The 57,671-nt window shown below is 36.4% G+C and carries 55 protein-coding genes, 2 rRNA genes, 5 pseudogenes and 1 other annotated feature (2 of these 63 running past the window's edge); of the genes and pseudogenes, 47 read left to right on the top strand and 15 right to left on the bottom strand.

The genetic code is table 11. The features are described 5' to 3' along the window. The 17 genes and pseudogenes from QF028_RS24605 to QF028_RS24525 all read left to right on the top strand — a co-directional run. Positions 1-952 carry the 3' portion of an IS110 family transposase gene (locus tag QF028_RS24605; RefSeq protein ID WP_429465521.1) on the top strand. Its footprint begins 323 nt before the window's first position, so only the last 952 of its 1,275 coding nucleotides appear in the window; its start codon lies off the left edge, out of view; it ends in the stop codon at positions 950-952. Positions 953-1,439: 487 nt separating this feature from the next. Further along, complete coding sequence (locus QF028_RS24600; RefSeq protein WP_429469793.1) at positions 1,440-2,624, top strand: PucR family transcriptional regulator; 1,185 nt, start codon at positions 1,440-1,442, stop codon at positions 2,622-2,624. 79 nt (positions 2,625-2,703) lie between these two features. Then, the gene (locus QF028_RS24595; protein ID WP_429469791.1) at positions 2,704-3,585 is read left to right on the top strand and encodes a DMT family transporter; all 882 of its coding nucleotides are present in this window, start codon (positions 2,704-2,706) and stop codon (positions 3,583-3,585) included. A gap of 327 nt (positions 3,586-3,912) precedes the next feature. Beyond that, positions 3,913-4,563, top strand: coding sequence for a helix-turn-helix transcriptional regulator (locus QF028_RS24590; protein ID WP_429469789.1), 651 nt, complete (start codon positions 3,913-3,915; stop codon positions 4,561-4,563). A gap of 10 nt (positions 4,564-4,573) precedes the next feature. After that, a complete protein-coding gene (locus QF028_RS24585) occupies positions 4,574-4,948 on the top strand; it encodes a RidA family protein (protein ID WP_429469787.1) in 375 nt (124 codons plus the stop codon). A 67-nt stretch (positions 4,949-5,015) separates the two neighbouring features. After that, a complete protein-coding gene (locus tag QF028_RS24580; protein ID WP_429472519.1) occupies positions 5,016-6,119 on the top strand; it encodes a threonine synthase in 1,104 nt (367 codons plus the stop codon). A 1,778-nt stretch (positions 6,120-7,897) separates the two neighbouring features. Further along, positions 7,898-8,338, top strand: a complete 441-nt coding sequence (locus QF028_RS24575) for a hypothetical protein (RefSeq protein WP_429469785.1) — start codon at positions 7,898-7,900, stop codon at positions 8,336-8,338. 45 nt (positions 8,339-8,383) lie between these two features. After that, a complete protein-coding gene (locus tag QF028_RS24570) occupies positions 8,384-8,611 on the top strand; it encodes a hypothetical protein (protein ID WP_429469783.1) in 228 nt (75 codons plus the stop codon). Between the two features lie 271 nt (positions 8,612-8,882). Then, positions 8,883-9,341: a Ger(x)C family spore germination C-terminal domain-containing protein gene (locus QF028_RS24565; protein ID WP_429472517.1), complete on the top strand. Its 459-nt coding sequence runs from the start codon at positions 8,883-8,885 to the stop codon at positions 9,339-9,341. Positions 9,342-9,841: 500 nt separating this feature from the next. Next, the gene (locus QF028_RS24560) at positions 9,842-10,489 is read left to right on the top strand and encodes a GntR family transcriptional regulator (RefSeq protein ID WP_429469781.1); all 648 of its coding nucleotides are present in this window, start codon (positions 9,842-9,844) and stop codon (positions 10,487-10,489) included. 216 nt (positions 10,490-10,705) lie between these two features. Further along, positions 10,706-12,157, top strand: a complete 1,452-nt coding sequence (locus tag QF028_RS24555; RefSeq protein WP_429469779.1) for an amino acid permease — start codon at positions 10,706-10,708, stop codon at positions 12,155-12,157. Positions 12,158-12,260: 103 nt separating this feature from the next. Continuing rightward, positions 12,261-13,376 carry a M20 metallopeptidase family protein gene (locus QF028_RS24550; RefSeq protein WP_429469777.1) on the top strand — a complete coding sequence of 372 codons (1,116 nt, stop codon included), beginning with the start codon at positions 12,261-12,263 and terminating at the stop codon, positions 13,374-13,376. A 97-nt stretch (positions 13,377-13,473) separates the two neighbouring features. Next, a pseudogene (locus QF028_RS24545) lies at positions 13,474-13,677 on the top strand (IS6 family transposase); the annotation flags it as partial. 57 nt (positions 13,678-13,734) lie between these two features. Beyond that, positions 13,735-15,453, top strand: a complete 1,719-nt coding sequence (gene acsA, locus QF028_RS24540; protein ID WP_429469775.1) for an acetate--CoA ligase — start codon at positions 13,735-13,737, stop codon at positions 15,451-15,453. Between the two features lie 431 nt (positions 15,454-15,884). Then, positions 15,885-15,977 (top strand): annotated as a pseudogene (locus QF028_RS24535) (DDE-type integrase/transposase/recombinase); the annotation flags it as partial. Positions 15,978-16,384: 407 nt separating this feature from the next. Then, a complete protein-coding gene (locus QF028_RS24530; protein WP_429469773.1) occupies positions 16,385-16,567 on the top strand; it encodes a YolD-like family protein in 183 nt (60 codons plus the stop codon). Positions 16,568-16,945: 378 nt separating this feature from the next. Beyond that, positions 16,946-17,146 carry an aspartyl-phosphate phosphatase Spo0E family protein gene (locus tag QF028_RS24525; protein ID WP_429469771.1) on the top strand — a complete coding sequence of 67 codons (201 nt, stop codon included), beginning with the start codon at positions 16,946-16,948 and terminating at the stop codon, positions 17,144-17,146. A gap of 18 nt (positions 17,147-17,164) precedes the next feature. Here QF028_RS24525 and QF028_RS24520 read toward each other — a convergent pair. The 4 genes and pseudogenes from QF028_RS24520 to QF028_RS24505 all read right to left on the bottom strand — a co-directional run. After that, positions 17,165-17,257: pseudogene (locus QF028_RS24520) on the bottom strand (spore gernimation protein GerA); the annotation flags it as partial. Between the two features lie 384 nt (positions 17,258-17,641). Continuing rightward, a complete protein-coding gene (locus QF028_RS24515; RefSeq protein WP_429469769.1) occupies positions 17,642-17,935 on the bottom strand; it encodes a hypothetical protein in 294 nt (97 codons plus the stop codon). A 160-nt stretch (positions 17,936-18,095) separates the two neighbouring features. Then, positions 18,096-18,347, bottom strand: coding sequence for a hypothetical protein (locus tag QF028_RS24510; protein WP_429469767.1), 252 nt, complete (start codon positions 18,345-18,347; stop codon positions 18,096-18,098). Next, a complete protein-coding gene (locus QF028_RS24505) occupies positions 18,347-18,913 on the bottom strand; it encodes a recombinase family protein (RefSeq protein ID WP_429469765.1) in 567 nt (188 codons plus the stop codon). The genes QF028_RS24510 and QF028_RS24505 overlap by 1 nt, the downstream gene beginning before the upstream one ends. Before the next feature lie 405 nt (positions 18,914-19,318). Between QF028_RS24505 and QF028_RS24500 the strand changes: the two genes are divergently transcribed. From QF028_RS24500 to QF028_RS24480, 5 genes are all read left to right on the top strand, one after another. Beyond that, positions 19,319-19,894, top strand: coding sequence for an AbiV family abortive infection protein (locus tag QF028_RS24500; protein ID WP_429472515.1), 576 nt, complete (start codon positions 19,319-19,321; stop codon positions 19,892-19,894). A 72-nt stretch (positions 19,895-19,966) separates the two neighbouring features. Next, positions 19,967-21,217: an IS21 family transposase gene (istA, locus tag QF028_RS24495; RefSeq protein ID WP_429465739.1), complete on the top strand. Its 1,251-nt coding sequence runs from the start codon at positions 19,967-19,969 to the stop codon at positions 21,215-21,217. Further along, a complete protein-coding gene (istB, locus tag QF028_RS24490; RefSeq protein WP_429465737.1) occupies positions 21,214-21,972 on the top strand; it encodes an IS21-like element helper ATPase IstB in 759 nt (252 codons plus the stop codon). The genes istA and istB overlap by 4 nt, the downstream gene beginning before the upstream one ends. Before the next feature lie 282 nt (positions 21,973-22,254). Beyond that, positions 22,255-22,449 carry a hypothetical protein gene (locus tag QF028_RS24485; protein ID WP_429469763.1) on the top strand — a complete coding sequence of 65 codons (195 nt, stop codon included), beginning with the start codon at positions 22,255-22,257 and terminating at the stop codon, positions 22,447-22,449. A 47-nt stretch (positions 22,450-22,496) separates the two neighbouring features. Continuing rightward, positions 22,497-23,360 (top strand): TauD/TfdA family dioxygenase, encoded by an 864-nt coding sequence (locus QF028_RS24480; protein ID WP_429469761.1) that lies wholly within the window; start codon positions 22,497-22,499, stop codon positions 23,358-23,360. A gap of 14 nt (positions 23,361-23,374) precedes the next feature. Here QF028_RS24480 and QF028_RS24475 read toward each other — a convergent pair whose 3' ends face one another. The 5 genes from QF028_RS24475 to QF028_RS24455 all read right to left on the bottom strand — a co-directional run bounded on the left by QF028_RS24475 (position 23,375) and on the right by QF028_RS24455 (position 26,548). Then, complete coding sequence (locus tag QF028_RS24475) at positions 23,375-24,022, bottom strand: hypothetical protein (RefSeq protein WP_429469759.1); 648 nt, start codon at positions 24,020-24,022, stop codon at positions 23,375-23,377. After that, complete coding sequence (locus tag QF028_RS24470; RefSeq protein ID WP_429469757.1) at positions 24,015-24,911, bottom strand: hypothetical protein; 897 nt, start codon at positions 24,909-24,911, stop codon at positions 24,015-24,017. The genes QF028_RS24475 and QF028_RS24470 overlap by 8 nt, the downstream gene beginning before the upstream one ends. Before the next feature lie 135 nt (positions 24,912-25,046). Continuing rightward, positions 25,047-25,115: a hypothetical protein gene (locus QF028_RS24465; protein WP_429472513.1), complete on the bottom strand. Its 69-nt coding sequence runs from the start codon at positions 25,113-25,115 to the stop codon at positions 25,047-25,049. Between the two features lie 33 nt (positions 25,116-25,148). Further along, positions 25,149-25,481, bottom strand: a complete 333-nt coding sequence (locus QF028_RS24460; RefSeq protein ID WP_429469755.1) for a recombinase family protein — start codon at positions 25,479-25,481, stop codon at positions 25,149-25,151. Positions 25,482-25,705: 224 nt separating this feature from the next. Further along, a complete protein-coding gene (locus QF028_RS24455; protein WP_429469753.1) occupies positions 25,706-26,548 on the bottom strand; it encodes a hypothetical protein in 843 nt (280 codons plus the stop codon). Positions 26,549-26,721: 173 nt separating this feature from the next. Between QF028_RS24455 and QF028_RS24450 the strand changes: the two genes are divergently transcribed. The 14 genes from QF028_RS24450 to QF028_RS24385 all read left to right on the top strand — a co-directional run bounded on the left by QF028_RS24450 (position 26,722) and on the right by QF028_RS24385 (position 38,597). Next, positions 26,722-27,234 carry a YkvA family protein gene (locus tag QF028_RS24450; RefSeq protein ID WP_429469751.1) on the top strand — a complete coding sequence of 171 codons (513 nt, stop codon included), beginning with the start codon at positions 26,722-26,724 and terminating at the stop codon, positions 27,232-27,234. Between the two features lie 273 nt (positions 27,235-27,507). After that, on the top strand, positions 27,508-27,897 hold the full coding sequence (locus QF028_RS24445; RefSeq protein ID WP_429469749.1) for a DUF1643 domain-containing protein: 390 nt from the start codon (positions 27,508-27,510) through the stop codon (positions 27,895-27,897). Between the two features lie 484 nt (positions 27,898-28,381). Continuing rightward, positions 28,382-28,634: a binding site (T-box leader), on the top strand. 69 nt (positions 28,635-28,703) lie between these two features. Further along, positions 28,704-29,528 carry a hypothetical protein gene (locus QF028_RS24440; protein ID WP_429469747.1) on the top strand — a complete coding sequence of 275 codons (825 nt, stop codon included), beginning with the start codon at positions 28,704-28,706 and terminating at the stop codon, positions 29,526-29,528. 645 nt (positions 29,529-30,173) lie between these two features. Beyond that, the gene (locus QF028_RS24435) at positions 30,174-30,296 is read left to right on the top strand and encodes a hypothetical protein (protein WP_429469745.1); all 123 of its coding nucleotides are present in this window, start codon (positions 30,174-30,176) and stop codon (positions 30,294-30,296) included. 316 nt (positions 30,297-30,612) lie between these two features. Beyond that, the gene (locus tag QF028_RS24430; protein WP_429469743.1) at positions 30,613-31,035 is read left to right on the top strand and encodes a MarR family winged helix-turn-helix transcriptional regulator; all 423 of its coding nucleotides are present in this window, start codon (positions 30,613-30,615) and stop codon (positions 31,033-31,035) included. 177 nt (positions 31,036-31,212) lie between these two features. After that, entirely contained in the window at positions 31,213-32,241 is a 1,029-nt protein-coding gene (locus tag QF028_RS24425; protein ID WP_429469741.1) for an NADH:flavin oxidoreductase/NADH oxidase, read from the top strand. 144 nt (positions 32,242-32,385) lie between these two features. Beyond that, the gene (locus QF028_RS24420; protein WP_429469740.1) at positions 32,386-32,754 is read left to right on the top strand and encodes a nuclear transport factor 2 family protein; all 369 of its coding nucleotides are present in this window, start codon (positions 32,386-32,388) and stop codon (positions 32,752-32,754) included. Positions 32,755-32,863: 109 nt separating this feature from the next. After that, positions 32,864-33,199, top strand: a complete 336-nt coding sequence (locus QF028_RS24415; RefSeq protein ID WP_429472512.1) for a nuclear transport factor 2 family protein — start codon at positions 32,864-32,866, stop codon at positions 33,197-33,199. Between the two features lie 143 nt (positions 33,200-33,342). Further along, the gene (locus QF028_RS24410; RefSeq protein WP_429469738.1) at positions 33,343-33,984 is read left to right on the top strand and encodes an SDR family oxidoreductase; all 642 of its coding nucleotides are present in this window, start codon (positions 33,343-33,345) and stop codon (positions 33,982-33,984) included. 350 nt (positions 33,985-34,334) lie between these two features. Further along, the gene (gene ybaK, locus QF028_RS24405; RefSeq protein ID WP_429469736.1) at positions 34,335-34,820 is read left to right on the top strand and encodes a Cys-tRNA(Pro) deacylase; all 486 of its coding nucleotides are present in this window, start codon (positions 34,335-34,337) and stop codon (positions 34,818-34,820) included. Between the two features lie 116 nt (positions 34,821-34,936). Further along, positions 34,937-35,347, top strand: coding sequence for an SRPBCC family protein (locus QF028_RS24400; RefSeq protein WP_429469734.1), 411 nt, complete (start codon positions 34,937-34,939; stop codon positions 35,345-35,347). An 82-nt stretch (positions 35,348-35,429) separates the two neighbouring features. Then, the gene (locus QF028_RS24395; protein ID WP_429469732.1) at positions 35,430-36,542 is read left to right on the top strand and encodes an NADH:flavin oxidoreductase; all 1,113 of its coding nucleotides are present in this window, start codon (positions 35,430-35,432) and stop codon (positions 36,540-36,542) included. A 152-nt stretch (positions 36,543-36,694) separates the two neighbouring features. Then, complete coding sequence (locus tag QF028_RS24390) at positions 36,695-37,330, top strand: NAD(P)H-binding protein (protein WP_429469730.1); 636 nt, start codon at positions 36,695-36,697, stop codon at positions 37,328-37,330. A gap of 142 nt (positions 37,331-37,472) precedes the next feature. Next, entirely contained in the window at positions 37,473-38,597 is a 1,125-nt protein-coding gene (locus tag QF028_RS24385) for an NADH-dependent flavin oxidoreductase (RefSeq protein ID WP_429472510.1), read from the top strand. 88 nt (positions 38,598-38,685) lie between these two features. Here QF028_RS24385 and QF028_RS24380 read toward each other — a convergent pair whose 3' ends face one another. The 3 genes from QF028_RS24380 to QF028_RS24370 form a co-directional block, all read right to left on the bottom strand. Continuing rightward, complete coding sequence (locus tag QF028_RS24380; protein WP_429469728.1) at positions 38,686-39,486, bottom strand: ExeA family protein; 801 nt, start codon at positions 39,484-39,486, stop codon at positions 38,686-38,688. After that, positions 39,479-40,834, bottom strand: coding sequence for a DDE-type integrase/transposase/recombinase (locus tag QF028_RS24375; RefSeq protein WP_429469726.1), 1,356 nt, complete (start codon positions 40,832-40,834; stop codon positions 39,479-39,481). The genes QF028_RS24380 and QF028_RS24375 overlap by 8 nt, the downstream gene beginning before the upstream one ends. A gap of 318 nt (positions 40,835-41,152) precedes the next feature. Then, positions 41,153-41,338 carry a DUF6431 domain-containing protein gene (locus QF028_RS24370; protein ID WP_429472508.1) on the bottom strand — a complete coding sequence of 62 codons (186 nt, stop codon included), beginning with the start codon at positions 41,336-41,338 and terminating at the stop codon, positions 41,153-41,155. Between the two features lie 360 nt (positions 41,339-41,698). Here QF028_RS24370 and QF028_RS24365 point away from each other — a divergent pair. From QF028_RS24365 to QF028_RS24330, 8 genes and pseudogenes are all read left to right on the top strand, one after another. Next, positions 41,699-42,349 (top strand): annotated as a pseudogene (locus QF028_RS24365) (SDR family NAD(P)-dependent oxidoreductase). A 1,065-nt stretch (positions 42,350-43,414) separates the two neighbouring features. After that, positions 43,415-44,668 carry a dicarboxylate/amino acid:cation symporter gene (locus QF028_RS24360; protein ID WP_429469724.1) on the top strand — a complete coding sequence of 418 codons (1,254 nt, stop codon included), beginning with the start codon at positions 43,415-43,417 and terminating at the stop codon, positions 44,666-44,668. A 147-nt stretch (positions 44,669-44,815) separates the two neighbouring features. After that, the gene (locus tag QF028_RS24355; RefSeq protein ID WP_429469722.1) at positions 44,816-45,694 is read left to right on the top strand and encodes a fumarylacetoacetate hydrolase family protein; all 879 of its coding nucleotides are present in this window, start codon (positions 44,816-44,818) and stop codon (positions 45,692-45,694) included. A gap of 23 nt (positions 45,695-45,717) precedes the next feature. Continuing rightward, positions 45,718-46,503 (top strand): SDR family oxidoreductase, encoded by a 786-nt coding sequence (locus QF028_RS24350; RefSeq protein ID WP_429469720.1) that lies wholly within the window; start codon positions 45,718-45,720, stop codon positions 46,501-46,503. A 456-nt stretch (positions 46,504-46,959) separates the two neighbouring features. After that, a complete protein-coding gene (locus tag QF028_RS24345; RefSeq protein ID WP_429469718.1) occupies positions 46,960-47,700 on the top strand; it encodes a type 1 glutamine amidotransferase in 741 nt (246 codons plus the stop codon). Positions 47,701-47,764: 64 nt separating this feature from the next. After that, positions 47,765-48,790 (top strand): homoserine dehydrogenase, encoded by a 1,026-nt coding sequence (locus QF028_RS24340; RefSeq protein ID WP_429469716.1) that lies wholly within the window; start codon positions 47,765-47,767, stop codon positions 48,788-48,790. Between the two features lie 68 nt (positions 48,791-48,858). Further along, on the top strand, positions 48,859-50,046 hold the full coding sequence (locus QF028_RS24335) for a pyridoxal phosphate-dependent aminotransferase (protein ID WP_429469714.1): 1,188 nt from the start codon (positions 48,859-48,861) through the stop codon (positions 50,044-50,046). 150 nt (positions 50,047-50,196) lie between these two features. Next, on the top strand, positions 50,197-50,907 hold the full coding sequence (locus tag QF028_RS24330; protein WP_429469712.1) for a FadR/GntR family transcriptional regulator: 711 nt from the start codon (positions 50,197-50,199) through the stop codon (positions 50,905-50,907). Between the two features lie 616 nt (positions 50,908-51,523). Here QF028_RS24330 and QF028_RS24325 read toward each other — a convergent pair. Beyond that, positions 51,524-52,156 (bottom strand): FadR/GntR family transcriptional regulator, encoded by a 633-nt coding sequence (locus tag QF028_RS24325; RefSeq protein ID WP_429469710.1) that lies wholly within the window; start codon positions 52,154-52,156, stop codon positions 51,524-51,526. A 444-nt stretch (positions 52,157-52,600) separates the two neighbouring features. Continuing rightward, positions 52,601-53,050, bottom strand: a pseudogene (locus QF028_RS24320) (site-specific integrase); the annotation flags it as partial. A 370-nt stretch (positions 53,051-53,420) separates the two neighbouring features. Here QF028_RS24320 and QF028_RS24315 point away from each other — a divergent pair. After that, a complete protein-coding gene (locus QF028_RS24315) occupies positions 53,421-54,041 on the top strand; it encodes a recombinase family protein (RefSeq protein ID WP_429469708.1) in 621 nt (206 codons plus the stop codon). Between the two features lie 258 nt (positions 54,042-54,299). Here QF028_RS24315 and QF028_RS24310 read toward each other — a convergent pair whose 3' ends face one another. Then, positions 54,300-54,446 carry a hypothetical protein gene (locus QF028_RS24310; protein WP_429469706.1) on the bottom strand — a complete coding sequence of 49 codons (147 nt, stop codon included), beginning with the start codon at positions 54,444-54,446 and terminating at the stop codon, positions 54,300-54,302. 503 nt (positions 54,447-54,949) lie between these two features. Between QF028_RS24310 and QF028_RS24305 the strand changes: the two genes are divergently transcribed. Both QF028_RS24305 and QF028_RS24300 read left to right on the top strand, forming a co-directional pair. Beyond that, positions 54,950-56,499, top strand: a 16S ribosomal RNA gene (locus QF028_RS24305). Positions 56,500-56,700: 201 nt separating this feature from the next. Further along, a 23S ribosomal RNA gene (locus QF028_RS24300) occupies positions 56,701-57,671 on the top strand (it continues 1,964 nt past the right edge of the window). The 16S and 23S rRNA genes sit together here, the layout of an rRNA operon.

Below are 57,671 nucleotides of genomic sequence, written 5' to 3'. Positions count from 1 at the left end.
AGTAAAAAGGAATAAAGAGAATCGTGATAATACTCAATCTAAGAGTGATAAAAAAGATGCATTAGTTATCGCAGATATGGTCAAAAACGGATACTATTCTTTTATTCGCCCATCCTCAGAATCATTTGAGAAACTTAGAGTTCTTATGTCTAACCGTGATGTGATTGTAAAACGTCTTGTAATGTCTCTAAATCAAATAAATCGATGGGTGGATATTGTCTTTCCAGAGCTGCGACAAGTGTTTAACGATGTTTCGTGCAAAGGAGCCATCGCAACCCTTCGTTTGTTTCCAACTCCAGATGAAATATCTTCAATGGAGTCACTAGATGTCCAGAGGGGATGGAAGTCATTAATGAAAAGACAACCAGGACCTAAAAAAGCTCAATTATTGATCAACCTAGCAAAAACTTCTATTGGAACTGGACAAGCTCTTGATGCTTATAAATTCCACCTAGAACAATTATTAGAAGAATATGACCTCGCTATAAAACAACTCGAAAGAGTTGAACAACAAGTTAAAGAAGTTCTCAATAAAATACCATTTGCAAAAAAACTACTTATGATTAAAGGAATAAGTGAAATTTCATTAGCTGGGATACTAGGTGAGTCAGGTGATCTAAGTGGATTCTCTCACGGAAACTCTCTATTACGTCATGCAGGATTACATCTAGCTGAAGCAAGTTCTGGAAAGTGGAAAGGTCAGATTGTTATTTCGAAGCGTGGAAGGTCAAGACTACGACGTTTCCTATACTTAGCAACCATGAGCCTTGTGATGAATAATCCTGAATTTAAAGCAATGCATTCCCATAATGTGAAGGTTAAGAAGCTAAAGAAAATGAAATCAATAATGAAACTGATAGGTAAATTAGCAAGGATTTTTGTAGGAATAGCACGACGAAACGAGTCTTACTGTCCAAATAAAATAAAAGAATTAATCCCTTTAGCAGCCTAGAAATAAATCATTAGTTTATAATATGTATCAATTAAAATAGTTAACCTTAATTTTGAATGTTGTCTTATTCGTAGGATTTCAAATATGTACGGAGTACCAGGTTTGTTCAACAAAAGGGCACTGCGACCCATCAGGTTAGCATAACTGGCCTCCACCCCTTGGATAGGCATGACGAAGGAATGAGAGGGCAATTGACCCGTTGAGACATGGGAGGGAAAGCCTCCAGGGGCGGCGTGGAGATGTACATTATATGGTAAAATATGGAGTATTAGCTAACTCCTTTATTTAACTATGCCTTCACGAAGCCAAAATGATCTGATCTCATTTCAATGACCCGTAAATTCAATTACAAGGGTTATGAAATCCTGCGAATAAGTGAGCATTCGAGAGATATTCGTATCAAACTGAGGGAGTTTAACAAGGTATGTTTTAATAAATAAAATGCTTTATAATTAGGTTATCTTTGTTATCAAGAAGGATGATTTTTATGATGACCGTAAAGGACGTATTTCAACTGTCCGTTACAAAGAATTTTTCAGTTGTAGCAGGTGACAATGCATTACATAAAACAATCAGAAGTGTTGGAATTTTGGATTTTGAATTTTCTGAAGGTGTTCAGCCAGTGAGAGAAGAAGCTTTTAGTCCTCATAGCCTTGTACTCAGCAGCTTATTATTTGCTAACCAAATGCCGGAACTTTTAATCGAGACAATTAAAGAGCTCATTAAGTTAAAGGTGAGTGCCTTAGCCTATAAGCCGGTTATTTTTCAGGATTTACCAGACGAGGTCCTACATTTCGCAAATGAGCAAGATTTTCCGATTTTACGTTTTGGTGGAGATGAATATTTTGAGGATATCATTTTTGAAGTGATGAATTTTATTAAAAACAGGGAAAGTGACCTCTTTTTACAAAATATCATGCGTTGTTTGATCGAAGATGAGGTATCACAGCCACAACTACAGTCCTTCTTACAACAGATGAATAAGCCGTTTGAGAAATATGTATTTACCGCCGATATTCAAATGATGGAATCCCAGAACTCTCAATGGATGGACTCCTTTCTTCAATTCCAGTCGTTTTTGAAGTCAGGTATCGTCTGCACCTATAAAAACAATATTCTGATCCTGTTGACCGACAAATCCGAGCGGCTCCAATTTACCAAAATACTAAAGGAATGGATGGACCTATATGGAATTCCAACCGATGGGCTAACAATTGGTTACGGTCAAGTCCACCAGACACATACAGAACTTCATCTAGCTGTCAGAGAAGCGTACTATGCCCGGATTATGGCTGACATTGGAACGAAGTCTGTTTGTAACTATGCGGATCTGGCATCAGAACGTCTGCTTATAGAACTCTATAGGAAGGATGCACAATTCGCGAGCAGCTATGTGAAAGAATACTTGGGACCTCTTCTTACTGAAAAAACAGATAAGGATTTACTACATACAGCAATTACATTTGTGTTAAAGAAAAGTAATGTGAAGGAAGTCGCGGACGCACATTATTGTCATCCCAATACCATCCGTTATCGTATGGCGAAAATACGTCAATTAATAGAGCCTTTTGGTAACGAGTTTGTTTTTTATGAGAATCTATCCGCAGCAGTAAAAGTGTATTTACTCCATAAAACAATCGAAGGAACCGCTTTGGAATTAATACAAAAATAAGCTAAAAATTTTAGAATCACTATCAAAATATTGTTGTTTTTCTTGTGATATCCTTGGTTGTAGTCAAGGAGGGAAAGAGATGAAACAATATATAGGTGATGGAATGCTGTTGGTTACAGCGATTATTTGGGGCAGCGGATTTGTTGTAACCGATATTGCACTGAAATTTTTAACTCCATATCAGGTAATGGCAGGAAGGTTTGTTTTAGCTACACTTTTACTTACAATGCTATTTGGACTCAAACTCAAAACACTCACCAAATCCGTCATGTGGAAAGGAGCCATACTAGGCACGTTTTTATTTCTGGGCTTCGTTTTACAAACGGTTGGTTTGCAATATACGACACCTTCAAAGAATGCATTTTTAACTGCCGTCAATGTTGTGATTGTACCTATAATTGCTTACCTGCTGTATAAGCGAAGAATTGATCGATATGAAATGTTTGGCTCAGTCATAGCCATTGTAGGTATTGGCTTGTTATGCCTTCAGAGTTCCATGACCGGAAACATAGGTGATATATTATCGCTTGCATGTGCAGCAGCTTTTGCTTTCGATATTTTTTATACAAATCTTTTTGTCAAAAAGGAAGATCCTATATCACTGACCATTGTGCAATTCATAACGGCTTCCCTATTAAGTGTAGTTGCTGTCCTTATTAAAGGAGATATACCGACATCGTTGGAAAGTGAAGGAGTTTATTCGATTTTGTATTTAGCAGTCTTTTCAACGACGATTGCCTATCTTTTTCAAAATAAAGCACATCAATATACCACAGCTACAAAAGCAGCTATTATTTTATCTACAGAATCTTTTTTCGGGATGTTGTTTTCCGTTTTATTTTTACACGAAGTATTGACCGGGCGTATGCTTATCGGGGCGGTATTAATTATGATGGCAATCTTAATTGCTGAGCTGAAACCATCCTTCAATAAAAACCAATCTGTTAAAAACGTTCATTAGAGCAATAAATTATATTAAGTGGCTCGTAAGAAACCCTTCATTTTGATCTTTACCTGGGAACATTGTGAAACATTGTACTTAAACTATCGGGTGCAATAGTTGAAGATTGGGGTTGCTGCGGCAGCTCCTTTTCTTGTTCCACTAACGAAGCAGTTTAGTTAAAGAAAGCCTATCTAATCAACTAACTCTGAGGGGATATTCATTTTTAGGTGATTTGCTCATCCTTAAGAGGAATTTTTTAAAATTATATAAAAAAATCTACATATTGCTATTTTTATATAAAAAAATATATAATTAAATGGACTTTAAAAAATGAGGTAGTTAGACATGGAACAGAGTAAGAAAGTATTAGAGAGTTTTATCCCTATAGCAAAATCTACTGCAAAGATGTTTGGAACGAACTGTGAAGTCGTTATTCATGATTTGACGAACCCTCAAGCATCTGTAATGTTAACAGTAAATAACCATGTTACAGGAAGAGAAATCGGTCAATCATTTGATCACCTAGTGAAGACTGTATTACGATCGGAAGACTTTAAAGAAGATTATCTTGCAGGTTATACATTTGTAACAGAAGATAAGCGTACTATTCGTTCTTCGACTTCATTAATACGTGATTCCAAGAAAAAAGTGATTGGTGCTTTCTGCATAAATTTTGATGTTGAAGCACTGAATCAAATGCAACAATTTATGAATACTTTTCTTTCAACACAAGTTGAAGTTCAAGAGAATGAAACAAAATCAGATGATGATATTGAAAATGTTGAAGGAATAGTGGATCAATTGATTAAACAAATCATTCAAAACAGTGTACATCCAGTCATGAAACGCCATGAAAAGATTGAATTAATAAGATTTATGGACGAAAAAGGCATTTTTTTAATGAAAGGATCTGTTGAGAAGGTCGCATCTTTGTTAGGCATTTCCAAAGTAACAGTTTATAGTTATTTGGATGAAATCAAAAATAAATCAAGTTAAGGAGAATCAAATGAAAAGCATCTTTGAAGTAGGCAATTTAAAATCAAATGGACACTATGCATTAGCAACAGTTCATCAGAATACTGTCTATGTCTCAGGGCAATTTGCCATTAATCCTGAAACCCGTGAAAAGAAATTTGGCACCATCGAAGAAGAAACATTACAAGCACTTAAAAACGTGGAAATGATTGTAGAAGCAGCTGGAAGTAAAAAAGAGCAAATTTTGCGTATGACATTATATATTCCAGATGTGAAATTATGGGATAAAGTAGATGCTGTTTATAATGAATTTTTCGGTGAACATAAACCAGCTCGTACCGTGGTACCAACTAATGAATTACATTTTAGATTCAAAATTGAAATTGATGCCATTGCATATATTTAGTTATATTTTTTACCTGTCTTATATAAAAAAGTCTAATTTTTATAATATTTAAAAGGATTGATAAATGATGGAACAATTTATTTGTAACAGTTGTGGCAAAAAGCATGATATTACACCAACTATATGGAAATGTGAATGTGGCGGAGTATTAAACATAGTAAAAGATACCCCAAAAGTTGATGTTGCTGCTTGGAATAACTATCCAAACTCATTATGGCGTTATTTTGAATCCATGCCATTTGCAAAAGATTCTAAGACATGGGAATCCGTGACAATGGGTGAAGGTCAATCACCTTTAATCGTTCTAGATCCTATGGAGCCAAATACGTATGTAAAAGTTGATTATATGATGCCTACATTATCCTTTAAAGATCGAGGAGCCGTTGTTTTGATGACGAAGGCGAAGGAATTAGGGGTATCAAAGGTGATTGCTGATAGTAGTGGTAATGCAGGAACGGCGATTGCGGCTTATGCAGCACGTTGTAATATTGCCTGTGATATTTATCTAAGTGATGAAACTTCACCGAAAAAGATCGCTCAAATAAAAGCCAGTGGAGCAACGATTAAAGAAATTCATGGTACACGAGAGAACGTTGCAGCTGCGGCGCAAAAAGCAGTAGTCGAAGAAAAAGTTTTTTACGCAAGTCATGTGTATAATCCTTATTTTTATGAAGGAACTAAGACGTACGCTTATGAAATTTACGAGCAATTAAAAGGAGTGCCAGATGCATTAATCATCCCAGTTGGTAATGGTACACTTGTACTTGGTGCGTACAATGGTTTTAAAGAGTTATTTGAAAACAAATTAATAGAAAAAATGCCGAAGATTGTTGCAATCCAAGCAGCAAACTGTGCACCTCTTATGAGTGCATATGAAAATGGACTAGAAATAGCAGAACCTGTAACCAATAAAGGTACTTTAGCAGAAGGTATTGCCATTGCAGCCCCAGCACGCTCAAGACAAATTTTAGAAGCGGTACGTGAAACAAATGGTTTATTTATTGACATTAAAGAGGATGAAATTCTGAGTGCACGGGCAATGCTTGCTAATAAAGGTTTCTATGTTGAAGTAACAACAGCTGCAAACTATGCAGGTTATTTAAAATATAAGAAGGTACCAGATGAAAAAATTATAATACCTCTTTGTGGTGCAGGAATTAAATCAAAATAACTGCGATAATAAGCTAGCGGTAGTTTATCAATAGAACTACCACTTTTTTTATTTATTTTAATTTTCGTTGTTAGTAAGAGTTTTAGAAAAGGTTATAGATTGTGAAGAATTACACTTAAAGTAACGGGTGCTAGAGTTAAAGATGGGGACTGCTGCGGCAATCCCTTTTCTTGTTCCACTAACGGGGCAGGTGTGCGGCCGAGCCTAGGTCGTATCATATAGCGGGTGGGATTCCCGTCGAGTAAGAACTAGCCATTCGCTCGTAGCGAGTCTTGGAGGGCTAAAGGTAACTTTAGTCTTTAAGCGTAGACAGTTAGGTGGAGCAGCCGTCAAGGCTGAGAATCTTATGGAGTGAAAGTCTCCTGTCATCAATTGACCGATTCGGATGACTAGCATATCCAATGCGTGGGGAGGTAACGAACTACGTTCTGCTTGGAAGTAAAAGTCACGGCGGCCTATTCTACACAGAGAGAATAAGGTCGGAACAGTCTGTGTGGCGAGCAAACCTAGAGGCCAGAAGGATTTAACGAATACTGCAGTCCCGAAATCTACGCCCTCTGAGAAACTGTTTCGAGGGATATATGCTTAGCGTCGACCTTTATCTAACGGGGGAAGACCGATGTCTTACGGGAAGAAACGGTCAAAAGCACCGTAAGGGCAGCCGGGATACGGGTTCTAGCATCTAGGGAAAGATTCTCAGAGATAACGACGGGAAGGTCCTACTTCAAATTGGAATGGTACAAACCAATAAAGACCTATCATATATGAGGCTAATAGAAGTTGATAGGAAGATTTAGGACTGGCGCATGAGGTCGTAGTAGCTTTGAGAGAAGAGTAATGTCTTCTTAAGTATAAGCAAATTATACTCCTAATCTAGGTAACACCTTTGATAGGGCAAAGGACCTCTGGGCACTTGGAATGTTTGAGCATTATAGACTCTGAGCTATAAAGTATGTTTAAACTAGCTTACAAGTAAACCTACAAATGAAGGGGGAATATGTGTACCGACATTTAATCCTGCGGTTGTATGGGAAGGCTTGTAGGTGATTAATCCAAGGTCAGAACCGGACTCGGGAAATCCGACCGTCCGGGATCGTAGGGGGGCTACAAGAAACGTGAATCTATAAATATTGATTGCGCGCGCTTGTTTTCTACCCGACGGCGGGCCGAAAGCCAAATGGTTGAAGGGATTGAGCTCCATAATGTTAGTAAATCGAGAGGGCTGATACTTTACCTGCAGCAGAAAGCTACATTTTATCCTTCGTTAGGGCAAGATGGATAAAACCTCTCTGGAGTCAGAGACCTTGGCACGTTACACATCGATATGATACGGCAACTCGGGAGACCCTACCGGTCTTTTCTTGTTAGAAGAGTATGGTATACAAGCGATAAAAAGCAAGGAGACCAAATGCTGTGTAGGGAGTCGGATAGCAGCGTAGTACCAATGAAGTTGGGTAATGCCGATGGAGGAAAGGCTAGCTACCAGTTATCGCCCTTACTAGGGAAACATTTACTACACTCAGAGGTAGGGATAAATGGAATCAAAACTACTAAGGATAGCAGAAGTAGCAAAATCTCAATCTAAGAGATTAGCTACATTTTGTGAATGGTAACTAGGAGGAGCCGTGTGCATTAATAGTGCAAGCACGGTTCTGTGAGGGGGGTGGAGTACAATCTACCGCAAGGTAGAAAGGCTCCCTTCTACTCGACTACTTGAAGAAGGAATAATTAATTTCTTTATCGAATAAGGGATAAAAAGAACGAAAATGGTGATACCGATGGAAGATTATAAGGATAAAGATGACCTAGAATTATACGATACCGTAATTGAAGAATTAGTTATTAGTCACCGAGAAAAAAGCATTTCTTTTCAAATTTTAAAGCCTATATCTCGCGTAGATAGGACGGGCGGGTTTACCTATCGTGTTAAGAAAGGAATTTTGAAGTTTGAAAATGTTATTCATGCAAACATTCCTTATAGTTTTGAGTGGGAAGAATGGAGTGAATTTTATCGTTCAGCCGTATTAGACAGTTCGAAAGTGATTGATAGGATACCTAAAATGGCAAAGGAAAATAAATCTTTAAAGCATATATTCTTAGGCATTGACTACGGTGTTGATTATAAAGAATTAGATATTGTTTGTTCGAACTATTATTTAACTTTAGAGGAACAAGAGTATGTCCTTCATGATGATTTTGATTGGTTATATGAGGAATAATCTTATTCAGCTAACGGGTGCAGTAGTGAAATTAAAGGAAGACTTATGAAAATAGAAGAAAAAGATGACAAAGTAATAATTGATGACTTTGAAATTGATGGTCATATTGATGAAGAACGTTGTTGTTCTAATTGTAAATTTAATTTAGTTTATTATGAAGATTTTGATGCTTATTTTTGTCCTAAATGTAATTACTGGACTGAATCTAAATGTAGTGACCCTGACTGTAATTACTGTCCTAAACGCCCTGAAAAGCCATTGCCAAATAAATAGTGTTCTTCAACTACCATGAAAGTACAAAACAGTGAAAATCTAAAAATGACAATACTAAAGTAGACCCAGCAATTTAAATTTTTTAAAACTGAGCCGTAAATTAAACCTCATGTCGCCAATATCAGTATGACCACAAAAACCCTACTTTCATTCTCTGTGGTGCAGCAACGATTTTTCAGCTGCATGGATGGCTAACGGGTGCTTTAGTTACATTTTCTCCACCATAATAACGGCTAAAATATTTAGTGGTTTATTCAATTAAAGGGCGCTTATCTACAGTATCATCGACAAGAGAAGATCAGGGATCGTTAAAGGGGTAGATCCGAAGAGTGGAGAGATGCTTGTATATGAGCTTCAAAAAATGAAAAGTAAAATCAAACCAAAAGTTGTAGGAGACAAGATCTCCTTTACAGTAGAAATTGAGACAGAAGGAAAACTGCGTGAAGATTGGATAGATCCAGGAAATGCTTTTAAATCGGATTTTATAAAAAGAGCACAACAAGAAACAGAAGCGGCAATTAAGAAGGAAGCTGGGAGAGCACTTTCCAAAACGCAGAAGAAATATAAGGTGGATGTAGTGGGTTTTGGTAAAAGGCTGAGTATTGAATACCCCCAGGTATGGAAAAAAGTGAAAGGAGATTGGGATGATCGATTTAGTAAGGTACCGGTAGATTTAAAGGTAAAGGTGAAAATTCGCGAATTTGGAACCAAAGCAACGAAAAAATCATAACAAACTGGTACAAAGAAATGTAAGATGACAAACACTAATAGGGGTCCTGCCGACATTTTGTGGTGGAGGATTGAAAGAATTTTAAATTATAATATCCATCCCGTAGAAATAATATTTCTCCGTATAAATAACGCCTTAAGGCGTTTTAATTGCCTTTAAGGCAAAACGGTTGTAGAACTAGATGCTACGAGGCTTGTTGTCTAGAAGAATACTTTGTTACATGACTTCAATGAATAAACCATTGATAAACAAAGGTTTTCTATACATATGTTAAGATAAATGCGGTTTCCTGACGCTACCCCATATAATAAAAATGCTTTATAAAATATATAAAGGAGAAATTGCAAAAAAACGTATATTATGAAGGAAGCTAAAGCTAATGATGTTCATTGGCTTTTTTACTACTTGGGGTATACCATTAATTGAGAAAAATTCATTAATAATATAAAATCTATTTATAAATATAATATATTATATTAAATAACGTATTGGAGATCATCATGATGGAATTTTTGTCGTTAAAAGACCATGTATATAACTATATCGTTGAGCAAATCAACAGCGGGAATTTGCTTACTGGTAAAAAGGTAAACGAAAACCATATTTGTGAAAGTCTGAATGTCAGCAGGACACCGGTAAGGGAGGCGCTTATACAGCTTGCGTCAGAGGGGTTGCTTGACAATGTCCCAAGAAAAGGGTTCGTAATAAAAAGCCTTACAAAGGAAGAGGCGAAAGAAACATATTTTATCATCGGCGCATTGGATGGCCTGGCTGCTTCACTTGCAGCTCTACTTTTAACCGAAAAAGACATGAAAGAGATGGAATTTTATATCCAAAGTATCGATCTAGCGATTAATACAGAGAATTACAGGATGTATGATAAGATGCAGGAAGCCTTTCATGGTGTCTATCTAAAGGTTTGTCCCAACAAGAGCCTCGTTGATCTTCTGCTTCAATTAGAAAAGAAGTTTTTGAAAAATTTAGGTGAAAATGATTCGCCGGATAGGGCGAAGGAAATGTTATCTCAATTAAATAATGAACACAGGGAAATATTGGAGCTTTTCAAAAAAAAAGATACAGCTGAATTGGAAAGATTCATGAAAGAAGTGCATTGGGATATACAAAAGGCGGAGAAAACACTGCTATAAAGATAGAAATATAATTTGAAAAATGAAAAAAACGATTTTGTTTCATCTGAAACAGAATCGTTTTTTTTATTGACAATAAAAAATATAATATATAATATATAAAATATATAATATAAAAGACTGAATATTTTGGTTAGTCTTATATAAGACAATTAGAAAGGAGAAGTAAAAACTGTAATGTAAAATTATTAAAAGGAAAAAGGGTGATGGTTAATTATGGAAGAAATGATTATGAATGAGGAAATTATAGAAAATAAAAACCATGACTTACAACGTGGGCTGAAACGCAGACATATTACCATGATTTCAATCGGTGGAACAATCGGAACAGGACTATTCCTTGCTTCTGGAAATGTTGTTTCGCAGGCGGGTACTCTTGGAGGGCCTATTGCGTTCTTAGTAATTGGAATTTTAGTTTATATTTTAATGAAAGGTCTTGGCGAAATGTCAACCTTCATGCCTACTGTCGGTGGGTATACAACTTATTCAGGTTTGTTTGTTCATCCGGTTTTAGGCTTCATGGTAGGTTGGAACCTGTGCATCAACGGATTCCTTGGACTTGGGGCTGAAGTTGTTGGAGGTGCAATGATTTTAAACCAATTCTTCCCGAGCATCTCTCCTGTTGTATTCTGTATCATAATTTCACTATTGGTATTGGGATTAAATAGTATTGATGTAAAGTCATATGGAGAAGCTGAATACTGGTTTGCCGGCATTAAGGTTGTCGCAATCATCTTTTTTCTGATCATTGGAGTTCTGATGATCTTTGGAGTAATTGGAAATCAAGGATTTATCGGGTTATCCCACTGGAACAGCGAGACCGTTTTCCCGAAGGGATTCACAGCTGTAATCTTGATGATGACTGGGGTTATTTGGTCCTATCTTGGTGTTGAAACTGTTGTAACAGCAGCAGGAGAAACAGAAAACCCTCAGCGTAATATTCCTAAAGCAATCAATACCATTTTCGTTCGTATATTAATTTTCTACGTTGGTTCTGTAACAATTATGGGACTGGTTGTTCCACACAATAATGTAAGCGTTTTAAAGAATGGCTATGCTGGCCTGTTTGGATTGGCTGGAATTCCAGGTGCATCCACAATAATGAATATCGTTATCTTAACATCTTTGGTATCCGCTGCAAACTCCATCGTATATTTACTAAGTAGAACGTTAGTTACATTGTCAAAAGAAGGAAAAGCACCGAAAGCATTGGGGAAAGTAAATAAACGTGGTATCCCGATGAACGCAGTTTTTCTCACTTTGTTCCTTGGTCAGGTTTCCCTAATCACCAACTTTGTTTCACCGGATAAAGTGTTCATTTGGCTTGTTTCCATCGCAGGTTTCAATACACTGCTTGGCTGGTTTAGTAGTTTCCTTTCCCACTATAAATTTAGAAAATGGCTGGTGGCAAATGGCGGTTCTGTAGACAAGCTAAAGTTTAAAATGGGTACTTATCCGTTTCCAACCATCATTTGCTTATTGGTTTTAGTTGCTATTGCCATTTATACAGCCTACAGCCCTAGTACAAGATTTTCATTCTATATCGGGGCACCCTTGCTAGTGTTGTACTTCATTATTGGTACCTATTTGAATAAAAAAGGAAAACTGCAAGAAACAGATTATAAGCCATTCTTAGAAGCGCACCTAAATGAAACAGAAATACAATAAAGAATTTTGGTGGTCCTATCACATTAAAATAGATTATTAGAATTTCTCTAGTAATTTATCTGAATAGTAAGGGATTTACCGTGAATTAAAGGAGACAGTGATATTGGAAAAGAAAAATCTTGAATTGGCGATTCAATTGCGCCATGAACTTCATGCCCACCCAGAATTATCAAACCATGAAGTTTGGACTAAACAGCATTTAATCGATTTCCTTAAAGCATACACAAATCTTGAAATTGTTGACAGGGGCCGTTGGTTCTATGCTATATATTATTCCAAAGTTGGAAGAAGAAACATAGCATTTCGTGCAGACTTCGATGCTATTCCAATTGAGGAAACCATTGATCTCACATATGGTTCCCAATGTCCTGGGGTTTCTCACAAATGTGGACATGATGGACACTCTGCAACACTTTGCGGTTTTGCACTGGAAATTGATCAGAAGGGGTGCGACAATAACGTGTTCTTCCTATTCCAGCACGCAGAGGAAACAGGTGATGGCGCTGCCGAGTGTTCTGTTTTCATCAAGGAAAACAACATTGATGAAATCTTTGGCTGGCATAATATGAGCGGTATTAAACAAAATACTGTCCATGTAATTGATGGAACAGCACAATGCGCATCCAAGGGCATGTCCATCTATATGGAAGGTGTTCCTTCTCACGCCAGTGAACCGGAGAAAGGTATAAATCCAGCTTTCGCAATTGCAAAGGTAATCGATGCCATTCCAGGATTCATTGATCCTGCAATCAATAAGGGTATCGCACTATGCACTGTCGTTCAAGTAGACATTGGTGCAAAAGCATTTGGTGTAAATGCCAGTAAGGGTGCACTAAGAATGACCATTCGTGCACTTTACGAGGAAGAGATGGACAGGCTTCAGAAGAATCTTGAAGATGTTGCGAAGGCTGAAGTGGAGAAATATGGACTGAAGGTGAGTTTTGAATACCAGGATGAATTCCCGGAAACTTCGAATCACAAAGAAAGCTCTGATAAGATTCGTCAGGTCTGTAAAGAAAAAGGCATTCCGATGACTGAGCTGACGGAAGCGTTCCGTGCTTCAGAAGATTTCGGTCATTACACGAAACTCACAAAAGGTTCTTACTGTTATATTGGAAATGGAGAAGACTATCCGAACTTGCACAGCTACGAGTATAACTTCCGAGATGATCTCATCGAAACAGGAGTGGAACTGTTCAAAGGACTTGCTGAGTTATAAAAGTGAGTTAGACTGAATCATTTACAAAGGCTAAGAACTAAGAAGGTAGCTTAAAGATTGTTCATGCTACCTTCTCAATGAGTATTTTTCATACCAGCTGGAAGTGATTATATTAACAGAGAAATGGTATCTATGGTACAATCACGGCTTTCATGATTTGGTAAAAATTATGGAGGAACGTGACTCATCTATTGCTCACACGATGATTATGTGTTGGGTCTATCAATAGGATTCTGAATGTGATAAACATATACGCCGTCAACTTAAGCCTATTAGTGATTCTTGGCGAGTCGATGAAACACTGTAAAATCACGTGACAATGATAAAAGACCTATTAAACAAGAAAGGATAACAAGCTATGAAACTGGAAATGCTTTCTGTGCAAAAAGGACCGTTTAACTTAGAAAACTACAAGGAAACATATGAGTTATTTGATTGGTCGCAAGTGGAGGAACAATTCTCCTGGAACGAAACGGGCCTTGTAAATATGGCCTATGAAGCGATTGATCGTCATACGGACTCAGAGAAAAAGAATAAAATCGCCCTGTATTTTTCTGATAAAGACCGAAATGAACAGTACACATTTCAAGATATGAAAGATTATTCCAATAAATCCGGGAATGTTCTCAAAGAGGCGGCCAGTGTGGAAAAAGGCGACCGAGTGTTTATCTTTATGCCGCGTTCCCCTGAACTTTATTTCGTCTTATTGGGCGCGATTAAATTAGGAGCCGTTGTTGGTCCTTTATTTGAAGCATTTATGGAAGTGGCTGTTCGCGATCGTTTGAAAGATAGTGAAGCGAAGGTTCTCGTCACGACGCCTGAGCTTTTAGGACGCGTTCCGGTTGATGAATTGCCGCATTTAAAACATGTGATCATTGTTGGAAGCGATGTGAAAGAAGAAGGACCATATATTGATTTTTACAAGAGAATGGGAACGGCAAGCGAAGAGTTGCAAATCGAATGGGTAGATCGAGAGGATGGCCTAGTTCTTCACTATACGTCAGGTTCGACAGGAAAACCTAAAGGGGTATTTCATGTTCACAATGCAATGATTCAACACTATCAAACAGCAAAGTGGGTATTAGATTTAAAAGAAGATGATGTATATTGGTGTACAGCGGACCCGGGATGGGTAACAGGTACTTCGTATGGCGTTTTTGCCCCGTGGCTGGTCGGAGGGACAAATGTCATACGCGGTGGCCGCTTTAGTCCGGAGGATTGGTATCAAACGATCGAAAACTATGGAGTAACCGTCTGGTATAGTGCTCCAACCGCTTTTCGTATGTTAATGGGAGCGGGCGATGGACTTATAAAGAAATTCGATTTACGTTCATTGCGACACATTTTAAGCGTGGGTGAACCATTAAATCCCGAAGTCGTTCGTTGGGGAAAAAAAGTCTTTGACTTACGCATTCATGATACATGGTGGATGACAGAAACAGGGGCACAAGTTATTTGCAATTACCCGTCAATGGAGATTAAGCCAGGGTCAATGGGCAAGCCAATACCCGGCGTTCAAGCAGCGATTGTGGATGACCTTGGAGAAAAACTGCCGCCTTACCGCATGGGGAATTTAGCGATTAAAAAAGGTTGGCCGTCTATGATGAGAACTATTTGGAACAATCAAGAAAAGTATGATTCTTATTTCCTGTCAAACGACTGGTATGTATCTGGCGATTCTGCCTACATGGATGAAGATGGCTACTTTTGGTTCCAGGGGCGTGTCGACGATGTGATTATGACCTCAGGAGAACGTGTCGGGCCGTTTGAGGTGGAAAGCAAATTAGTTGAATTCCCGGCGGTCGCTGAAGCGGGGGTTATTGGAAAACCAGATCCGGTACGTGGGGAAATCATTAAAGCATTCATTTCCTTAAGAGAAGGATATGAAGCATCAGATGATTTAAAAGAAGAAATTCGGATTTTTGTGAAAGAGGGGCTTGCCGCGCATGCCGCTCCGAGGGAAATCGAATTTCGTGAGACCCTTCCGAAAACGAGAAGTGGAAAAATTATGAGACGCGTTTTAAAAGCGTGGGAACTTAATCTACCAACCGGTGATTTATCAACAATAGAAGACTAGAAACGAAGGTTTTACTAAATGGCTCTAAAAAAGGTTCTGGTTTAAAAACATTCATTAGAAACATAGAGCCATTCATGTCTTTCGAAGTTTGGGTTAACAAACTAGTCCAAACAACTTGTGTATAAACTCAACTTTATTTTGATTTTGGACAGACTTCCTCTGTTGTTGGGGAACCTGTCCAAATTTCCAATCATATGGATTATAAATATGTGTAAAAGGATGAGGAATAGCTGAAATTTCCTCCCGTTTAACGCTATACAGGAAGAGATTCAGGTATCTATTTCCAAGTTTGAAAAGTACATGGTGGAGATACCTGAATAAGTTCCAAAACTAGTTGCGGGCGTTCATCATTTGAAATTGAAGGTTTGGTACATCAGAATATGGCTGAATTGGACAAATTAATGCATTGTCATCTCAAGTAAATCAATGACTCGTCGAGAGTGGATGAATCCTATGTAAAGGTAAAAGGCCAATGGATATATCTGTATGGTGTAGTGGATTCCGAAGGAAACCCCATTGATTATTATTTTAAGTAAAGCAAGATAAACAAAAGATTGAGCGCTTTCTTTCAAGTGTTTTGGATTTTTCATATTTTTCCGATCTCATGGAGATCTGATTTTATCATGAAATCTCATTATAAGGGAAGTAATTACTAGTTAACTTTTGCTATCTGATTCTTTAAACAGTAGAATTCTTACCGCACATGAAAATCCAAGAGAATTTGAATTTAACGATACCCTCAAGAAATTGAAAAGTAGGAAAATTATGAGATGCGTTTTAAGGGTGTAGGAACTTAATTTGCCAACTGGTGATATCAATAATGAACGACTAGCAGCCAAGGTTCTGCTAAATGCTCTAAAATAAGAGTAATTCAGCAAGACTCATCCCTTTCGGTCATATACATACCACTCGTTAGAAAGGAGGTAAATAGATGATTCTAAAAGCATTAAGAAAAGATCGCTTAATTACCATTAGTTATTACGAAAATGGTTTGTTACAAACATGTAAGGGTCGTCTATGTAACCTTAACATTAATGAACAAACCCTTTTTTTAGAAGATGAACAACATAACATCTTCTCGATTCGTCTATCAGGTATTAAAGAAATCTATTAATCATTTTTTTAACTATAGTTTTGAGAAGGCTTAAAGAGAGCTAAAAACTCCCCTGTTCTGTCTGGAGAGCTTCAAAAAGAATTACACGTAAATAGGTGAAGTTGGATAAACAACCTGATGCCTCACGGCGTCAATTGTGTTTTGCTCATTGTATAGCATGTTATTCATTTATCAATCATGATATTACTGGGATGGGTTGGGATTTAACAATGCTAGTAATTGATTCGAGGATACAGTTAATGTTCCATATAATTGTTGATATCTATCCTTTAAATTGGATATTTTTAGAAAAATGGGAATTAATATAGATTTAAGTCCTATTTTCTGTAAAATTTACTTTATCTGATTAATTATGAAATGTGTTAGGGCGTTAAAATAGTGGTACGAAATTTATCTGAAGTTTTGCATGTTCAAATTGAGCAAAAAAGAAAAGAGATGATTCTCCTTGGAAACCAATATAGCCTTACATCACCAAAAGTTATTCAGGTAAGTCAGCAGCTAGATGACCTCCTTAATAAACTTTATTACTTGCAAAATCATAAATACTATATAAATGATATTATGCTGTCGATACATTAAAGAAACCTTAGACCCCTACTCAACGGTTGACTCCTTCCCTTTATCTAATGCGATACCTACCTCTAAGCTAAGTTCTTCAATTTCATGACTGCTCCAGCATCCTGTAACTATCTACATCAATTTATTTATTAATAGCTGTTACTACAATCTTATTTAACAGTAAAATTATAGTTAAAGATTATTTTCAGATAGAGGGTAAGGTAGCACTATAGCTGCAAGCCATACTCTTCGGAAATCCATAACTGAATATAAGTTAAGAACTTCTGTGCTGAATCGGAAATTAAACATTTTGAAGCTCTTTCGCATTTTTCAATATTCCGCAATCGGGCGCTTTAGTGGAGTAAGATAATCTATGCTCCTTAGGGGTCCAAAGCAAAAAAAAAATAGCCCTCAATCGAGGGCGTAAAAATATATATTAAGGGGGGCTATGAAAGGTCTTGTCCTTTCATGCTTGTATTTTAACTCATTAAACTTAACAAATTATTAATAATATAACTATTCTTTTCGTTTGGTCCAGCCACCCAAGAAGGGAATTTTATCTCCATCAAAGACGGCCTCTATATCTCCAAAGTTAAAAAATTCTTCCTGATCGGGGTCATCATCTAAAACGGCCCAAAAACCTACCCTTTCGTCCTCTAATTGTGTTATATGTCCATGATAATATAGATCATCTTCAACTTCTTTATTAGTCCAATAGCGGACAACAATTGTCACATAGTCGCCTTCCTGATATGGGAAATCGGTTAATCCTGGTCCGTATATACTGCCGTCTTTGTACTTTACTTTCATTGTCAATTCCTCCTAAATCTTTTTCCGATTCCAAGGTAACTTCCAATGCGCTTCTAACACTTCAGGGAACATTTTGGACAATACCAGTTTCTATAATCATCTGGAGGCTGCTGCATTTTCGTTTGTGGAAACCACTTTGCGCAGTAAGCACACATTTGTTTTACTTCTGATTCTCCCAATGCTCTTCAATCTCCAATTCTTCTTCAATCATTCTTTTTAACTGTGTTTCATCCACATATTTAGGACCTTTAATTAAAACATTTAAAGCTTCTCGATAGGTATAGGCTGTTTTAAAGGATGGACAATCAGAAAGCTTTTCGTATTCATTGCTCTTCCATTCCTTTTTTAGTTCCTCATATTCAATATCAAACCAAACCCTTAAACTGTTTATTGCGTGATCGTCTACTGTCATTATTTTGCCCCCTTCGCTTTTGCGTATATAGTTGAACGTGGCACGCCTGTTTGTTTAGAAATGTCATTTACACTTAATCCATTTTTCTCCCGTTCTGCAAACAGCCTTAATGCCCTTTTGATTTCCTTTGTGTCCTGTCCTTTTCTTCCTAAGTGTTTCCCTTGTGCTTTCGCCCGTTCTCGCCCTTCTTTGGTCCGTTCATTGATGAGATCGCGCTCGAATTCAGCAATAGCCCCCAGCATGGTAAACATGAGCTTTCCAGCCGGAGTTGAAAAGTCGATCTGTTCCTTGATGAATACAACACCGATGTTTTTCTCTTGTAATTCATGAACAATATTATGTAAGTCTCTTGTTGATCTGGCCAAACGGTCAATCTTATAAACCACTAATTTGTCTCCTGCTCTTAAATACTCCATGGCTTTGTTCAGTTCGGGCCTACCAGTGTTCTTACCACTTTTCTTTTCGTGAAAAATCTTAGTGCATCCATACTTTTCTAATTGTTCAACTTGTAAGGAATAATCCTGATCTAAGGTACTTACCCTTGCGTATCCAACAAGTTCACTCAATTTTGATCATTCCCGTCTAAAAGATATATAACTTTCTGTACATTTATTATAGACTAACTTTTAGATGGAAAACAAGAAAGAAAAAAAGAAAAAAACGAATATTTTCGTAGTGTACAAAACTTACAACTTTTAGACTAACCTTTTTTGTGGAAGTATGAGCCGGTATTTTCCGATGATGGGTTGTTTGAGGGAATAGATGATGTTTCCTTCGCTTATTGGTATCAAGGAGAAAGGAGTAACTAAGGTTTTCCTTTTATTTATTTTTAGCTAAAGATACAATAAATGTAAAATGTATTTCCTAGGAGAGAATAAGAATGAGCTTTAACCAATTAAAAGTAGAGGAAATTGAAAAAATATTTCTCAAGATATATGAGAATGCTTGTGAGCTGATAGAGGAGGCAGAAAATTTTATACAATCATCAAAAATATGCAAGAGCTTATTTGTGTGCCCATATAGCATTTGAAGAATTCGGTAAATTACCTATGTTAAACTCGGTAGCTTTAAATGTTTACAATGGTATTAAAACTGATTGGAAGTATGTAAACAAAAGAATAAGAGATCATAAAAGAAAAATATCTCAAAGTTATGGGACAGTTATGTATCTAAATAATGTAATGAGGAAATTTAATGCGAATTATGCTAGTTCTCATAATATCGAGTATGAAGAGTCTGATAATGATTATAAATATCTAGAGGTAGTCAAACAATTTATTGAGAATGACGTAGTTATAGATCCATATGAATGGGAATCTTATTTTAAAGAATTAGATTTGGAAAAAGAAATTAGACAGAAATATTCAATGACTATGCTATTAAACGAATACAAAAATGGTAGCTTATATGCTGATTTTGATGAGGGTAAATTTATTAAGCCCAGTGAAAAAATTAATAAAGAAACATGTGAATATGGAATTACACTTGCATATATGCAAAAAAAGTTTATTGAGGTGTTAACAACGGTGATAAAATCCCCAATATAAACGGTTAAAAATTCCCCAAAAATAACGGATAATTGTCTCGTTACATCAAAATTTTTTGAGTGGAGAGACAATATGTTAAAGGACGGGGAATTTTTTATGATCAGAGAGTTACATCAGAAAGGATGGACTCAAACTGCAATTTCAGAAGAAACAGGGTTTGATAGAAAGACCATTAGGAAGTACATAAACCAAAATCAACTTCCTAAGAGAAAAGGGGATAAAAAAAGTAAAGGAAGTAAATTAGATGACTATAAAGAGTATTTGTTAAAGAGACTTAAAGAAGGAACCACAAATTGTGTTGTTTTGTTAGAAGAGATACAGGCAATGGGCTATGATGGCCAAATGACAATACTGAGGGAGTTTATTAGTCCCTTTCGTGAAAAACCTAATAAGCAGTCAAGTATCCGATTTGAAACTCCTCCAGGTAAACAAGCTCAAATGGATTGGGGTGAATTAGGGGAACGCGAGATTGACGGTAAGAAACAAAAACTTTATGTATTCGTCATCGTCCTTGGATATTCAAGAATGAAATACATGGAGATTACAACAACCATGAACATGGAACAACTGATGAAATGCCACATGAATGCTTTCTCGTATTTTAATGGTGTTCCATCACAAATTCTTTATGACAACATGAAAACTGTAGTAATTAAGCATAGTCCAACTGAAATTAGATTCAATAGAAAGTTTGAAGAATTTTTAGCTTACTATGGCATTGTTCCAAAAGCTTGTAAACCTGCTCGTCCTCAATCAAAAGGTAAAGTGGAAAGCGCAGTTGGTTATGTGAAGAAAAACTTTATGCAGCGAAAGTTGGAGCCATCCTTAGTTAAGATGAATGAGAGTCTAATAGAATGGTTGGACAAAATAGCTAATAAGAAGCCTAATCAAACAACCAGGGAATCACCGTTTGAACGTTTTGAAGTGGAACAAGAGAAATTACTAAATTGGAACCAACGCCCGCTATTCCCAATGAGTAGATGGACAACTACTAAAGTTGATCAACAGGGCTATATCTCTTACGAGAATAAACTATACTCTGTCCCCTACCGTTATAAGGGAGCAGAAGTGAAGATTAAAGAGACCTTAGAACACCATATCGAAATTTACTATGAACTTGATTGTATTGCGACACATCCAATAATCAAAGGGAATACCAAATCAATCGCTCAATTGAAACATTACAAAGAAAACAAAAAAGAAGAGAAGAAAGTGACACCTAAAGGTTTGGCGACCGGTCACAATCCTCTCTCTGGTCCAAAAGTGGAACAACGTTCCCTCTTGGTGTATGAAGAACAGTCAAAGGTTGGTGAATATGAATGAACACTAACCTTCTAACTGAACGTCTTAAAAGTGTAGGTTTTCATCTAACCTCAAATCGAATAGAAGGCATTTTAGAGGATGCCTCTAAAGATAATGTATCATATTCTGACTTTCTTAACATCGTTTTATTACAAGAAATTGAAAGTAAAGAGAGACAAAACCTTGAAAGAAGGCTTAAAAAGTCTAAACTACCATTTTATAAAAAAATTGAGGACTTTGATTTTGAATTTCAAACAAGTGTAAACGAACGTAGAGTAAAGGAGGTAATGACTTGTCGTTTCATCCAAAATGGAGAAAATATCTTACTCCTGGGTCCGCCAGGAGTAGGGAAAACACACCTAGCAATTGGTCTAACAATTGAAGCAATAGAACAAGGAAATACGGCCTATTACACCAGATGTGATGATTTTATATTATCTTGTAAAAAGGCCGAGCAGCGTGGAACTACTGCCCGCTTAGTTAATAAATTGTGTGTTCCTGATGTATTAATTATTGATGAAATGGGATATTTTCCATTTGATGAGCTTAGCGCTAACCTATTGTTTCAAATCATCTCAAAAAGATATGAGCATGGATCTATAATTATTACGTCCAATAAATCCTATGTTGAATGGGGAAAAATATTTGGAGATGATGTGTTAGCTACGGCCGTTCTCGATCGTTTATTGCATCATTCAATAACGTTTAATATTAAAGGACAATCCTATAGATTAAGAGAAAAACAACGGGCTGGCGTTCAACCTATACAAGGTTGAACGCTGAAATCGGGGATTTTTTGACCGTTGGAAATGGGGAAAAATAAACCGTTGTTGACAGAGGTCCCCAATTTTCATAAAGATGGTTTTTATCTTTATAAATTTACTGATGCACATGATAATAAAATAAAAGCAATACAGGAAAAGTATTTAAAATATAAAAATAAACTTAATGAAAAGCAATCGAAACAAAAATAAAAAAAGAATTGGATAAAGAGACAGAGTTAATTATGCTTATTTTTATTGGGGCTATTATTGATAACATGACAGATATCTGACAATTTGTCAGGATTGAAGACGATTATTCCATTTTTAAATGAACCTTTTGCTAATCAAACCTTTAACGAACATATTCAAGAATTTATAAACGTAGCTAAAGAAGGACCTGAAAAAGTAGAAGAACTATTAAATGGATTATTTGTAACTAAAAATTTTTTTGTTTTTTTCCATAGTTTTGAAGGGGGACCTTTGGGTTAGATATATTATTTGGTAGGTTTTTTATTATTTGATTTAGGAGAGAAGATATGATTAAAAATTTATTTATGGAACGAATATATACTCATATGTATTCTTCAAACGATACCAATGTAGTACAAATTAATGACTTACATGAGACAAGGACCATAAAAAATTTAATCGAAAAATATCTTTTGTGTGGATTTGCAATATTTGAATTTATCGATATGAAAGTAAACAATGAGACTCTTGAAGCCTTTGCTAATTCACTAAATTTAGGTAACGCATATATCCCCCAAGTTTACAATAATTATAAGTTATTAAATTCAAAAATGGGATTTAACTTAATAGGTCAAAAAGATAATGATCCAAGTCATAAAGCTTTTAACACTTCTTCAGAGCAGGAGATTCATTCTGATGGTACCTTAGAAAAAATTGGGTTTATAAAAACAAGCTTATTGTATTGTAGATCACAAGGTCTAAGTGGAGGAGAAAATACAATATTTAACTCAACGGGTGCTTTTTACAATCTGCTTACTACAAACTTTGATATTGCTAAATTATTATTAGATGCTCAAAGTCTTAAAAGAATTAGCAGCATAAACCATCAAGAATACATAGGTCCTGCATTTGCAATACAAGAAAATAAAATTATTTCAAGATTTTCGTTAGATAATACTTGTGATTGGAGATACGGATTTAATATACTTCCTGGATTAGAAGAAGCATATTTATCCTTGACTGATTTAGTCTACGATGGTTCTCCATACTACATCACATTTAAATTAAAACCGGGTCAAGGGCTTATTATGGCAAATGACAAAATTTCACATGGAAGAAAGGAGTTTTTAAATACTAAAGAATTTAAAAGGGAAATGATTAGGGGGCTATTTATTAAAAATCCTGAATTAACTAAAGGGGGATATGCTTAAGATCCCCTTTGTTTTTAATTACATTGTTTTAAATAAGAAGTTATTTTTAATAGCTCCTCCTTAGTGCACATATCTCGAGAATACCAATACTCTGCATTTCCAATGGCATCACCTATTACTAAAGGTGTACTATTCTCAATGTCAGAAGTTAAAACTATTGTTGCTGTGAATTGTCCTTCATTAACTTCTGAAGAATGAAAATTCCCTTTTTTTACTGAATAATAATCCCCTTTTTGAAAAATTCCTTCAGTAATCTGCTTATAATTAATCTTTTTTTCAGTCCTTTTAAGAATTGAAACCTGTGAATTATAGTCCACACTGTAAATGACATTCTCAAGTGGGAAGTTTTCAGTACTAATTTCGTAAATACGATTTTTTAAACTTCCGTATAAAAGGTGACTTTTAAGCTCAAAGATGTGGGTATGAATAGGATAAAAGGGTTGCTGTTTTCTTCTCTCTTGGTGGGACCAAATATGTAACCTTATAGATTGTTTATTAACTTTGCCCAAAGGTATATGTATAAATCCTAAAGGATGATAATAACCTTTTAGTTGTTCTGTTTTTTCACACCAATTAATGGCTTCTATAACAGTTCCATATAGCTCATTATGCTCAGCTTCATTATTTAATTGAATTGAAATTTTTTTTAGAATATCATCCATAAGGATTTTCTCTCTTCCTAATTAATGCTGCAATTTCTTCTAAAGCAGTTTCATTTAGATTGTCGTCATAAATTTCTAATTGTCGAATAAGAGACATTAACTTTTCAGTATTAAGTTCATTAAAGGTATACCCCTGTATGTCACTTCGTAAATTTCTGCTCTGTTCTAGGCTCAATCTTAGCTCTTCCTTGTAAGCTTTATGAAAAAAGGTTCCCTCTGTACAAAATAATGCAGGTTCAGAAGAGTCTTCCTTGGTTATCACTAAAACTTTTGATGACAAATCAAAACGAAAGAGCGATACTTCTTTTTTTAAAGCTACTGTAAACTCTAATAATGGCTGTTCTTTTTTCCATATGTATGCAGATACAATCGTAGCATATATCTCGTTTTGGGCTCGGTTAAGATCCCATGGATCTCTTGCTCCTGTTCTAACACGATTTCTATAGTTTACATACGCCTTTAAAACATCTTTTTCTGTTGGGTCAAGAACTTGGATATACAATCTTTTTGTTGTATTTGAATTTCTAGATTCAATTGCGAGTTCTGGTAAAGTAACAGCTCTTGTATGACGGCCAGTACCACCACTATACCAATACTCATCGGCCTCTCGGCCCTCTTTTAACTTCTCCTTTATTTGGTACGGGGGTATTACTTCCATATTTGATTTATTCATAACCTTTGGAGTTAACCAAAAAACTAGATATGCGATAAAGACTGTAGTAAACCCAGATGAGAAAATGTTTTCTAAAACATTATTTAGAATAGGGATTTCAATCTCAAAGTGTGGTAAGAGCAAGTACCGAATCATTAATATAAAGAACAGTATAAGTAAAGATAATGCTAGGAATTTGTTTCTGCTTGATTTTGAATATAGTAATTTCTCCATCACTTAATTGCGCCCCCGAATAATTAGTGTAGGTATTAATTATATATTATTGAAATAAATTACTATTAAAAAGAAATAATTTTTAAGGTATCGCTAATATTGGATTTTTACTACAAAAGGGCTTTATTTTTAATATTTTTATGGAAGCTCTCTTTGTATTTTATAAATGGTATTACGAGCAACTCCAACTTCACGATGAATATCCATAACACTCAAACCTGATTCCAACAAATTTACAATTCAATCATAAATAACTTTATCTTTTCCGGTAGCTCCAGCATGATAACGTTTAGTTCCCCCTCGAAATTTCCCTTGGCTTTTAGCAATTTCCATTCCCTCACGTTGAGCTGTTCTGATTCGATGTCTTTCTTCTTCCACCATCCAAGAAAACAATGTCAATACAATATCAGAAACTAGCTGGCCCATCCCTTCTAGTTCCTTGTACTTTCGTGTATCAAGTATTGGCATATTTAAAACTACAATATCGATCTCTTCTTCAATAAGCATTTTCCATTCATTTCGAATTTCTTCTTTATTACGACCGAAACGACTAAGATCGTGAACTACCAGCACATCCCCAAAACGCATTTTAGAACGCATTTCTTAGTAAAGTGGACGTGAAAAGTCCTTTCCAGATTGTTTTTCTTTATAAATCCGGTCACAACCATATTCCCTCTAATTCTTTTAGCTGCCTTAATAAATTTTGATCTTTTGAACTGACCCTCGCATAACCAAAAATCAAACCTAACTAAAGCTGGATTTCTCCGGATTCCGTCCTTTAGAATTTATAGAGGCTATTAGGATTTTAAAAAAGCCCCCAGTCTCCATTGATTCCAGGAATTCTTTTTTTCTGCTCTTCCAGGTGCAACACAATAGTCATTTATTACTGTTAAATCTCCCTGATAATCAAAAGGAAGTGAGCCCTTATTTTGATTAACATATTGAGCAATAAATTTTCTTGCTGCAGTAATTCCAGGTAAATCATCTTTTATTAACTCTTTATTTCCACTGAAGACTTTTTCTACTTTGTAAGGCTTATGTACTTTGCTTCCTGTTATTACAAAATAAAGGTCATTACTCTTATTTACACTACTTATAACTTCTTTCGGCATTCCAGATGAACGCCTTTTAGACTTAAATTTATTTTTTAAATTTAAAAAATTTTGTAATAGATAAAAAAGAACAGCATCATCAGTTTCAATTCCTTCCAAGCTATCCATTACATTATCCCAAGTAAGGCGAATAACTTGAACATCTTCCTTATTTATTAATCTTTTATGGGCCGATATTTGACCTTCATCTAAAACTCCTCTTATTTTAAATTCAAAGAGTAAATTAAAATTGTCACCACAAATCCATGCATCTGGTATAGAACCTGAATTATCTTCTAATTTCGAATGCGTTATTCCACTTTTATACGGAGCAATGCCAATAACATATTCATACAGTTTGTGTGGCTGTGGGCAAAATTTTGTTCTAGTATGTATTGATAGGGAAGTAAATTGGAAATCAGAAGCCTGTTTCAGTATTAACCCTTTAATAAACTGTGGTAGAATCAATTGGTTTTTGTAATCCAAGATGCACATTAAAATGTTTGTATAATGATCTTCTTCTTGACCCTGATACTGAAAAGTGTTCATTTTTTCCACCCCTAAAACAATTTTAACAGGTACACCCAACAATAGTAATAAATTATGTTCTTAAAATAGAATGAAAATTGAACTTTATAACGAGAATTTTTGTGTAAGCCTAAACCAAAATGATGTATTATATAAATATGAAAAAATTGGAATCTTAAATGGGGGAGTTTGGTTTGTTTGAATTGTTTAAAAAGAAGAAGTCACTTGATTTAGATGAGACAAAAGAAGAATTAAGTTTAGAGGAATTAAACATAGAGGAATCAGAGATAGAAGATTTAAAGATTGAAGCAAAAAATATGGAAGAAGAAGATATTAAAAAACATGAAAAACATTATTCCAACGAGGGGTTTTGGAATAAGGTTAAAAAGTTCTCTAAGAAGGCAGGATCAACAGTTGTATATGTGGTTTTAATCCTTTATTACACATTGCAGAAACCAGATATTCCTTTTAGAGCAAAAGCTATTATTGGAGGAGCATTAGGATACTTTATACTCCCCTTCGATTTAATTCCGGATGCAGCAGTAGGAGTGGGATATATCGATGACTTTAGTATCTTAATGGCAGCATTATTTCAAGTCGCTATGTATATTGATGAGGATGTCAAAAAACGGGCAAAAGAAAAACTTATTGATTTGTTCGGTGATGATGATATTGATACATCGGAAATAGATAATAAATTAAAGTAGGTATTGAAGCTGTCATTAATGGCAGCTTTTCTATTAATTATTAATTTATTTGCTACTGACAGAGGTGAGTGTAGGAATGCTGGAAGGCATAATAAAAATGGGTAAATTTGATATAGTTGAGACACCACAAGGAGTCGCAGTTTGTTCAAAGGATAGAAAAAAACGATACTATTATAAATAGCATGTTGGAAAATACATCAAAAAATACACACCTATCTTTAATTTTGTTTAATTCCGGAACTGTAGACGGTCAGGATGATACAGTAAAGTATATTGAAGAGGTTTGCCATTAATTATAGTAGTTTTGATATTGTAAATCTAATTCCTTCGATTACAGGAAATCAGAAAAAATTGTTAGAAGAAGATTATAAATTTGACCCTGTTAACTTCAAGATTATTAAGCACATTATCAAAAATTCCTCTTCACCAGTTTGGTTAGGGTGGGGGACTCTAGTAAAGAATAGGACTTCAGTGCTTTTACCTCTTGAATTTCGCCAATTACTCCAAGAGAATAATTCCAGAATGATACAAATAGAAAAAGAAAAATCACAAGGATGGTACCCATGGCATCCGGCATATGCTGACCGATACGCCAGAATAAAGCCAAAGGATTTAAGGCTTGTTCCATTTGATACAAAAATTTTAAATAGATATCCAATTTAAAGTGCTCTTTTTAATATTTATCCATAGCTTAGCGTTGTAAATCCGCACTTTCGGGACGGGACCCCATAATGGAAATTAATGGAGATATTACTACCTCCTTTATTTAAGTACGCCTTCATGTAGCCTAAATGCTAACAACGCATTTCTTCAGTCCCCTAAAATTATTACAAGTGATTTGAAATCCTGCGAATAAGTGAGTATTCGAGAGATAATCGTATCTAACTGAGGGAGCACAATAAGAAATAGTGGTGAAGTATTGATTTTTTTATATTAAGATCTTCAGCACTCGGTCGCGTTTATTGAGGAACGTGCCTTTTCATGTATCGGGCCAGATTGTGGAGCAAAACTTTTAAAGGGAATTGGATATTTAAATTAAAGTGTAGAAGCAAATAATTGTATAAAGAAATCCAATTAACTTCCTTAAATAACCATTTGTTTTATTTTCTGATTAATATATAATAATGTCTAATTAATCTAATTTTATTTAAATTCTATGAAGAGAAAGAGTACGTTATTGTTTCTGTTCCAAAGAGAGCTGGTGTTTTGCTGAAAACCAGTGTTCAGATAATAACCGAAAATCATCTCTGAGAAGTAAAGCCGAATGTTTAGTAAGCTTTATCGGTATCCACCGTTACAAGGGACAACGTATGATTGTACGTTTGTAAAGGGTAATAAAGTGTTATTCAAACATTTTATTAAACAAGAGTGGTACCGCGAGTTTCAATCTCGTCTCTTACTGAGACGGGATTTTTTTTTTAGGATGTTTTTTTTACAATAAAAATTTAAGAAAAGCAGGTGAAGGCGTAATGAAGACGCTACTATTTGTAACAGATTTATATTATGAAGCAAAAGGAAGAAACTATTATGAAGAGGATTTATTTCTTACTTCTAAACTTAGAGAAGCCTTTAATTTGGTCATCTGTCATCCTGAAGATATCGAAGCATTTGAAGATCATGCTGATTTAATTGTTTTCCGAAATGCAGGTCCAGTCGCAAATTTTAAAGACAAATATGAAGCGTTCCGCAACCGAATTGTTTCTAAACATTTAAACACATATAATTCGTTTGATGGGAAGGCTGATATGAACGGAAAAGAATATTTAATAGAACTAACAAATGCTCATTTTCCTGTTATTCCAACGATTGATACGCTTGATTCCCTAAATAAACTCCCTAATGTAGACACGTATATCGTAAAGCCGAAAAATGGAGCAGATTCTATCGGGATGGAATTTGTTACGAAAGATGAATTGAGTGAAAAAGTTAATTCAGAATCGAAAAATACATTGGTACAACCATTTATCAATTTTGAATATGAAGTCTCATTTTATTTTATCGACAAAGAATTTCAGTATGCTCTTTATGCACCGGATAAAGATAAAAGATGGGAATTGAAAGAGTATGTACCTACGGAAGAAGATTTAGCTTTTGCTAAACGTTTCATCGACTGGAATAATCTTGACTGGGGGATTCAACGAGTTGATGCCTGTCGAAGCGAACAAGGGGAGCTTTTATTAGTCGAATTAGAAGATTTAAATCCCTATCTTTCCTTATTAGAATTATCTGAAGAGACACGTCAGAATTTTGTAGAAGCAATGAAAAAATCATTACAAAAAGCTCTTCAGGTTTAAATTTTTACTGTTCTTATAGAACTATACCAGCTAATATAAGCATCTTAGTTATTCCATTATAGGGCGCTTTAGTGAAAGAATGATTGCATAAAAACCCCACTTTTTTATGTGGCTGCCAGGCGTCTTCAAAAGCCGAAAACGTTGATAAATCAACGATGTATAAAGTCATGCATTAATGAGTAAAAACGAAGAAACGCCAAATCCTTGATACATAAGGAATTGGCGTTTTTGTATACTTCTTAAAATGTTAACTTAAGATGAATATATACAATGTTATATAGAATTCCTTTAAATAAAGCTGCTAATGGCCATCCCAGGCTTACTAGCCCCTTAAAACATGTCTGAAAATAATAATAACATTTATTTATTACTAAACGAACTGAATTTTTTTTATACAGGGTTCCAAAATAATTATATCAAGTTTTTGATAGGTATATACTGGTTTGAATTTCCCTTTTTTTAGGGTAAGGAAGAGTTTCACAAACAGAGAATACATTTGCTTCCAAAATTTCGGAGGCTTTTTATTATGTGTACTATTCCCTTCTTTTGTCACCTGTCTACTGTTATAATTTAGTAAGAAAAAATACCCATAACACTGGACTCTCAACATGAATAGGTATTGTAGCAAGGAGTGAATGACAGTAAATGATGGAATACTCAGCAGGATTTACAAGCGAAGGCTGGTTTCAAAATGAAATAAGTATTGTTCTACCATTAAAGGTTGAGGGGTTAACTCGTAATGAAATACTTGCGATATACAGCCAGTAGGTTATCTTTTATTTGTTTAATTTTTTCAATTTATAATCAGACTTTAACTATCTGTGAAGTTCATCGGCTAGTTTACCATATATAACGGATGTAATATATTGTCTATCAATCGGTTTTCGATTTATGGCAATGCCTTTAGGATACCTATTCGGGTACCCAACATTCAATAAAAGCGTAAAAATTTGACAATTTAAACTTTACTTTGATAGAATTATATGTTAATGAATTATTATGGAACATGGTTTATGTATCGTACCATTTTGTGTATATATTCTGATTAGAACGCTATAATATAACGTAGAATAGGTGGAATATCATGAATACTAATCAAGATTTTATGGATTATTGGTTATCCATTGACTCTATACAAAATAAAGTAAAGAAAGAATTGGAGAATGTGCTGCAAACAGAGTACAGCTTATCTTTAAAAGAATTCTACGTGCTCTACTACCTTTCCAAGGCACCAGACAAAAAACTCAGATTACAGCAATTGCAAGAGATGATTGGTTTAAGTCAGAGTGCGCTTTCTCGGCTAGTAGGTAGTATGGAAGCGAATAGCTGTGGTGCTTTAGAAAAGCATGTTTGTACAGATGACCGTAGAGGTACCTATACTCGCCTAACTGACTTAGGTGAGAAGAAACTACAAAGAAGTTTAGTCTCTTTCCGTGAAATACTAAAATCAAATCTCTCTACAGTTAATGTTGAAGGATTAATGAAACAGTTAATAAAAGAGTTATAAAAATGCCTAACCTGTCAAAGTACTCATTTTTCAGTTGGAGTACTTTGATTTGACATTGAGAAAATTTAGCGTTAAATTATATGCATGCGTAATGCATTTATTTTAACATGAAAATTTTTTTGTTAAATTATATGCATGCGTAATGCATTTATTATAAATAAAAAGGAGTTTTTTATCATGGAACATTTATTTAGTCCCTATAAAATAAAAGGTTTGGAATTAAAAAACCGTATTATGATGTCTCCAATGTGTCAATATTCGGTTGAAAATAAAGATGGAATCGCTACTGATTGGCATTACCTACACTACGTAAGCCGAGCAATTGGTGGTGCTGGATTTATTATGATTGAAATGACAGATGTTGAACCTGATGGTCGTATTTCAGATTTAGACTTAGGTTTATGGTCGGACGAGCAGATCCCTGCTTTAGCAAGAATTGTAGAAGTTTGCCACCGATATGGAGCGAAAGTTGGTATTCAAATTGCTCACGCTGGACGTAAAGCAGAAGATGCTGCTGTACCAGTTGCTCCATCAGCAATTCCATTTGATGAAAATTACAAAACACCAAGAGCTCTTTCTACGGATGAAGTGAAAGAATTAGTAGAAAAGTTTCGCAAAGCTGTAAACCGTGCAGTAAGAGCAGGGTTTGACGTAATTGAAATTCATGGTGCTCATGGCTATTTAATTCACCAATTCCACTCTCCGTTAACAAATAAAAGAGATGATGAATATGGAAAAGATCTAACTAAGTTTGGTCGAGAAATTATTGAGGCAGCCAAAGCTGAGATGCCAGAAGATATGCCTTTAATGATGCGTATATCCGCTAAAGAATATGTAGAAGGTGGATATGGAATTAACGAAAGTATTGAGTTTGCAAAAGAATATCAAGAAGCAGGAGTAGATATCTTTGACATCTCTTCAGGTGGTGAAGGTCCAATCGCTGCGTGGGGAAGACCTGGTACACATGCTGCTTACCAAGTACCACTAGCTCGAGAAATTAAGAAAGCTCTTAATGTTCCAGTTATTGCAGTTGGGAGATTGGATGATCCTACATTAGCAAATGCTGTTATTGGAAATGAGGAGGCAGACCTTGTAGCTGTTGGACGAGGAATGTTAAGAAACCCATATTGGACATTAGAAGCTTCACTTAAATTAAGAAAAGAGACTGAAGTACCAAAACAGTATTTAGACGGGTTTAAAAGATAATTAACTATAAATCAATTTAAGTAAGAGATAGGGGGGAAATCCTATTCTCTTACTTAAATTGAAGGTATTACAAACGGAATTCGTATTTCTGAATGGGTTTAAAAAAACAATAAAATTTCTATTTATTTTAGTAGGACTACAAAAATGAGCAAAACAATAATTAAAGATCATGACCAAATTATTGAAGCAATCAATAAGTATGTAGAAGGTGTTACTACTGGTAAAAGTGATGTAATGAAAGCAGCTTTTCATAAAGATGCGATTATGTATGGGTTCGAAGTTGATGGACTAGTGGAAGGATCTATTCAAAATTTATATGATTTTGTGGATCAAGCGGGCCCTGCAAAAAATCTTCAAGCAAGGATTGATGTCTTAGATATTGATGGGACGGTAGCTTCAGCTCGTATAGCGTTAGAGAATGCACATGATGCCGAGTACACAGACTTTCATCAACTGCTTAAGATTGACGGAGAATGGAAAATAATTTCTAAACTGTTCCACAGACATTCTTAAGTTGAAAATCTAAACTAATTCTAAAAATTTACTATATCAAATAACGAATTAAATATCTTTTTATTATAGGAGGATTTAGAAAAATGAGCAAAACAACGAACATGACCAAATCATTGAAACAATTACTAAGTATGTAGAAGGTGTTACCACTGGTAAAAGTGAAGTAATGCAACCTGCTTTTTATAAAGATGCGATTATGTATGGATTCGAAGTTGATGGACTAGTGGAAGGATCTATTCAAAATTTATATGATTTCGTGGATCAAGCAGGTTCTACAAAAGAACTTCAAGCAAGAATCGATATCCTAGATGTTGAAGGTACAGTCGCTTCAGCTCGTATAGCGTTAGGGAGTGCGCATGGAGCAACGTACACTGACTTTCACCAATTACTTAAAATTGGCGGAGAATGGAAAATTATTTCAAAACTATTCCATAGACATTCTTAAGTGAAAAATGAAATTGACGAAATTATAGAAACTGTAGCTAAGCTAGAAACAAGATTATTTTATTCAACATTGTATTAAAAAAGTTTTAATTTGTAATCACATGAATTTTTATAACATCTAAAACTTTAGGAGGAAATTTTGATATGTCATATATAAAAAATAAAGTTATTGTCATTACAGGTGCTTCAAGTGGTATAGGTGAAGCAACAGCGCTTCATCTTGCGAAGAATGGTGCATCAGTAGTACTAGCAGCAAGAAATGAAGACAAGTTAAGAAATCTGTCTGAACGTATTAATAATGATGGTGGGACTGCTTTATATAAAGTAACAGATGTTACTGCAAATGAGGATGTTCAATCTTTAGTTGAGTTTACACTAGATAAATTCGGACGCATCGATACGCTAATTAATAGCGCAGGTTATATGTTGTTTTCTATGTGGGATAATACGATCGTAGATGAGTGGGAAAAAATGATTGACCTTAATATTAAAGGGGTACTATATGGAGTGGCTGCAGTTCTTCCTCATATGAAGAGTCAAGGATCTGGACAAATTATTAACGTTGGTTCTATTGCAGGTCATGCAATTGGCGAAGGTCACGGCGTGTATAGTTCTACTAAGTATGCTGTAAGAGCAATAACAGAAAGTTTACGTAAAGAGGTATCAGTAAAACATAATATACAAGCAGTATTAGTATCACCAGGTGTAATTGCGACTAATTGGCAAGATACAGTAACAGATAAAGATGTAAAATCTGTACTTGAAGACCTGAATGAGATTGCATAGATGTACAGCATGTTGCTGAAACTATTGCTTTTGTTGTAAATCAACCTACAAACGTAATGATTAATGATGTGATTGTGACACCTACAGCTCAGGTGTGGTAATAAAATACTATTAAAAGAAAAACTCTTGGTTATTAAACCAAAGTAAGACTGGATCCATACTTGTTTATGTATATAAGAATAAAACATGAGTTTTAGGTTTTGCTTTTACAGTTTGCTTTAAACTTAATGAGATAAAAATGATATTGATATGTTCATATCATATTAATATCATTTTTATCATTTTGGTTAAATTAATCGTTATCAGATAAGCACTATTTAGAACTAATTTTTTTAAAAGGAATAAGTAGTATGGGTAAAAAAGAAGACAAAACTAATGTAATGCGAATCCTCGACAAGATGGAGATTAAGTATAACTATTATTCCTTTGACAGTAAAAGGCTTAATACTGCTGTGGTAGCTAATCCTCGGGGGCAGCAGGATCTTGCTATGGTATTTAAGACACTTGTTACAGTTGGGAAATCAAAAGAGTATTACGTCTTCATGGTGCCAATTGAAAAGGAACTTGATTTAAAGAAGGCTGCAAAAGTAGCCGGAGAAAAGTCAATAGAAATGATTCCTCAAAGGGAGCTTCTACCCCTTACAGGCTACGTTCACGGTGGTTGTTCACCTATTGGAATGAAAAAGCAGTTTAGAACCTTCATTGACTACACTGCAGAAAACTTTGAAACGATATATTTTTCCGGTGGACGTGTAGGGCATCAAATACAACTAACACTAAGTGACCTGCAAAAAGTAATAAGGGTCACTTTCGCAGAGATAACAAAAGATATGTGAAGATTCATAAATCTCCGCATGGAAATATAAGCAACGTATGTAAATCGGTATTAAGACAGTTACCTTTTTTCACCTAATGCGGTACTGCCAATCTACTTTATAAAGGAGTAATTAATATGGCAACTACTACAATAAAAATCTCTGCTTCACCTGACCAGGTATGGAAATTGATCGGAGGCTTTAACTCCCTTCCGGACTGGCTACCTCATATACCTAGCAGTGAACTAAGCCAAGGTGGGCGCGTGCGTCATCTAGCTACTCTTGATGGTAATGTAATTGAAGAGCGTCTGGAAATATTCAACGACAAGGAGCGCTACTACACTTACTCGATTATGGAAGCACCATTTCCTGTCACTAATTATCAAGCTACAATCCGTGTTCGCGAGACTTTTGACAGTAATACATCTTTGGTAGAGTGGTCTGGCAGTTTCACATCTGTAGGTATAAGTGACGAAGAGGCTATAAATCTGTTCCATGGACTCTATAGAGGCGGCTTAGAGTCATTGCAACAAGCATTTCTAGATTAAATATCTGGAACGAGTAGGTGTGTCAAAAGAGACTACTTTTGATTAACCAATTATTTTATTAGTTTATAAAGGAGAGAATTTTATGAAATCAACAAAATCTGTTGAACCATTATTTACCCCATTTGAAATTGGAGAATTGAAGCTTGAAAATCGATTTGTTATGGCACCAATGACCCGCAATTTTTCACCGAACGGGATTCCAGGTTCCAATGTAGTTGAATATTATCGTCGAAGAGCTGAGAACGGAGTTGGTTTAATTATCACTGAAGGTACGCTAATTGAGCATCCTGCAGCTGGAGCAGAACCTGATGTTCCACATTTTTATGGTGAAGAAGCTCTAAACGGATGGGCGCAAGTTGTTAAGGAAGTACATGAGGCTGGAGGAAAAATTGCTTCACAGATTTGGCATACTGGTATGGCGCGCGAAAAGAAAAAATTCCCTGATTCAGATGTCAATCCAATCGGGCCTTCAGGTATCAGTTTAACTGGTGAAAAGGTATCTGAACCGCTAAGCGTTGAAGAGATTCAAGAACTCATTCAAGCTTACGCAGATGCTGCCTCTAATGCTAAGAAACTTGGGTTTGATGCAGTGGAAATACATGGCGCTCATGGATACCTTATAGACCAGTTCTTCTGGGACGTAACCAATAAGCGTACAGATGAATATGGTGGTGATCTAGTAAGTCGCACACGTTTTGCTGTAGACGTAATCAAGGCGGTGCGTCAAGCTGTCGGTCCTAACTTCACTATTATTTTCCGATTTTCTCAATGGAAAGCTACCGACTATAATTTCAAACTAGCAAAGACTCCCGATGAATTGAAGCTTTTCCTTGAACCAATGTCTGAGGCTGGTGTAGATATTTTCCATGCTTCAACACGACGATTCTGGGAGCCAGAGTTCGAGGGATCAGACCTTAACCTGGCTGGTTGGGCTCGTAAAATTACTGGTAAACCAGCAATTACAGTAGGATCTGTTGGTTTGGATTCTGAGTTCATGAGCTTATTCACGGAAGGTAAGGGTGGACAACCGGCAGATATCGATAATCTGATCGAGCGTCTTGAGCGTGAAGAGTTTGATCTTGTGGCCGTTGGACGAGCACTACTAAGCGATCCGGCTTGGGTAGCAAAAATTCGTGAAGGTAACACCGAAGAACTGCGTTCATTTACGAAGGAAGCATTAAATATCTTGAAATAAATACAAGGAGTTACTATTCTCTTTGATAAAAAACAGGCAGCTTGCTAAAAATGATAAGCCGCCTGTTTTTGAAAATTTTATCTACCCTTATGAGAAAGTAACTAAAGATATGTTTTTGATTGAATTATTTTAACTATTTTGGGAGGTATTTTATGAATGTGTTAGTAGTTGGCGCAAATGGTCGAGTAGGATCATTCCTTGTTGATAAACTAGTTGAAAATGGATATTTCGTTTACGCAGGTGCAAGAAAAGACAATCACTCAAGTAGTTCGAGCAATGTTCAATTTGTTCCTTTTGATTTATTGGCTAGTCCTAAGGAAATGGCAGAAAAGATGTTTGATGCTGATGCAATTTTCTTTGTGGCAGGTTCAAGAGGAAAAGATTTATTGAAGATTGACTTGAATGGTGCTGTTAAAGTTATGAAGGCTGCTGAGAACAAAAAAATAAAGAGATTTATCATGCTTAGTTCAGTTTTTTCTCTGAATCAAGATAAATGGAATGAGTCATTTCTAAAAGATTTAACGGACTACAATATAGCGAAACATTATGCTGATCAATGGTTAATAAATAATACTGAGTTAGATTATACAATACTACAACCCGGAGTTTTAAAAGAAACCCCCGGATCTGGAAAAATTAATATCAATATTGATTATCCTGGTGAAAACTCTATAGAAAATGTAGTGGATACTCTAGTTCAAAGTCTTCAAGTGCAAGCTACTATTGGCAAAGTCATAACAATGTGTGATGGTAAAACTCCAATAGCAGATGCTTTAAATAATTTATAAGAATTCTTATAGGTTCTAGTATGTACTACCATTATTGAATTGCAGAGCTCTATTCTTCTAATTAGAATAGGTGCTCTTTTTGAGGATTAGATCCATTTAAAAGAACAATGCATTTAAAAATTGAAAATTGAGGTAAAGAATGATGAGTAACAAATATAGCAAATTATTTGAACCCATTACGTTCAAAAATGGAGTCACGATCAATAATCGAGTAGTAATGGCACCAATGACCACTTGGTCTGGTAATGAAGATTTTACTATTTCAGATGATGAAGGGACATATTACAGACGCCGGGTTAATGGAGTAGGACTTGTAATTACTGGTTGTACGCATGTTACACCAAACGGGATAGGCTTTACGCATGAGTTCGCGGGATACGATGATTCTTTTATTCCGAGCTTAAGAAAATTGGCGGATGCAGCGAAAAGTGGAGGAGCTCCTGTGATATTACAAATCTTTCATGCAGGTAATAAAGCTATTCCAGAACTTATTCCGAATGCTGATTTAGTAAGTGCAAGTGAATTAAAATCTTCTCCATATGCGACAACACCTAGAGCACTTTCACATGAAGAAATTTTGGATATGATTAAATCGTTCGGTGAAGCAACAAGACGTGCGATTGAAGCAGGGTTTGATGGGGTGGAAATCCATGGTGCTCACGGATTTTTAATTCAGAACTTCTTCTCTCCGTATTTTAATCAACGAAAAGATGAATGGGGAGGAACCCTTGAAAACAGATTGTATTTTCCGTTAGCTATTGTTCAAGAAGTAAAGGCAGTGATTGAAAAATATGCTACAAAACCGTTTATCCTTGGCTATAGATTCTCTCCTGAGGAAAGAACATTAGAGGGTGGATTAAGAATGGAAGACGCTTATGTGTTAATTGATCGATTGATAGAAAATGAGGTAGATTATATACACGCTTCATTAGATAATGTGTTTTCAAAGCCTTTAGGAAACCAGGATGAAAAAACACGCTTGGAATTGATTCTAGAAAGAGTGGACGGTCGAGTGCCTGTTATTGCTGCTGGCTCAGTTATAGATCCAAATGATGCATTAAAAGCTTTAGAATTAGGGTTACCTCTTATTGCGGTTGGTAAAGGATTAATTATGAATCCAAATTGGGTTGAAGAGGTAGCTAATGGACGCAAAGATGAAATTGAGAAAGTATTGAAAATTTCAAAGGTAGATGAACTTGATATTCCTGAAAAACTCTGGAATGCAATTCGAACTACTCCAGGTTGGTTCAAAATTAGTTGTTATTGATATGGTATATAGTCCAGAAATTGACGAAATTAGATGTCCATAGTTTGACGAGCTCAGTGTCCAAATGAAATTTTGAAAAAAGGGAGAATCACGAAAATTCTCCCTCAATCACCCTCTTAACCATGTGGTCATCTACAATCCTAAATCCATTCTGAGATCCATAAATTAAACAATGAGTACATAACTTATTTATGAGCCTTGCGGCTCCTCCAGAAAAGCGGTGAATTTCATCCAAAGCAGCGTCAGAAAAGAAATGTTGGTCCACTCCTGCGAATTTTAAATGCTTTTCTACATACTCACCAACCTGAGCACGATCGTAATGCCCCAATTTGAACTGGATATCAATTCTTTGTCGTATAGCTGAGTATGATTGAAGACGAAGTCGATCCCATAATTCACTCTGCCCTACAAGAATAAGTGCCATTGGACTTTGTGCATCCATTTTGAAGTTAAGCAGAAACCTAACCTCCTCAAGCATCTCACGATCTAAGAGGTGAGCTTCATCTACCACAACCACTGGCTGAATACCGCGAATTCCTCTCATCAATTCTATCTCTCGATGGAGTTGCCGTTTGGCATCACCTCTATAAAACTTTGCTTCAGAGCCTAATTGTTCAAGTAATCCCTTATAAAAATGTCGAGGAGTTAATTTTGAATCGGACAAATAGAGGACTTGATATTTACCTTTATCTAATCGATCCACAAATTTTCGAATAGTGGTCGTTTTACCGGTACCACAATCACCTGTTAAAACAGCAAAAAGTTGTCTTTCTGCCGAGTACTTAAGCCTGCCAAGAATTTCTTGCATCATAAGAGAATCATATAATTTATCGGTGGGTACATCCCTGGAAAAAGGGGTATTTTCCATCCCATAAGCCTCTTCAAACATTTTCTTCGTCCTCCTTCCAAATTGCACGGAAGGTAACAGCTGGATTCATACCCTTTTGCCGCTCTTGGTGTTTCTGTTCCGCTGCTTTTAATAATCTAGATGAATCTGCTTCTTGTGGTTGAAGATGCGAAGGTAATGCTGGTCGTTTTCCTGCTTTTTCACCAATGACTAGCTTCCTCGCTCTCCAAGGGGAGTGCCCCTCATACTCAATAGTTAATTCCGCCAGGTCCGAAGGATCGTACATAACGTCAACTTGACGTCCCATAAAAGTAAGTCCAACTTCATACTTTTGATCCATAAAACTTATACAGCCAGATTTGTCTACCTTCCGTGACTCACAATGCAGAAAGGCATTAGCCAATTTATCAGGATCAATAAATCGAATTGCTTTCCGATCGCTACGGAATGCCGACTGAGGACTAATTTTCTCCCCAAGTGCTGAATGAGGTTTTTCTTGGTAACACTCGGTAAGCCAAGATTGAAACAGTTCGTTTAACCGGTCCAATGTTTTTGGCTTTTCAAGTGCAATCTCACCAAGAAAAGAATCAATAACTCTATTAAAACGCTCAATTTTACCTTTTGATTCAGGCGCATAGGGTTTTGCAAAAATAAGGCGTGTACCGATTTTAGAACATGTTCGCGACATCCACTTAGTCCGATATTGCTTTCCATTATCAAAATAAACAGATTCCGGTACTCCATATTTTTGTACAGCTTGTCGAAAAGCATCTTCTACAATTCTGGAATCAAGGGTCGGATAAAAAGCACCATGTAAAACAAAACGGGTTGCGTCATCTATAATAGCTACAAGAAATACCTGCTTTTTAGTTCCATTCGGACCAATGGGCAAATACGGACCATATTTGATATCAGATTGCCACAACTGATTACGATGCCGTTTTTGAAAACGTCTCGCAGCTACTCCTGATTGAGAATAAAGCCTCATTTGACGAGAACTATATCCTTTTTCCGTTAATTTCTCTTGAAGAGTAGAACGTTTAAGTTGACCAGGATCTGCCAAGCCCTCCCACTCAAGTATCTGAATAATTTGTGCAACGCTACGACTAGGAGCTTCCTTTCTAAGGAGAATAGCCTGTTCCAATAAATGTGGAGGAATAGCCTCTGGTTTGGTTTGTGCATTTTTCCCATTAGGTTTTAATCCTCCAAAACCTTCGGTACGATATTGTGAAAGGTAACGTCTTATTGTCCTTTCAGAAAGACCGCTGGTCTTACAAATCTGATCCTTCAGTTGCTTGGCTTTTCCAGCGTCAAGACCTTCTGCTAATAGGGGTGCAATAAGCTGGAATCTCTGTACTGCAATTTCTTCTGCTTTTTTCTGATCTCTCATGGTAACACTCCTCTCAATGTGTCTACCATGAGTGTAAATCAACCCCCTCAGGACAAAAATGCAGAACGGGTATGTACCCAAAAATTAATATTTACTATGGGTCGGACAATTCGCGCTAGCCATCTAGGCGCATCCCCAACCAGCTGTCCTAATCTATGAAGTGCGGTCTCTGAAGTTGCGGACATCAAATTCAAAGGGATATTTTCCTGATTAGTTTGAAGCATGATGGAAACAAGGCAACCCACCCAATAATCTACAAAACTTTTAAACCATTCAAACCAACGAAACAGGGTTGATTCATCTGCAGGTATATCGTGATTAGTGGGGGTTCGAGAGAACCATTTCTATGCAATTTGATTCGTACCTCTTATAAGGAACCAAGAAATCTGGTAATTCATGATGAATACTACCGCAATTATCACATCTTAATCTTCGAATATTATAAACTCTCGTTTCCCCAGATCTTTCTTTTGATTTTCTATCTCTAGTCCCAATTACACTCATGCTTTTACCACAACAAGGAGAGGGAATCCTCCCCGCACCCCTAACTAAAAACTCCTGTATTGTTCTTTTCAATAAGTTTGTAATCTGATACAATGACCATAGTTGTTTTTTGTGGGACGTCTCCCGTATAACTGTTGGCGCAGTTGTACATCATGGGAGGCGTCTTTTCCTTTCTCCGGAATTATACGTGGACATTATACTCGTCCACTTCCGGACAGGCAATACCGTCAACTATGGGTAAATTATGGGTGTCAAAAACATTAGTGAATAATCTCTGAAATAATAGTTATTTTAATGTTAAATAGAATTGTTCAAAATTATATATAGTGAAACTTAACTAAATTTATAGAGGGAAGAAAAATGAGTAAGAAGCTTATCGTAGTTGTTGGTGCTGGTTCGGGTATCGGAAACAATGTTGCTAAAAAATTTGGAGACAATAACTTCCGTGTCGTTTTAATTTCTCGTAATCAGAATGCGTTAGAACAATACGTGAAGGAGCTAAGTTCGGATGGAATCGAAACTTATGCTGAAGTTGCCGATGCCTAAAGGTCGGCATCGATAACGGCAGCTTTTGAACAAATTAAGAAAAAATATGGGGTAATAGATGTACTGGTGTACAACGCTGCTGTTCTGAAAGACGGTCAACCAACTTCGCTGACGGCGGAATCTCTTATATCTCACTATCAGGTTGATGTTGCAGGCGCATTGCATTCCGCCCTACAAGTGATTTCAGATCAAGCGGATCAAAAAATGGGGACAATTCTCTTTACAGGTGGCGGCTTTGCGCTTGAACCTTCGGTATCATACGCTGCTCTGTCCGTTGGCAAAGCAGCGCTGCGCACCCTGGCTTTTACTCTGGCCGAAGAACTGAAGCCTCAAGGCATTTTTGTCGGTACGGTTACAATTGCAGGAAACGTCGCTCCGGACACTCGTTTTGCTCCTGAACTAATCGCAGACAAATATTTGGAGCTTTATGAAAAACGCGAAGATCACGAAATTGTGTATAGCTAATTCACTACTTTTTGATTCAAAAAATGCCAGGGCGCAAAATCGTTGCGACCTGGCTTTTATTTTTCCAAACCAGATTTGAATTATCACAATGGAAATGAATTATTCATAATCTTTGGAATCTATTCGTTTCCTTTTTTGAAATATTGTAATTTGTCTATAAAAAAATCCTTCAAACTAAATATCTAGAATTTTTGAGTATTTTACCTAAGAATACGAGAAGTTCTCTTCCCCCTGTTATCGTAAATAAAGCCATACAGAAAGAAAATCATATTGCCTAAATATTTTATATTGACAGAATATTTAATAATAATATACAATATGTATTGTATTAAATAATAGTAGATTTAGTAAAAATTTTGGTATGACCATATTATGTCTATAACTATGTATTAATTGAAAAGGATGATAAAACCATTATTAATAAATTAATTGTAAGCGTTTTAATGAAGATCATGTACTTACTGCAAGCGGTCCAAAGTGAAATATCTTTATTACTTGAAAAAGGGCACTTTCAATAAAATGTTTCAACTATTAACTATCTTATTTCGTCATTATTAAATATGCTTACTGTAATCTGTACATAAGAATGGAAACAACAATATAATATGATAGGATATCTTACTAAATTGTAGAAATACAAATCTATGATCACTATTACATTTTTATCAGCCAATAGATAGGTTCAAAAAACGTAATTAAATATAATTATTTATCCATAATTGGTATGACCATAATATAACAATAACTCTGCTGATATCCTTTGCATGACATACATTTCATTTTCGTAGTCCCTAAAAGGGTAGAAAAATCATAATATTCTACCCAACAAAAAAGAGAGATATTCCAATAGTGTAAATGTAAACAACATTTTTTGTACGCTATACCATAGGTCGTTCCTCACCCGATTTGTGAAATTTGATATTTAAATATCATAAGACGGGGAGTTGACATAATAATCTATCTAGTAAAAGGAGGAGTCAATATGAAAGTATTAAGAAATAATCTATTTTCGCATTAAAAAATACGGAAAAGTAAATGAAATTATATCTGTTGGGAGGAAAAAAAATGAAACGAATTCCTCTAGGGGTTCAAGTGCTTATAGCTGCAATCGTTGGTGCTATTTTAGGTTTAACAAGTAAATCAGTTGGCGTAGAACTTAAAGTACTTGGTGATGCCTTTATTCGGTTAATCCAAATGACCATTGTTCCTTTAATTTTCCCTTTGATTGTTCTGGGTGTTGCCCAGATGAAATCTGTCAGGAAATTGGGGAGACTCGCAGGAAAGGCTATTTTATATTTTGAGATAGTTACTACTATTATAATAGTTTTTTCCGTTTGGTTAGCAGAGGTCACAAATATTGGGGAAGGGGCTAATCTTTCAGGTGGAGATCCAGGTAAATTAAGTGGTCTAGCTAAAGGAATTGATTTTAAAGCTTTTTTATTAGAAATTATACCCAACAACATTTTTGATGCTTTTTCTCAAGGTAAATTGTTACCTGTTATTTTCTTTGGAATCTTTTTTGGCCTGGGAATTTCAGCTCTTGCAGGAAAAGCTAAAATTGTGGAAGATTTCCTCGAAGCTGTGTCTCAAATAATGTTCAAAGTACTTGATTTTGCTATAAAATTCTCGCCAATTGGAGTATTTGGTTACCTATCCTATAGTATGGCTACTTACGGTTGGGGAACGCTTAAAATGGTAGGAGCTTTAGTATTAATTACTTATATAGGTTTGTTGGTAGTTTTGTTGGTTCTTTTCCCAATTATTGCTCGCATTTTCGGTGTTAAGTATATTGCAATGATTAAAGCGATATGGGACTTATTATTAATCGCGTTTACAACTAGAAGTTCAGAAGTGGTGTTAGCTCCACTAACGAAGAGATTGGAGAATTATGGAGCTCATAATTCAGTTGTTTCATTGGTACTCCCCCTAGGTTATTCCTTTAATTTAGATGGAGGAACACTATATATCGCTCCAGCTATTATATTTATTGCCCATTCCTATGGTCTAAACCTTGATATTTCACATCTAATTCAGATTATTCTGCTTGTTATTCTCCTCTCAAAGGGTGTTGCAGCAGTGCCATCCGCAATAATGGTGACTATTATGAGCGCCTTAACCGCTCTTGGATTACCACTTGAAGGTATTGCGGTTTTAATGGCAGTAGACTATATAATGGACATGGCACGAACAGCAACCAATGTTGTCGGCAATTCTTTAGCCACAATTATTATGGCAAAGTCCGAGGGATTGTTTGATGAAAAGAAAGAATTAACTGTTATTAAAAATAGTAATTTAAATCAGAAGGAGGGAACGTTATAGTACGAGTTGAAGGTTTCGTATTTCTTGTTTTAAAAATTATCTAAAAATAAAATACTTTACAAAGCGAAAGATATTTTTTATTATTTGTATATAAACTTATTATGGTCTGACCATAATAACATAATAACATTTAAGGAGGACTACTATATGAAATTAGCAACAGTTCTTAGAGATGGAAGAGAGACAGCTGCACTTGTTACACGTGATGGAGTTTTGTTAATTGAGGATTTAAATCTGAAACTTAATCAGGAATGGTCAACCGATTTATTTGAAATCATTCAATCGGGACAATTAGATAGAATAAAGGATTGGTATAAAACAGAAGGTAAACATAGAGTGGAAGAATTAGAAACTAATAAGATCTCTTTTGAAGAAGTAAAGTATGGACCTCTTTATCGCCATCCAAGGAAGATCTGGGGAATCGGTTTGAATTATGTGGAGCATGCTGCTGATTTGAGTGAAAAGGCACCCAATACAGAACCTGCAAGCTTTATGAAGCCGGATACCACTATCATAGGCCCACTTGATACCATTGAAATTCCTTTGCAATCTGACAGAACTACTGCGGAGGCAGAACTGGGAATCATCATTGGAAAAGAGTGCAAAGATGTATCCGAAGAGGATGCACCTAATGTAATTGCTGGTTTTACAACGATTATTGATATGACAGCAGAAGATATTTTACAGGTAAATCCTAGATATTTAACCCGCTCCAAAAGTTTCGATACTTTCTTTAGTTTTGGTCCTCACTTGGTCACACCTGATGAGGTTGATGAGGTGTTAAATTTGAATGTTTCCACAGTAATCAATGGAAATCTTCATCGGAAAAATATTGTTTCCAATATGACATTCCGCCCATGGCACCTCGTATCTTTCCATTCTAAGGTAATGAAATTGCTGCCAGGAGATATAATCTCTTCCGGTACTCCAGGAGCTGTCGTCATTCGGGATGGGGATGTTGTAGAGTGTCACATTGATGGATTTGAGAAATTAGTGAATCCCGTAAAAGATTTAAAGGCTTATTAAAAATCTACAAGAGGTGAATAGGTATGGAATTAAATCTAGCCAATAAGGTTGCTCTTGTCGTCGCATCAAGTCAGGGGATTGGAAAAGCTATCGCAACGCAATTAGTTAAAGAAGGGTCACACGTTATGCTAACCAGCCGCGACGGCACAAAATTGGAAGGTGTTCAAAAAGAGTTGCAGGAATTACAAGGGGGAAGGGTCGCTTATCATTCGGCTGATATTACTAAAGCGGAAGACATAAAATCATTAGTGCAAGCCACGCGAGAGGTGTTTGGCAGGATCGATATTGTCGTAAATAATGCAGGCGGACCACCCGGTGGGACGTTTGAACAGTTCACCGATGAAGATTGGCAAAAAGCATTTGAACTAAATTTATTAAGTTATATCCGGGTCATTCGGGAAGTTCTTCCTGAATTAAAAAAAGAGGGCGGTCGAATTATTAATCTGGCCTCATCATCAATAAGACAACCGATTCCTGGACTGATTTTATCCAATACCTTCCGTTTGGGAATTGTGGGACTGACCAAAACGATAGCCGAGGAATTAGCGCCTTATAATATCTTGGTAAATACCGTTGCTCCAGGGAAAATTGGTACAGATAGGACAGTGTTTGTTGATCAACTGAAGGCAAATAAATTAGGTTTAACTAGAGAAGATATTGAAAAAGAAACGAAGAACTCCATTCCTCTTAAACGGTATGGAACCCCCGAAGAATTTGCTAAAGTGGTTACATTTCTGGTGTCCGATGCCAACACCTATATGACAGGGAGTTCCTTCTTGGTTGATGGTGGCATGATAAAATCCATCTAAGAAATGAAGCAACATAAAACACGCAATATTGCTATCGATGGGGCAAAGACGATATTTTTCTCAGGGCCGAATCAAGAACTGCTTCAATTATTATGGGAACAGAGTTGTTCGATTGAGGATTTTGACAAATGACTTTGTTTTAATGAGATGTGATTTATCACTTATCACCATCAATAAGGGTCTGACCATAATATTATAGTAGTGTATTTGCGACAATTTTCTATATAAACCTACTATTTCGCGTTAAAGGAATTCTTATTGTAAAACATTGGTTCTGTTAAATAATCACTTTGATTAATGATTATAAAATTATTTTTATAACCAATAACTTTTACAAATAGAATTCCTTTAATACTTTTTTATATTTATCTTTGCTGTATACCAGTGGTGAGCAGTAATGAAACAAATAGAAAACAAGGGTAAGAGAGGTTTAAAGGAATTAATCAACTAAAACGATTGCAAAAGATTGGAGAGATTATAATTAAAATTCATTATTTACAAAATGACTCGCAAGTTGAACCAGGGAAAATTGATATTTGGGCTGCCCGAAAAGGGCATACTCTAACCTCGACCAAAGTTTATGAAAAATGTGATTTTCCACCTTTGGATGAGATCGATTTTCTGATTATTTTGGGTGGACGTATGGGGGCATATGAAGAAGAAACTTTTTCATGGCTTAACTTAGAAAAACAATTTATTAGAGAGGCTGTGGAAAATAATAAATTTGTTCTTGGTATTTGCCTTGGTGCGCAGTTAATTGCAGATGCTTTAGGTGGGAAAGTTTTTCCACATAAAGAGAAAGAAGTCGGTTGGTGGCCAGTTGTACTAAATAAAGGGGCTGAAGATATTGAACTTACATACGGATTATCTGAAAAATTTACTGCTCTTCAATTTCATGGGGATACATTTGATTTACCAGAAGAGGCAATCCTTTTAGCTTCAAGTAAAGCTTGCAGGAACCAATTATTTGTATATAAAGAACGTGTCATAGGAATGCAATTTCATCCGGAGTTTACAAATGAACAGATTGACAAAACGTTAAAAACTTATGAGATTGGCGAAGGTGAATTTGTACAAAAACCTGAAAATATTGTTAATCAATTTGCACAGCTTCGGGAATCTACAGATATGTTGTTTAAATTACTAGATAATATTGAGGACAAATTTAATAAGAGAATATTGTTTAACAAGAGATAGTTCATTTTGTTCCATCCATTGTGATTTCAAATACTTGTGTGTAGCATAACAAAGGGGTTTCACTATGCAGAAGAATATTATATTAACTGGATATGGTACGGTAGTAAAAGAACTAATCAAACTGATTATTCACAATGGAGCTTTGATAAAAGAAAAATACGGCATTGACTTACTTGTAACCGGAATTGTTGGCAGTAAAGGAATGATTTACGAAGAAAAAGGAATTGAGCTTTCAAACTTGATAGATTTCGGAACAGGTTCGGAAGCACTTTCAAGATATTCGGAATGTTTCCATCTTCCTTTTACTGAACCAATTTTTCAAGGAGATGTCCTGATTGAATGCACCCCGACAAATATAGAAACGGGAGAACCAGCATTTGGCTATATTCAGAAAGCAATAACGAATGGAATGGACATCGTCTCTGTTTCAAAAGGAGCACTTGTGAAGTCATTTGATAAAATTAAAACACAAGCAGACAAGCATGGCAGACGATTAAAATACTGCGGCGCAACCGCAGCTGCCCTGCCAACGCTTGATATCGGAGAATACAGTTTAGCAGGTTGCACGATTACTCGCATAGAAGGCATTTTAAATGGAACCTCTAATTCCATTTTAGCAAGCATGAGCGAGAACAACTTATCTTTTAAAAAAGCGCTAAAAATTGCACAGGAAAAAGGAATTGCGGAAGTAAACCCTGCTTTAGATGTGCAAGGATTTGATACGGCTTGCAAAATTCTCTTGCTTGCCAACAGATTTTTCGGCAGTAGCTTATCAATTGAAGATGTGAAAATCAAAGGGATTGAATTAGTCACAAAAGAAGATATTACGGCGGCTAAACAAAATGGCCGTATGCTAAAGCTTCTGGGAAGTGCCTACAAAGAAGCTGAGAATGTGATCATAGAAGTAAAACCAAGTGAGCTTGAAAGCAAGCACCCTTTAGCTCATGTCAATGGAACTAATAAGGGTGTTGTTTTTGAAACGATTGAAATGGGGACCGTTTGTGCAACAGGAGGTGCTTCTCATCCGAGAGGAGCTGCAGCCGCTGCATTAAAGGATGTGGTCAATTTATACAGAGGAACAATCCTTTAGCATATAAAAAAATGAAGATTAAAAATGGAGCCATTATTTAAATCTATAATCAAAAGGAGCTTATCAAAATGAATTTTTCTATATCAAATCGCTTATCCAAAATCCCTTTTTCCAGCATTCGTGAAATATTTGAAGAAGCAGCAGCAATGGAAAAAAGCGGCATCAATATTACACACATGGAAATTGGCCGTCCAGATTTTGATACACCACAGCATATTAAGGATGCAGCAAATACTGCGTTACAGCAAGGAAATGTACATTATACTTCCAACAGCGGAACGCTCGAGTTTCGAGAAGCAATTGCAGAAAAATTGAAGCGTGAAAATGGCATCATTGTCGATCCACAAAAAGAAGTTGTCGTGACAGTCGGGTGCAAGGAAGCCATCTTCAATCTGATCTTTGCCTTTATCAATCCAGGAGATGAGGTACTCATTCCTGATCCAGCATGGCTTGAGTATCAGTATATCGTTGAGCTTGCAGGAGGTATTGCAGTTTCAGTACCGTTATTAGAAGAAAATGAGTTTCTTTTAAATCCAAATGATGTTCGCGACCGTGTCACAGACAAAACGAAAATGATTTTAATCAATTCTCCCCATAATCCAACGGGAGCGGTTTTACCAGAGTCCTATTTAAAGGAATTAGCTGACATTGCGATTAAAAACGATTTACTTGTTGTATCCGATGAAATCTATGAAAAGCTTATTTATGACGGAGAAAAGCATATTAGTATGGCTACTTTGCCAGGCATGTTTGAAAGAACCATCACAATCAATGGATTTGCCAAAGCGTATGCGATGGATGGATGGAGATTGGGATATGCGGCGGGACCTGCGGTGCTTATCCAGCCTATATTAAAAATGCATCAATATAACACATCTTGCGCAACATCATTTGCACAATTCGGTGGTACAGCGGCATATCGCGGAACGCAAGCACCTGTTGAAATAATGGTGAAAGCTTTTGATGAAAGAAGAAAACTGCTCGTTAGCCGTTTGAACGAGTTTCCTGGTGTAAACTGCGTTGTGCCAAAGGGTGCCTTTTATGCTTTCCCTTCCTTTAAAGAGTTAGGCCTTCCTTCTACAGAGATTGCCACCATTTTACTTAGAGAAGCACATATCGCTTGCGTACCGGGTTCGGCATTTGGAAATCACGGTGAGGGCTATATCCGTATGGCTTATTCAACAAGTTACGATAAAATTGAACAAGCAATGGATCGTATGCAAAAAGTGATAAAGAATTTGAGGGTAAAAGGTTAATTAAAGAATAAAGAGGAGTTTTTATTTTCGTACATTAGCTTACTTGCTCACATATGAGTATCATAATATAATATATATTACTATTATCAATAATTTACTCTGCAAATGGTCTGACAATATTAACTTTAAAATAGTGGGGAGGTGTTGATTATGCAATTTGAGGTTATCAAGAGAAAAAAATTATATGAGGAAATTGTTTCTCAGATTATTCGGTTTATTCAGGAAAAAAATATTAAGCCAGGTGAAAAGTTACCTTCTGAAAATGAACTTGTAGAGATATTTCAGGTCAGTAAGACAGCAGTTCGAGAAGCGCTTAGCGTTCTCGTAGCAAAAGGGATTTTAGAAAAACGTTCAGGTGTGGGTAGTATACTAAAGGAGTTTAATGGTGGTACCTTAATCGAACCCATTACAAGTAAACTTATAATGGAAAAGCACGTGTTAAGAGAACTCTTAGAGTTCCGAAGAGGGCTAGAGATTGAATCTGCTGCACTTGCCGCTGAAAGGGCAACTAGTGAACAATTAGAAGCTATTGAAAATGCTCATTTGGAATTAATTGAAGTGAATCGAAATGGTGAAGTTGGGATTGAAGAAGACTTCAGATTTCATTATTTAATTCTCATTTCATCAGGTAACTCGATTTATGAGAACATCTTTGATTCAATGTCTACACAATTCATGGAGGCCTTAAAAATTACTAAAAATCAATCAAAGAGATTATCAAAATTATATTTAGAAGAAGCCCAAGTAGACCATGAACGAATTCTTAAAGCATTAAAGGAAAGGAATCCAACTGAAGCTCGATTAGCTATGCTAGATCATCTTTATAAAAATGAAATAAAAATCTGGAATAACGAGCTTTAATTCTTCTAGTGTTGATATATTTCCAGTCTTATGGATACTAGAAAAAGGTTGAAGGTGTCTAAAAAATTTAATGAAATAGCTATACAAAATTTTAATATTGTGTTATTAAGGTATCCTTTTTATTGCATTACTAACGATTTTTGTTACTTCAATAAGGCACGTAGTTAAGCGTTAATCTAGTAAAATTAATGCTTTTTTATGGGCTTTTTTCTTTTTCCTACATTAAGGTTGTTTTGACTGTTTAAAATAACATAAATAGTATTTTAAATATTTTAAACCTCCATGTTTCGCCTCTAATTTATAATTCCCTTTCAAAAGATTCTTTTTAAATTTTAAAATTATGAAATCATTATACTGATTACATTAGGATAATAAGAAAAGCCACCACTTTTTTGTGGCAGCTGAATCTCCAATAAAAGCATTTCAATTACAATAATTAGAAAAAAATTATTTTTTGTTGATAAACTACTTATCATAATCTGAATTAGGGACACTTTTTGATCATTTAAGTTTTTAAAATGAATTTTAACTGCAAAATAACTCTCCGCATTTTAGGGACTTATACTCATATTAAGTCTGACACCTTTTTAACATGGTTAATATAGGTGGTTAAAGTTCAAGCGATCCTGGACAATGTGTAGAATAATTGTTTGAGTTTCATTTTATCCTTTTCCTCAAAACCTTTTATAAATGTATTTAGTTCTATAGGACAGTCTCGATGTAAAAAATAATTATTTTCAACTAGTAAATAGTAAGTATTTTGCCATAATGAAAGAAAATAAGGGTTTTCAAGTTGAGAACTGAGGGTTTCTATCCAGCATGCAAAATCCGACCAAAAGCTAATTGGGGAATTAAACTTAGATTTAATAGCATTATTATCTATTGATTCTTTGAGCGATAACGTTACGATTTGTTCTGCACACATGATTGATATTTCATAATAATGCTTGAGGGATTCAGGATCCAATTTTTGCGTGAGAACCTGACTAGGAATGATAAAAGGAGGTGGTTCAGATACAAAGGTTCCTTCACCTTGTCTTGAATCTAAGTATCCTAACAGTTCTAAACCACGTAATCCCTCTCGAAGTGATGCCCGGCTCACTCCTAATAAAATACTAAGAGTTCTTTCTGTAGGAAGTTTTGATCCGTTTGATAACTTTTCTGATGTTAAATAATCTACAATTTGTTTTGAAGCTTGTTCAAACATTCTTGGTGAACGTTGAACGGGAATGGTTTCTTTTTTATCCAAGTAATAACCCTCCGAGACATTTTTATTATAGTATCCCTATAATAACAAAATAGAAGCAGAGAACTCAAAAAGTAGTAAAACTTGATCAAAGTTTTTTTGTAAATCTTATGATAAACAGATTAATCAATGAAATTTTAGGATAGGGTATTCAAAGGGGAATCATAATCAGAGTTAAAAAACATTACCGTTTAAAAGAGCAAAGAAAATACCCTTAATTGACACTATTTTAACGATGTTTTTATTGAACAATTGTGAACAATATTCCTACGGTTCAGTAGTTTTTTGATGAGATGATTCCTGCGGCAGAAAAGGATTGAGCCGTATAGGAAATATTATCAGAGAGCGGACCCATAGATAATTTTTTACTACATTTATGGGACGTTATCTGAATCGTTAATGGTTGCTACGGCAACCCTTTTTTATAGGGAAGAATTCAAAAAACTTTATATTGCATATAAAACTAGATCGGGTTCTTCCACCCGTGAATACTTGTCGCATCAGTTTTTCTCCTATGTCTCGAGGAAGCTCTTCATTACGGTACAGGTAATCATAGAAATTTGTAACAGCCGTGACCGTTAGGTTCACTGTCTTCTCTGTTTTTTTTGCTTTGACAGGGGTAAGAGACGTTACTTTGGTACTTTCGTATGGACTGCGAAGCCACCCTACAAACTCCACCAAATCCTCTAGACGTATCTTTCGGTAATCCTTTTCTGTTTCCAGTAAGTATGTAAAATACTGCTTTAACGCATAACAGTATGTCTTCAGTGTATTGCTGCTTTTCCCCGTCCTATCTAAATACTTTAAGTATTTAACCACCGGAATAATTGGCATTCCTCCTCCATCGACTAACAAATATCTCTTTCCATGCTCTAGTATTACTTCTTGTACACGTATAACCCATCACTCCTAAAATTATTTTTCAAGCTCGGTTTCTGACCTCACTACGCCTCCCGCTAGGGGCTCTATCCCCTAACTAAAATCAAACATAATATACATAATTAACCAGACCTTCAATGTCTGATTATACATTCTATTATGTATGAAAAAAGAGGATCTACGCCCTTATATTGGGCATAGTATCCTCTTCTAATAATAGTCCGTTTAAGTACACTTTTGCGAACGGGTATTTTTTGTTCAAAAACATCCATTTTTAACGTCTGTAAAAGTTAAAAAATAATTTACGAACGTTCACGTTTTTATTATACTTTTACGAACATATTATAGTAGAATAAAAGAAAAGATAATTAAAATGAGGGAGATTAAAGTGGACTTTCGAAAGTTTGGATACATACGAGTCAGCAGCAAAGATCAAAATGAATTACGACAACTTGAAGCAATGAAGGAAAAAGGGATAGATGAACGTGACATCTTCTTGGACAAACAAAGCGGAAAAGATTTCAAGAGGGTTCAATACCAATTACTCAAGCGTATCTTACGGAAAGGGGATGTACTCTATATTCATTCGCTTGATCGCTTTGGTCGGAACAAAGAAGAAATTCTACAAGAGTGGAATGACATTACGAAAAATATCCAGGCTGACATTGTAGTGCTGGATATGCCATTATTGGATACCACTCAATTTAAAGACAGTCTAGGTACTTTCATTGCCGATCTAGTTTTACAAATTCTTTCTTGGATGGCAGAAGACGAACGCAATCGAATTCGAAAACGGCAGCGTGAAGGAATTGATGTGGCGAAGAAAAATGGCATAGCTTTTGGCAGACCGAAATCTATTATTACGGAAGAGTTTAAACAAACTTATCATCGGTGGAAAACGGGAGAGATGACAGCTGTGAAAGCGATGAAAGAAATATCGGTTAAAAAGACAACATTTTATAAGTTAGTTAAGGAGTACGAAAAAGAATTAAAAAGTACCAATATATAATAGAAGAAAGTCGTCAAAAAAAGCCTTTGCTCAACGAAAGCAAAGGCTTTTTTCAATTAAGGGTTTATTTGATTTTTCAACAAACGGGCCAGATTGTAAAAAAAGAAGCTAAAGAGGTAGTTTAGTTGTATATCTTATAAGCACCTTAATGGTTGGTTCGGAGTATTATTCCTCGAACGCTTCCATCAATTCCCGTAAATCTTTGATGGCTAGTTTTACACTCTCTTTTTTATTTTCATGCACTCCAGTTCCTAATAATTAATCGTGTTGAGGGAAGGAATTATTCGCTAAGCTTTTGTAGCCCTCTGGTACTGTGAATATTTCTATAGTAATAGTAAATCCCAGGCTTATATAGATTTTTATAATTTCTAGTTCTTCATTTTTAACTTTTGTTACAATTCCCATACGATAGTCCTCTCCAGATAGAAAGCAATCAAATTCATAATTTAGATTTTATATATTTATATTTACTTAAACTAGTATACGCTTAAATCCTACCCTATTTCCAGTGCCTGTTATGCCCTGATATTTGTTGAAGACTGCAAGTGGCCAGGGTTTTGGTTGTTGATTTAAAGAGATAAGATATTGTTATCTCAAGAAATAGTTTTAGGGAAGTGAACTTTCCTAAAAAAAGAAAAACTTTCTGTTGCATTTGTAAATTGGAGGTGTTATGATAGATAAGTTGCTTTTAACGGCGGTTTTAATAGTTAAAAGTGAAAACAAAAAAGTTATATTATTATATTGACATAGTAATTGAGATTTGATATGATAATAAATGTCGCTTCTGACATGACAGATTGTTCTTTGAAAACTAAACAAACAAAAACGTCAACAAACAATCAATTAATCGTGTTTCTTCTATTAATATTAAGAACATGAGCCAACGTAACAAAATGAGCTAATCAACTTTCTTGGAGAGTTTGATCCTGGCTCAGGACGAACGCTGGCGGCGTGCCTAATACATGCAAGTCGAGCGAATCAATAGGAGCTTGCTCCTGTTGGTTAGCGGCGGACGGGTGAGTAACACGTGGGCAACCTGCCTGTAAGACTGGGATAACACCGGGAAACCGGTGCTAATACCGGATAATCCTTTTTCTCTCATGAGGAAAAGCTGAAAGTCGGTTTCGGCTGACACTTACAGATGGGCCCGCGGCGCATTAGCTAGTTGGTGAGGTAACGGCTCACCAAGGCGACGATGCGTAGCCGACCTGAGAGGGTGATCGGCCACACTGGGACTGAGACACGGCCCAGACTCCTACGGGAGGCAGCAGTAGGGAATCTTCCACAATGGACGAAAGTCTGATGGAGCAACGCCGCGTGAGCGATGAAGGCCTTCGGGTCGTAAAGCTCTGTTGTTAGGGAAGAACAAGTACCGGAGTAACTGCCGGTACCTTGACGGTACCTAACCAGAAAGCCACGGCTAACTACGTGCCAGCAGCCGCGGTAATACGTAGGTGGCAAGCGTTGTCCGGAATTATTGGGCGTAAAGCGCGCGCAGGCGGTCCTTTAAGTCTGATGTGAAAGCCCACGGCTCAACCGTGGAGGGTCATTGGAAACTGGGGGACTTGAGTGCAGAAGAGGAAAGCGGAATTCCACGTGTAGCGGTGAAATGCGTAGAGATGTGGAGGAACACCAGTGGCGAAGGCGGCTTTCTGGTCTGTAACTGACGCTGAGGCGCGAAAGCGTGGGGAGCAAACAGGATTAGATACCCTGGTAGTCCACGCCGTAAACGATGAGTGCTAAGTGTTAGGGGGTTTCCGCCCCTTAGTGCTGCAGCTAACGCATTAAGCACTCCGCCTGGGGAGTACGGCCGCAAGGCTGAAACTCAAAGGAATTGACGGGGGCCCGCACAAGCGGTGGAGCATGTGGTTTAATTCGAAGCAACGCGAAGAACCTTACCAGGTCTTGACATCCTCTGACACTCCTAGAGATAGGAATTTCCCCTTCGGGGGACAGAGTGACAGGTGGTGCATGGTTGTCGTCAGCTCGTGTCGTGAGATGTTGGGTTAAGTCCCGCAACGAGCGCAACCCTTGATCTTAGTTGCCAGCATTTAGTTGGGCACTCTAAGGTGACTGCCGGTGACAAACCGGAGGAAGGTGGGGATGACGTCAAATCATCATGCCCCTTATGACCTGGGCTACACACGTGCTACAATGGATGGTACAAAGGGCTGCAAGACCGCGAGGTTTAGCCAATCCCATAAAACCATTCTCAGTTCGGATTGCAGGCTGCAACTCGCCTGCATGAAGCCGGAATCGCTAGTAATCGCGGATCAGCATGCCGCGGTGAATACGTTCCCGGGCCTTGTACACACCGCCCGTCACACCACGAGAGTTTGTAACACCCGAAGTCGGTGGGGTAACCGTAAGGAGCCAGCCGCCTAAGGTGGGACAGATGATTGGGGTGAAGTCGTAACAAGGTAGCCGTATCGGAAGGTGCGGCTGGATCACCTCCTTTCTAAGGATAAAGCTGGACCTGTGAGCCAGACAAAACAGTTTGTTTGATCGACGTTTCTTGTTTGTTTAGTTTTGAGAGTGCAATTCTCTCAGAACTTTCGTTCTTTGAAAACTAGATAATCGTAATGAAGAAGTCAATATAAGAACCGAGTCAATGCCATTTTAGTTTTCTCTCTTATGTAAGTAAGAGAATAACCTTTTAGGTTAAGTTAGAAAGGGCGCACGGTGAATGCCTTGGCACTAGGAGCCGATGAAGGACGGGACTAACACCGATATGCTTCGGGGAGCTGTAAGTAAGCTTTGATCCGGAGATTTCCGAATGGGGGAACCCACTGTTCGTAATGGAACAGTATCTTTACCTGAATACATAGGGTATTGAAGGCATACCCGGGGAACTGAAACATCTAAGTACCCGGAGGAAGAGAAAGCAAACGCGATTCCCTGAGTAGCGGCGAGCGAAACGGGACATAGCCCAAACCAAGAGGCTTGCCTCTTGGGGTTGTAGGACACTCAACATGGAGTTACAAAGGAACGGGGTAGATGAAGCGATCTGGAAAGATCCGTCATAGAAGGTAAAAACCCTGTAGTCGAAACTTCGTTCCCTCCTGAGTGGATCCTGAGTACGGCCGGACACGAGAAATCCGGTCGGAAGCAGGGAGGACCATCTCCCAAGGCTAAATACTCCCTAGTGACCGATAGTGAACCAGTACCGTGAGGGAAAGGTGAAAAGCACCCCGGAAGGGGAGTGAAATAGTTCCTGAAACCGTGTGCCTACAAGTAGTTAGAGCCCGTTAATGGGTGATAGCGTGCCTTTTGTAGAATGAACCGGCGAGTTACGATCCCATGCAAGGTTAAGTTGAAGAGACGGAGCCGCAGCGAAAGCGAGTCTGAATAGGGCGTATGAGTATGTGGTCGTAGACCCGAAACCAGGTGATCTACCCATGTCCAGGGTGAAGTCCAGGTAACACTGGATGGAGGCCCGAACCCACGCACGTTGAAAAGTGCGGGGATGAGGTGTGGGTAGCGGAGAAATTCCAATCGAACTTGGAGATAGCTGGTTCTCTCCGAAATAGCTTTAGGGCTAGCCTCACGTAGTAAGAGTCTTGGAGGTAGAGCACTGTTTGGACTAGGGGCCCTCATCGGGTTACCGAATTCAGACAAACTCCGAATGCC

This window comes from Neobacillus sp. B4I6, assembly GCF_050434045.1.
In the GTDB taxonomy this organism is placed as follows: Bacteria; Bacillota; Bacilli; order Bacillales; family Cytobacillaceae; genus Neobacillus.
The sequence above is the reverse complement of the archived record's forward strand: the minus strand, read 5'-3'. Positions and strand labels throughout refer to the sequence as shown.

Bases quoted from the DNA above. Each gene is read 5' to 3' on its own strand.
- QF028_RS24375 (WP_429469726.1), bottom strand. From the start codon at position 40,834: ATGAGAGATCAGAAAAAAGCAGAAGAAATTGCAGTACAGAGATTCCAG.
- QF028_RS24530 (WP_429469773.1), top strand. From the start codon at position 16,385: ATGATTCTAAAAGCATTAAGAAAAGATCGCTTAATTACCATTAGTTAT.
- QF028_RS24590 (WP_429469789.1), top strand. From the start codon at position 3,913: ATGGAACAGAGTAAGAAAGTATTAGAGAGTTTTATCCCTATAGCAAAA.
- QF028_RS24575 (WP_429469785.1), top strand. From the start codon at position 7,898: ATGGAAGATTATAAGGATAAAGATGACCTAGAATTATACGATACCGTA.
- QF028_RS24310 (WP_429469706.1), bottom strand. From the start codon at position 54,446: ATGGGAATTGTAACAAAAGTTAAAAATGAAGAACTAGAAATTATAAAA.
- QF028_RS24515 (WP_429469769.1), bottom strand. From the start codon at position 17,935: ATGAAAGTAAAGTACAAAGACGGCAGTATATACGGACCAGGATTAACC.
- acsA (WP_429469775.1), top strand. From the start codon at position 13,735: ATGAAACTGGAAATGCTTTCTGTGCAAAAAGGACCGTTTAACTTAGAA.
- QF028_RS24555 (WP_429469779.1), top strand. From the start codon at position 10,706: ATGGAAGAAATGATTATGAATGAGGAAATTATAGAAAATAAAAACCAT.
- QF028_RS24340 (WP_429469716.1), top strand. From the start codon at position 47,765: ATGCAGAAGAATATTATATTAACTGGATATGGTACGGTAGTAAAAGAA.
- QF028_RS24355 (WP_429469722.1), top strand. From the start codon at position 44,816: ATGAAATTAGCAACAGTTCTTAGAGATGGAAGAGAGACAGCTGCACTT.
- istA (WP_429465739.1), top strand. From the start codon at position 19,967: ATGTTAAAGGACGGGGAATTTTTTATGATCAGAGAGTTACATCAGAAA.
- QF028_RS24455 (WP_429469753.1), bottom strand. From the start codon at position 26,548: ATGAACACTTTTCAGTATCAGGGTCAAGAAGAAGATCATTATACAAAC.
- QF028_RS24560 (WP_429469781.1), top strand. From the start codon at position 9,842: ATGATGGAATTTTTGTCGTTAAAAGACCATGTATATAACTATATCGTT.
- QF028_RS24595 (WP_429469791.1), top strand. From the start codon at position 2,704: ATGAAACAATATATAGGTGATGGAATGCTGTTGGTTACAGCGATTATT.
- QF028_RS24570 (WP_429469783.1), top strand. From the start codon at position 8,384: ATGAAAATAGAAGAAAAAGATGACAAAGTAATAATTGATGACTTTGAA.
- QF028_RS24420 (WP_429469740.1), top strand. From the start codon at position 32,386: ATGAGCAAAACAATAATTAAAGATCATGACCAAATTATTGAAGCAATC.
- QF028_RS24385 (WP_429472510.1), top strand. From the start codon at position 37,473: ATGAGTAACAAATATAGCAAATTATTTGAACCCATTACGTTCAAAAAT.
- istB (WP_429465737.1), top strand. From the start codon at position 21,214: ATGAACACTAACCTTCTAACTGAACGTCTTAAAAGTGTAGGTTTTCAT.
- QF028_RS24440 (WP_429469747.1), top strand. From the start codon at position 28,704: ATGAAGACGCTACTATTTGTAACAGATTTATATTATGAAGCAAAAGGA.
- QF028_RS24585 (WP_429469787.1), top strand. From the start codon at position 4,574: ATGAAAAGCATCTTTGAAGTAGGCAATTTAAAATCAAATGGACACTAT.
- QF028_RS24335 (WP_429469714.1), top strand. From the start codon at position 48,859: ATGAATTTTTCTATATCAAATCGCTTATCCAAAATCCCTTTTTCCAGC.
- QF028_RS24400 (WP_429469734.1), top strand. From the start codon at position 34,937: ATGGCAACTACTACAATAAAAATCTCTGCTTCACCTGACCAGGTATGG.
- QF028_RS24475 (WP_429469759.1), bottom strand. From the start codon at position 24,022: ATGGATGATATTCTAAAAAAAATTTCAATTCAATTAAATAATGAAGCT.
- QF028_RS24600 (WP_429469793.1), top strand. From the start codon at position 1,440: ATGATGACCGTAAAGGACGTATTTCAACTGTCCGTTACAAAGAATTTT.
- QF028_RS24360 (WP_429469724.1), top strand. From the start codon at position 43,415: ATGAAACGAATTCCTCTAGGGGTTCAAGTGCTTATAGCTGCAATCGTT.
- QF028_RS24370 (WP_429472508.1), bottom strand. From the start codon at position 41,338: ATGAGTGTAATTGGGACTAGAGATAGAAAATCAAAAGAAAGATCTGGG.
- QF028_RS24580 (WP_429472519.1), top strand. From the start codon at position 5,016: ATGGAACAATTTATTTGTAACAGTTGTGGCAAAAAGCATGATATTACA.
- QF028_RS24380 (WP_429469728.1), bottom strand. From the start codon at position 39,486: ATGTTTGAAGAGGCTTATGGGATGGAAAATACCCCTTTTTCCAGGGAT.
- QF028_RS24395 (WP_429469732.1), top strand. From the start codon at position 35,430: ATGAAATCAACAAAATCTGTTGAACCATTATTTACCCCATTTGAAATT.
- QF028_RS24330 (WP_429469712.1), top strand. From the start codon at position 50,197: ATGCAATTTGAGGTTATCAAGAGAAAAAAATTATATGAGGAAATTGTT.
- QF028_RS24510 (WP_429469767.1), bottom strand. From the start codon at position 18,347: ATGACAGTAGACGATCACGCAATAAACAGTTTAAGGGTTTGGTTTGAT.
- ybaK (WP_429469736.1), top strand. From the start codon at position 34,335: ATGGGTAAAAAAGAAGACAAAACTAATGTAATGCGAATCCTCGACAAG.
- QF028_RS24350 (WP_429469720.1), top strand. From the start codon at position 45,718: ATGGAATTAAATCTAGCCAATAAGGTTGCTCTTGTCGTCGCATCAAGT.
- QF028_RS24480 (WP_429469761.1), top strand. From the start codon at position 22,497: ATGATTAAAAATTTATTTATGGAACGAATATATACTCATATGTATTCT.
- QF028_RS24430 (WP_429469743.1), top strand. From the start codon at position 30,613: ATGAATACTAATCAAGATTTTATGGATTATTGGTTATCCATTGACTCT.
- QF028_RS24410 (WP_429469738.1), top strand. From the start codon at position 33,343: ATGTCATATATAAAAAATAAAGTTATTGTCATTACAGGTGCTTCAAGT.
- QF028_RS24425 (WP_429469741.1), top strand. From the start codon at position 31,213: ATGGAACATTTATTTAGTCCCTATAAAATAAAAGGTTTGGAATTAAAA.
- QF028_RS24390 (WP_429469730.1), top strand. From the start codon at position 36,695: ATGAATGTGTTAGTAGTTGGCGCAAATGGTCGAGTAGGATCATTCCTT.
- QF028_RS24435 (WP_429469745.1), top strand. From the start codon at position 30,174: ATGATGGAATACTCAGCAGGATTTACAAGCGAAGGCTGGTTTCAAAAT.